General features: G+C 71.4%; 39 protein-coding genes, 1 other RNA gene and 1 riboswitch (1 of these 41 running past the window's edge). Of the genes, 8 read left to right on the forward strand and 32 right to left on the reverse strand.

The window, feature by feature from the left end; translation table 11 throughout:
- Together rsmH and mraZ are read right to left on the reverse strand one after the other, a co-directional pair.
- Positions 1-75, reverse strand: partial view of a 16S rRNA (cytosine(1402)-N(4))-methyltransferase RsmH gene (gene rsmH / locus H0E84_RS18550; RefSeq protein WP_180680143.1) — the 5' end (the start) only. It extends 951 nt beyond the left edge of the window; 75 of the gene's 1,026 nt are visible here — the first part of the coding sequence; it begins with the start codon at positions 73-75; the stop codon falls past the left edge of the window.
- Positions 76-116: 41 nt separating this feature from the next.
- Positions 117-563: a division/cell wall cluster transcriptional repressor MraZ gene (mraZ, locus tag H0E84_RS18555; RefSeq protein ID WP_180680144.1), complete on the reverse strand. Its 447-nt coding sequence runs from the start codon at positions 561-563 to the stop codon at positions 117-119.
- Positions 564-735: 172 nt separating this feature from the next.
- On the opposite strand from mraZ, the gene H0E84_RS18560 reads away from it, so the two are divergent.
- Genes H0E84_RS18560 through H0E84_RS18570 form a run of 3 tightly spaced genes read left to right on the forward strand, consistent with a single transcriptional unit; the run spans position 736 to position 2,203 of the window.
- Positions 736-972 carry a hypothetical protein gene (locus H0E84_RS18560; protein ID WP_180680145.1) on the forward strand — a complete coding sequence of 79 codons (237 nt, stop codon included), beginning with the start codon at positions 736-738 and terminating at the stop codon, positions 970-972.
- Between the two features lie 41 nt (positions 973-1,013).
- Positions 1,014-1,559, forward strand: coding sequence for a hypothetical protein (locus H0E84_RS18565; RefSeq protein ID WP_180680146.1), 546 nt, complete (start codon positions 1,014-1,016; stop codon positions 1,557-1,559).
- Positions 1,556-2,203 (forward strand): OmpA family protein, encoded by a 648-nt coding sequence (locus tag H0E84_RS18570; protein ID WP_180680147.1) that lies wholly within the window; start codon positions 1,556-1,558, stop codon positions 2,201-2,203. The genes H0E84_RS18565 and H0E84_RS18570 overlap by 4 nt, the downstream gene beginning before the upstream one ends.
- Before the next feature lie 146 nt (positions 2,204-2,349).
- Here the strand turns inward: H0E84_RS18570 and rnpB are convergent.
- Together rnpB and rsmI are read right to left on the reverse strand one after the other, a co-directional pair.
- Positions 2,350-2,712: RNase P RNA component class A (rnpB, locus tag H0E84_RS18575), an RNA gene on the reverse strand.
- Between the two features lie 55 nt (positions 2,713-2,767).
- Complete coding sequence (gene rsmI / locus H0E84_RS18580) at positions 2,768-3,610, reverse strand: 16S rRNA (cytidine(1402)-2'-O)-methyltransferase (RefSeq protein WP_180680148.1); 843 nt, start codon at positions 3,608-3,610, stop codon at positions 2,768-2,770.
- 58 nt (positions 3,611-3,668) lie between these two features.
- Between rsmI and H0E84_RS18585 the strand changes: the two genes are divergently transcribed.
- The 3 genes from H0E84_RS18585 (at position 3,669) to H0E84_RS18595 (ending at position 7,308) form a co-directional block, all read left to right on the forward strand.
- On the forward strand, positions 3,669-5,060 hold the full coding sequence (locus H0E84_RS18585; RefSeq protein ID WP_425600509.1) for a penicillin-binding protein activator: 1,392 nt from the start codon (positions 3,669-3,671) through the stop codon (positions 5,058-5,060).
- Positions 5,057-5,449, forward strand: a complete 393-nt coding sequence (locus tag H0E84_RS18590) for a YraN family protein (protein ID WP_180680150.1) — start codon at positions 5,057-5,059, stop codon at positions 5,447-5,449. Before H0E84_RS18585 ends, H0E84_RS18590 begins: the two co-directional genes overlap by 4 nt.
- Positions 5,450-5,928: 479 nt before the next feature.
- Positions 5,929-7,308: an FAD-binding oxidoreductase gene (locus H0E84_RS18595; protein ID WP_180680151.1), complete on the forward strand. Its 1,380-nt coding sequence runs from the start codon at positions 5,929-5,931 to the stop codon at positions 7,306-7,308.
- Positions 7,309-7,323: 15 nt separating this feature from the next.
- Here the strand turns inward: H0E84_RS18595 and thiL are convergent, their stop codons facing one another.
- The 9 genes from thiL to glyA all read right to left on the reverse strand — a co-directional run bounded on the left by thiL (position 7,324) and on the right by glyA (position 15,751).
- A complete protein-coding gene (gene thiL / locus H0E84_RS18600; RefSeq protein ID WP_180680152.1) occupies positions 7,324-8,292 on the reverse strand; it encodes a thiamine-phosphate kinase in 969 nt (322 codons plus the stop codon).
- A 49-nt stretch (positions 8,293-8,341) separates the two neighbouring features.
- On the reverse strand, positions 8,342-8,842 hold the full coding sequence (gene nusB, locus H0E84_RS18605) for a transcription antitermination factor NusB (protein ID WP_425600511.1): 501 nt from the start codon (positions 8,840-8,842) through the stop codon (positions 8,342-8,344).
- A 16-nt stretch (positions 8,843-8,858) separates the two neighbouring features.
- The gene (gene ribH / locus H0E84_RS18610; RefSeq protein ID WP_180680154.1) at positions 8,859-9,326 is read right to left on the reverse strand and encodes a 6,7-dimethyl-8-ribityllumazine synthase; all 468 of its coding nucleotides are present in this window, start codon (positions 9,324-9,326) and stop codon (positions 8,859-8,861) included.
- A 185-nt stretch (positions 9,327-9,511) separates the two neighbouring features.
- Positions 9,512-10,618 carry a 3,4-dihydroxy-2-butanone-4-phosphate synthase gene (gene ribB, locus H0E84_RS18615; protein ID WP_180680155.1) on the reverse strand — a complete coding sequence of 369 codons (1,107 nt, stop codon included), beginning with the start codon at positions 10,616-10,618 and terminating at the stop codon, positions 9,512-9,514.
- A 125-nt stretch (positions 10,619-10,743) separates the two neighbouring features.
- Positions 10,744-11,337 carry a riboflavin synthase gene (locus tag H0E84_RS18620; protein WP_180680156.1) on the reverse strand — a complete coding sequence of 198 codons (594 nt, stop codon included), beginning with the start codon at positions 11,335-11,337 and terminating at the stop codon, positions 10,744-10,746.
- 137 nt (positions 11,338-11,474) lie between these two features.
- Positions 11,475-11,690, reverse strand: a riboswitch (FMN riboswitch).
- Between the two features lie 191 nt (positions 11,691-11,881).
- Positions 11,882-12,640 (reverse strand): class I SAM-dependent methyltransferase, encoded by a 759-nt coding sequence (locus H0E84_RS18625; RefSeq protein WP_180680157.1) that lies wholly within the window; start codon positions 12,638-12,640, stop codon positions 11,882-11,884.
- Positions 12,641-12,758: 118 nt separating this feature from the next.
- A complete protein-coding gene (gene ribD / locus H0E84_RS18630) occupies positions 12,759-13,823 on the reverse strand; it encodes a bifunctional diaminohydroxyphosphoribosylaminopyrimidine deaminase/5-amino-6-(5-phosphoribosylamino)uracil reductase RibD (protein ID WP_180680183.1) in 1,065 nt (354 codons plus the stop codon).
- A 35-nt stretch (positions 13,824-13,858) separates the two neighbouring features.
- The gene (nrdR, locus tag H0E84_RS18635) at positions 13,859-14,395 is read right to left on the reverse strand and encodes a transcriptional regulator NrdR (RefSeq protein WP_180680158.1); all 537 of its coding nucleotides are present in this window, start codon (positions 14,393-14,395) and stop codon (positions 13,859-13,861) included.
- A gap of 102 nt (positions 14,396-14,497) precedes the next feature.
- Entirely contained in the window at positions 14,498-15,751 is a 1,254-nt protein-coding gene (glyA, locus tag H0E84_RS18640) for a serine hydroxymethyltransferase (protein WP_180680159.1), read from the reverse strand.
- A gap of 895 nt (positions 15,752-16,646) precedes the next feature.
- Here glyA and ettA point away from each other — a divergent pair.
- Both ettA and pyrF read left to right on the forward strand, forming a co-directional pair.
- Positions 16,647-18,311: an energy-dependent translational throttle protein EttA gene (ettA, locus tag H0E84_RS18645; protein ID WP_180680160.1), complete on the forward strand. Its 1,665-nt coding sequence runs from the start codon at positions 16,647-16,649 to the stop codon at positions 18,309-18,311.
- A 175-nt stretch (positions 18,312-18,486) separates the two neighbouring features.
- Positions 18,487-19,314, forward strand: a complete 828-nt coding sequence (pyrF, locus tag H0E84_RS18650) for an orotidine-5'-phosphate decarboxylase (protein WP_180680161.1) — start codon at positions 18,487-18,489, stop codon at positions 19,312-19,314.
- 269 nt (positions 19,315-19,583) lie between these two features.
- On the opposite strand, the gene H0E84_RS18655 is transcribed toward pyrF, so the two are convergent.
- The 19 genes from H0E84_RS18655 to H0E84_RS18745 all read right to left on the reverse strand — a co-directional run.
- Entirely contained in the window at positions 19,584-20,279 is a 696-nt protein-coding gene (locus H0E84_RS18655) for a DUF6445 family protein (RefSeq protein WP_180680162.1), read from the reverse strand.
- Positions 20,280-20,307: 28 nt separating this feature from the next.
- The gene (locus tag H0E84_RS18660) at positions 20,308-21,825 is read right to left on the reverse strand and encodes a tryptophan halogenase family protein (protein ID WP_180680163.1); all 1,518 of its coding nucleotides are present in this window, start codon (positions 21,823-21,825) and stop codon (positions 20,308-20,310) included.
- Between the two features lie 154 nt (positions 21,826-21,979).
- The gene (locus H0E84_RS18665) at positions 21,980-23,002 is read right to left on the reverse strand and encodes a cupin-like domain-containing protein (protein ID WP_180680164.1); all 1,023 of its coding nucleotides are present in this window, start codon (positions 23,000-23,002) and stop codon (positions 21,980-21,982) included.
- A gap of 5 nt (positions 23,003-23,007) precedes the next feature.
- Positions 23,008-23,769 (reverse strand): SapC family protein, encoded by a 762-nt coding sequence (locus tag H0E84_RS18670; protein WP_180680165.1) that lies wholly within the window; start codon positions 23,767-23,769, stop codon positions 23,008-23,010.
- Between the two features lie 238 nt (positions 23,770-24,007).
- On the reverse strand, positions 24,008-27,184 hold the full coding sequence (locus H0E84_RS18675; protein WP_180680166.1) for a TonB-dependent receptor: 3,177 nt from the start codon (positions 27,182-27,184) through the stop codon (positions 24,008-24,010).
- 1,154 nt (positions 27,185-28,338) lie between these two features.
- Positions 28,339-29,205: a glycosyltransferase family 2 protein gene (locus tag H0E84_RS18680; protein ID WP_345776349.1), complete on the reverse strand. Its 867-nt coding sequence runs from the start codon at positions 29,203-29,205 to the stop codon at positions 28,339-28,341.
- On the reverse strand, positions 29,202-30,107 hold the full coding sequence (locus H0E84_RS18685) for a glycosyltransferase family 2 protein (protein ID WP_257644300.1): 906 nt from the start codon (positions 30,105-30,107) through the stop codon (positions 29,202-29,204). Before H0E84_RS18685 ends, H0E84_RS18680 begins: the two co-directional genes overlap by 4 nt.
- An 18-nt stretch (positions 30,108-30,125) precedes the next feature.
- A complete protein-coding gene (gspD, locus tag H0E84_RS18690) occupies positions 30,126-32,381 on the reverse strand; it encodes a type II secretion system secretin GspD (protein WP_180680167.1) in 2,256 nt (751 codons plus the stop codon).
- A gap of 10 nt (positions 32,382-32,391) precedes the next feature.
- Positions 32,392-33,174 (reverse strand): general secretion pathway protein GspN, encoded by a 783-nt coding sequence (locus H0E84_RS18695; protein WP_180680168.1) that lies wholly within the window; start codon positions 33,172-33,174, stop codon positions 32,392-32,394.
- Positions 33,164-33,775, reverse strand: coding sequence for a type II secretion system protein GspM (gene gspM / locus H0E84_RS18700; RefSeq protein WP_180680169.1), 612 nt, complete (start codon positions 33,773-33,775; stop codon positions 33,164-33,166). The genes H0E84_RS18695 and gspM overlap by 11 nt, the downstream gene beginning before the upstream one ends.
- Positions 33,756-34,934: a PilN domain-containing protein gene (locus H0E84_RS18705; protein ID WP_180680170.1), complete on the reverse strand. Its 1,179-nt coding sequence runs from the start codon at positions 34,932-34,934 to the stop codon at positions 33,756-33,758. The genes gspM and H0E84_RS18705 overlap by 20 nt, the downstream gene beginning before the upstream one ends.
- On the reverse strand, positions 34,927-35,793 hold the full coding sequence (locus H0E84_RS18710) for a type II secretion system protein GspK (protein ID WP_180680171.1): 867 nt from the start codon (positions 35,791-35,793) through the stop codon (positions 34,927-34,929). The genes H0E84_RS18705 and H0E84_RS18710 overlap by 8 nt, the downstream gene beginning before the upstream one ends.
- The gene (locus H0E84_RS18715) at positions 35,790-36,461 is read right to left on the reverse strand and encodes a prepilin-type N-terminal cleavage/methylation domain-containing protein (RefSeq protein ID WP_345776352.1); all 672 of its coding nucleotides are present in this window, start codon (positions 36,459-36,461) and stop codon (positions 35,790-35,792) included. The genes H0E84_RS18710 and H0E84_RS18715 overlap by 4 nt, the downstream gene beginning before the upstream one ends.
- Before the next feature lie 299 nt (positions 36,462-36,760).
- Complete coding sequence (gene xpsI, locus H0E84_RS18720) at positions 36,761-37,186, reverse strand: type II secretion system protein XpsI (RefSeq protein WP_345776350.1); 426 nt, start codon at positions 37,184-37,186, stop codon at positions 36,761-36,763.
- A gap of 149 nt (positions 37,187-37,335) precedes the next feature.
- A complete protein-coding gene (xpsH, locus tag H0E84_RS18725; protein WP_180680174.1) occupies positions 37,336-37,833 on the reverse strand; it encodes a type II secretion system protein XpsH in 498 nt (165 codons plus the stop codon).
- Between the two features lie 14 nt (positions 37,834-37,847).
- Complete coding sequence (gene gspG / locus H0E84_RS20585) at positions 37,848-38,252, reverse strand: type II secretion system major pseudopilin GspG (protein ID WP_257644302.1); 405 nt, start codon at positions 38,250-38,252, stop codon at positions 37,848-37,850.
- A gap of 286 nt (positions 38,253-38,538) precedes the next feature.
- Positions 38,539-39,756, reverse strand: coding sequence for a type II secretion system protein XpsF (xpsF, locus tag H0E84_RS18735; RefSeq protein ID WP_180680176.1), 1,218 nt, complete (start codon positions 39,754-39,756; stop codon positions 38,539-38,541).
- A 127-nt stretch (positions 39,757-39,883) separates the two neighbouring features.
- A complete protein-coding gene (gene gspE, locus H0E84_RS18740; RefSeq protein WP_180680177.1) occupies positions 39,884-41,626 on the reverse strand; it encodes a type II secretion system ATPase GspE in 1,743 nt (580 codons plus the stop codon).
- 219 nt (positions 41,627-41,845) lie between these two features.
- On the reverse strand, positions 41,846-42,085 hold a 240-nt coding region (locus H0E84_RS18745), incomplete at its 5' end, for a PPC domain-containing protein (protein ID WP_180680178.1).

A 42,085-nucleotide genomic window follows, 5' to 3' on the forward strand; every position in this document is an offset into this window, starting at 1 on the left:
GCCGCGGCCGAACGTGCCGTCCAGATAGGCTCCATCCCCGATCACCCGCAGCCCTTCCATGACCTGCGCGACCATCACAGGAAGGTGGCCGGACCGGGCGTCCGCGCCACCCGCGCTCACAACCTCAACTCGAGCATGTGCTCGCTCAGATCCTCGTCAGAGATGGTCTGGCGGATCTGCGCGTGATGCGCCTGCTCGCTCCACAGTTCGAATTTGTCGCCCATGCCCAGCAGCACCGCCCGGCGCTCGATGCCCACCGCGCTGCGATGGCTGGCGGGAATGCCGATCCGGCTGCTGCCGTCGAGCTCCACCGGCGCCGCCGAGCCGACCAGGTTGCGCTGCATGCGGCGGTGCGCGGACAGCGTCCCGGGCAGGGCGTTGACCGCGTCGCGCACCCGCTCCCACTCCTTCTCCGGATAGAGGAACAGGCAGCCGGACTCGAACGGGTTGTAGGTGATCACCAGGCGATTGCCGCACGCGCGCGCGACGAGATCCCGGTAGGCGGTCGGAATCGCCAGCCGGCCCTTCTCGTCGATGGTGATGGCGGTCTCGCCCTGGAACACAACAATCCTGCCCGGAATGCCCGTCTGCGGCGGGCTTCATTGCCGCGGAACACCACTGGATTCCCGGTAGTCCCACGAATTGCCACCTTATGACCCGGTTCTGGGGTTGTCAACAACTTTGCTGGGGCGATTTCATCAGGCAGGTCAATGACTTGCGCCCGACTTCAGAGACTTGTTCAAGCTTTATCCACAACCCGCTGTTTCGTCTCAAATTTTGAGACAGCGCACGTTCTCCCCAATCCTGAGACACCGTTCAGGATGGCGTAAAGCCAATGTGAAGACCCTGTGCATGCCGGATGAAGACGCGCAATCGGGTGAGCCGCTGAGGCCGGAAGGCGGTCGCCGTGTTCGCCCGCCCGCCCAGCACCGGGATGAAGGCGGCGTCGACGTGGCCGACGAAGGGGATTGATATAACGGCCCCGCGGCGCCCGCCGCGACAAGGAGATCGCCATGTGGACTCGACACCTCGCCCTGGGCGCGTTGGTGGCCCTGGCCGGTACGTTCGCCGGTTGCCAGCGCGAGCCCGCCGCCGAACCCGAGCCTGCCGTCGCGCCCGCCCCCGCGGAGGAGTCGAACCCGGCCGTGCGCCCCGCCGAGCCGCCGGAAGAGGCGGCCGCCACCGGAATCGCCACGCAGCCGGGGCCAAATGGCTCGGAAGTGACACTGAAGGCGGTGCGCGTGACCGGCAATCTGGTGACCGTGGAACTCGCCTACCGGGCCCCATCCGATCGTGCCTTGAGCACGATCGTCAGGCTCGGCGACGTCAGCCTCATCGACGACGCCACGACCCAGCGCTACGAGGTGGTACAGGACGCCTCGGGCCGCTACATGGCCCAGCCGCTCTCGACCAGCGGCAACGCGGTGGTGCTGAGCCTCAGCGCCGGCGATACCGCCCAGGTCTCGTTCCGGTTCCCGGCGCCGCCGGCGTCTTCGCCGACCGTCTCGATCTCGATCCCGGAGGTGGGGCCGTTCGACGGCGTCCCCGTGCAGCGATGATCCGCGCCACTGCGCTGGTCGCCGGAACGCTGCTGCTGGCGGCGTGCTCGCAGCCCCCCTCCAGCCCGCCAGCCGCCGCCGACAGCCCGCAGGCCGCGGAAGCCGCGGACCGGGATCGGACCGGGACGACCGCGCCCGACACCCCCGCCGCAACCTCGGCCGCGCCGTCAGCGCCCGGCGCGGCGGGTTCCGCCCTGACCGGCGGCGTGAGCGGGCTGTCGGGCGACGTCTCGTCGCTGGAAGCGCGCGTGGGCGCCCTCGGCGGCACCATCACCGAGCATGAGATCGTCGTGCCACTGCCTGCCGACACCCTGTTCGACTTCGACCGCGCCGAGATCAGGCCGCAGGCCGAACCCGGCCTGCGGCAGCTGGCGCAGTTGCTGGCGCAGACCGAGGGGATCGCCCAGGTCGGCGGCCATACCGATGCCAAGGGCGACGACGAATACAACCTCGCGCTGTCGCAGCGGCGTGCGGATGCGGTGGTCGCATGGCTGGTCGGCGAGGGCGCGGTGCCAGCGTCCCGGCTGCAGGCGCGCGGGTTCGGCGAGGCGCAGCCGGTGGCACCGAACACGACCGCCGACGGCGCCGACGATCCGGCAGGCCGCGCACGCAACCGCCGCGTGGAGGTGGTGATCGCCCGCTGACCCGGGTTCCCGCCGACGAGGCCGGATCGCCCGAAGGACTGCAAGTCGTCCGCCGCAGGAATCGCCCGGACGCATGGCGCGCGGGCGCACGCGCGTCGCGCACCCCTCGCTGGGCAGTTCGCCGACGGTCGCGGCGGGAGGAAAGGTGGCGGAGCCGGCCGATAAGCCGGGTTCTGTCGTGGACAGTCATTCCTCTAGGCGCAGCGTCACCGCTACGCTCGAGCAGCCTACCCGGACCCGACGCGGGCCACGTCATGAGGTCCCTATTTGGCCTTGCTCCCGGTGGGGTTTGCCGTGCCGGTCCGTTGCCGGACTCGCGGTGCGCTCTTACCGCACCGTTTCACCCTTGCCTGATCCCTTTCGGGCCATCGGCGGTCTGCTCTCTGTTGCACTTTCCGTCGGCTCGCGCCGCCCAGGGGTTACCTGGCACCGTGCCCTGTGGAGCCCGGACTTTCCTCGGCACCCGCCGCCCCGGAGGGCATGGGTGACGCGACTGTCTGGCCGACTCCGCCGCGGCCATTGTATCCGGATCCCGGCCGTTGGCCGCGGCCCGCGGCGCGGCGTTCAGCCCGCGTCGCCCCCGCCGTAGAGCGCCTTGCGTGGCGCCCCGGTCAGCTCCGCGGCCAGCCTGGCCGCCGTGGACGGCGGCAGCTGGGCGCGCAGGGCGGCATAGACGCGGCGGCCCTCGGCCAGGCGGGCGTCGGTGTCTTCGGCGGCCCCCTCCACCACCACCACGAATTCGCCGCGCCGCTGGTCGGGATCGGCGGCCACGGCCGCGGCGATCTCGTCGAGGCTGCCGTCGAGCACGGTTTCGAACAACTTGGTCAGCTCGCGCGCCAGCACCGCCGGCCGCCGGCCGCCGAACGCGCCGCGCATGTCGTCCAGCGCGTCGACGATGCGATGCGAGGATTCGTAGAACAGCAGCGTGCGCGGCTCGGCCGCCAGACCTGCCAGGCGCTCGCGGCGCGCGGCCGCCTTCGCCGGCAGGAAGCCTTCGAACACGAAGCGGTCGCTGGCCAGGCCGGCCACGCTCAGCGCCGCCACCAGGGCGCTGGGGCCGGGCACCGGACTGACCCGCACCCCCGCACCCCGCGCCGCGCGCACCAGCCGGTAGCCGGGATCGCTGACCAGGGGGGTGCCGGCGTCGCTGACCAACGCCAGCGAATCGCCTGCCTGCAGGCGCGCGACCAGCCGCCCGGCCAGCTGCTCCTCGTTGTGCTCGTGCAGCGCCAGCAGCGGGGTGGCGATGCCGAAGCGCGCGAGCAGCTGGCGGCTGTGGCGGGTGTCCTCGGCGCAGACGGCATCGACCTCGCGCAGCACCCGCTGCGCGCGCGGCGACAGGTCGTCGAGGTTGCCGATCGGGGTGGCCACCACGTGCAGGGTGCCGGCGGACTGTGGGGCTTGCATGGTCTCTCCGCACTGGGGCGTTAGAATCCTAGCCGTTCTTCCACACGGACTGTCAGCCATGCGGCCATCGCCTTCCCGGATCCTTCTGCTGCTGGCAGCGCTGCTGCTGGCCGGCTGCGCCTCGGTGCAGGTCAGCGGCCCCGCCGCGAGCGCCATGCCCTCGGACCCCGCGCTCGCCGCGGCGGCGGCGCTGGCGCGCGAGCAGGCGGGGCTGAGCGGCCAGGCGCGGGCCGATGGCGCCCGCGAAATCGAGCGCCTGCTGGCGACCGTCGACGACCAGGCCCTGGCGCAGGGCGCCGCCGCCCTGCCCCAGGGCGACCCCCTGTACGGATTCGCCGGGCGCGCCCTGCTGGCCCGCAACCTGCCGTTGCCGCGCCCGTTCGACCTGACCGCGCTGTGGAACGCGCACGCCGGCAACCGGCCGGCGGCCGACCGCGACGGCTACCGTCCGCCGCTGCGGCTGGCGGTACTGCTGCCCCTGTCGGGCAATCTGGCCACCGCGGCCGCGCCGGTCCGCGACGGCCTGCTGGCGGGGTACTACGGCGAGCGGCGGCAACGCCCCGAGGTGCAGTTCTACGACACCACCGGCACTCCCGCCGGCGCCAACGCCGCCTACCAGCGCGCGATCGGCGAGGGCGCCGACTACGTGCTGGGGCCGCTCGGCCGCGACGAGGTGGCCGCGGTGCTGCAGAATCCGGCACTGCTGCGGGTCCCGGTGCTGGCGCTCAACCGCGCCGGCGACGAGGCGCCGACCGGCAGCTTCAGCTTCGCCATGGCGCCCGAGGACGACGGCATCGCCGCCGCCGATTACCTGCTGGCGCGCAACGTGCGCCGCGTGCTGGTGCTCAACGGCGCCGACGACAACGCCCGGCGCAGCGTCGACGCGTTCCGGCGCCAGTTCGAGGCCGGCGGCGGCACGGTCAGCGACATGCTGGTGGTCACCGGCGAGACCCCGCCGGACATGACCGAGGCGCTGCGCAACGCCATGCTGAAGCAGGACGGCGCCGAGGCGGTGTTCCTCGGCCTGCGCGGTGCGCAGGCGCGTGCGATCGCGCCGCAGCTGGCCGCCGCGGGCTACGCCACCCGCCCGCGCGTCGGCACCTCGCAGCTCTACGGCAGCGGCAGCAGCGAGGACGACGTGGCGCTGGACGGCATCGTGTTCCCGACGGAGCGCTGGATCGCGACCGGAGTGCCCGGCCTGCCGATGGCCTCGAGCGTGGCGGCCGGTCTTCCCACCGCCCGCGGCCCGGCGGCGCGGTTGTTCGCGTTCGGCTACGACGCCTGGATGATCACCGCCTTCATGGAACGCCTGGTGGGCGATGCGAACGCCGAACTGCGCGGCGCCACCGGCACCCTGCGCATCGACGGCTTCGGCAACGTGCTGCGCACGCCGGCCTGGGCCACCTTCAGCGGGGGACACGTGGTGCCGCTGGGCGGAACCGGCGGGTGAGCTCGACCCGCGCGCGCGGCGACGGCGTCGAGCGCGCGGCGCGCGACCACCTGCTGCGGGCCGGGCTGCGCGAAATCGCCGCCAATGCGAACTTCCGCTGCGGCGAGCTCGACCTGGTCATGCTCGAACCGGATGCGGGCGGCGCCGACCCCGGCACCGTCGTGTTCGTCGAGGTGCGCTACCGGCGGTCGTCCGGCTTCGGCGGAGGCGCGGTGTCGGTGACGGTCGCCAAGCGCCGACGGCTCGCGCGCGCCGCGCAGGCGTTCCTGCTCGGCCAACGCGCGCTCGCCGACGCGCCCTGCCGCTTCGACGTGGTCGAGGCCGACGGCGACCCGGCCGCGCCGCGGCTGCACTGGATCCGCGACGCGTTCCGCCTCGACGACCTGTAGCCCATCCGCTCGCTCGAAAACGCGCGTCACCTTGATTTGGAGTGTGGGTTCCCGGCTCGCTCGGATATCCACGGCCGAGCCACCGCCGAAGGCCAATGACGCTATGCGGTCCGGTTCGGCGTGCGGGACCTCGCTGCCGCAGGGAACCGACGCCTTCTTCGAAAATCCCGCGCAGTGTCCAGGGCCGGCGCGACGTCCCGGTGCGGGACCGTCGACGCCATGGATGGATTCACGGCGTGTCCCGTACCGGGGCGCCGTGCCGGCCCGCCCGCGAAGCCACTTGGCAGCGTGGCGGTATATCAATTGCGCTCGTCGCGATTTCCGTCGCTCCCACAAGGGACGACCAGCGGCCAAACCCCTTTTCCCTCGGTGTGGAGAAGAATCGAAACAAGCAAGTGCCTGGCAGAAGCGGGAGCGCTGTGAGCACCTTCGCGCGTGTGCGGGATAGGGCACAGGCCAGGCCCCCGTACAATCCCGCGATGCCCTCCCTCCCCGCCGCGCTCGAAACGGAACTGGCCGAACTGCTCGGCGAGGGCTGGCGCAGCGACGCAGCGATCCTGGCGGCGCACGGCGGCGACGGCTCGCGACACCGCGCTGCGCCGCTCGGCGTGGCCACACCGGCCGATCGCGCCCAGGTCGGCGCGCTGGTGCGCGCCTGCCGCCGCCACCGCGTACCGCTGGTCGCCCGCGGGGGCGGTACCAGCAGCACCGGCGCCGCGCTGGCCGGCGGCGCGGTAGCGGTGTCGTTCGCGCGCATGGACCGCATTCTCGACATCCGCACCGACGACCGGATCGCAATCGTCGAACCCGGCGTACGCAACGGCGCCCTGCAGCACGCACTCGCAGCGCACGGCCTGTTCTGGCCGCCCGATCCGGCCAGCGCCGACGACTGCACCGTCGGCGGCAACCTCGCCTGCAACGCCGGCGGTCCGCGCACGGTGAAATACGGCGCCAGCCGCGACAACGTGCTCGGCCTGGCGGCGGTCACCGGCACCGGCGACATCGTCACTGTCGGCGGCGCCACCACCAAGGACGCCACCGGCTACGACCTCACCCACCTGATCGTCGGCAGCGAAGGCACCCTGGCGCTGATCGTCGAGGCGACCCTGAAGCTGGCGCCGCTGCCCGAAGCGCGCGCCAGCCTGCGCGCCCTCTACGACGACGCGGCGGCCGCGGCCGCGGCGGTGGCGCGGATCATGGCGCAGCCGGCGGCGCCGTCGATGCTGGAGTTCATGGACGCCGCCTGCATCCGCCTGGCGCGCGAGGTCGGCGGCGCGGAGATCGCCGAGGCCGGCGCCCTGCTGCTGATCGAGGCGGACGGCGATGCCGCCACCCTGCCCCATGCGCTCGATGCGCTGGAGCGCGCGGCGCGCGGCGCGGGCCTGCGCGCGATCGAACGCGCGGCAGACGATGCCGCGGGCGCGCGCCTGTGGGCGGCGCGCAAGGCGCTCTCGCATGCGCAGCGCGCGATCGCGCCGGCCAAGCTCAACGAGGACGTGGTGGTGCCGGTGTCGCGGATCCCGGCCCTGGTCGACGGCATCCAGGCGCTGGCGCGCGAGTTCGACCTTCCCATCATCGCCTTCGGCCACGCCGGCAACGGCAACCTGCATGCCAACATCCTCTACGACCCGGCCGATGCCGGACAGGATGCGCGCGCCCACGCCGCACTGCCGCGGCTGTTCGCGCTCGCCCTGTCGCTGGGCGGCACGCTGTCGGGCGAGCACGGCATCGGCACGGCCAAGCGCGGGTTCATGCGCGACGCCTTCGATGCGCCGACCCTGGCGGCGATGCGCGCGGTGAAGGCGGCGCTGGATCCCGACGGCATCCTCAACCCCGGCAAGGTGCTGCCGGAGGCGTGAGCGCGGGCTGCCGGATCAGCCGGCGAAGTGATCGTGGCCGGAGCGCTCCGGGGTCCACTCGGCGCCCTGCGCGTCCAGCGCCCGCACCCGTTCGCCGGCGACCACCGCGCCGATGCGGGTGACGGCGACGCCGCAACCGGCGGCGATACGCGCGACCTCGTCCCGCCGCTGCACCGGCGCGGTGAAACACAGCTCGTAGTCGTCGCCGCCGCAGGCCTGCACGGCGCGGCGCGCCCGCGCCGGGAGCAGCGCCGCGAGCGCCGGGGAGGCCGGCAGCGCCTCCAGCACGACCTCCGCGCCGACGCCGCTGGCGCTGCAAACGTGGCCGAGGTCGGCGAGCAGGCCGTCGGAGACGTCGATGCAGGCGCTGGCGATGCCGGCCAGCGCGCGCGCCACCGCGACCCGCGGCTCGGGCCGGTCCAGCCGGTCGCGCAACCGCCGCGCCTGCCCCGGATCGGCCGCGGCCATGGATCCGTCGCCGCCCGCGAGTTTTAGCGCCGCCGCCGCGTCGCCGAGGGTGCCCGTCACCCAGACCTCGTCGCCCACCGCGGCGCGGCCGCGGCGCAGCTCGCGCTCCGGCGCGACCAGGCCGAGCGCGGTCACGCAGATCGACAGCGGTCCGCGGGTGGTGTCGCCGCCGACCAGGACCACGCCATGGCGCGCGGCCAGTTCCAGGAAGCCGTCGAGGAAGCCATCGAGCCAGGCCGCATCCGCCCGCGGCAGGGACAGCGACAGCGTGCACCAGGCCGGATCCGCGGCCATTGCCGCCAGGTCCGAGAGGTTCACCGCCAGCGCCTTCCAGCCGATGTCGGCCGGCGCGGTGCCTTCCGGGAAATGCACGCCGACGTTGAGCGTGTCGGTGGCCACCACCAGGCGCATGCCGTCCGGGACGCGCACGATCGCCGCGTCGTCGCCGATGCCGAGTTCGACGTCGGCTCGCAGCGCGGCGCGCGCACGGACCCTGGCGATCAACTCGAACTCCATGCGGCGGCGCGACGGCGAGGCTGGGGCGACGGGGCTCTCGCCCCGGTCGTCACGCCTCCCCGGTCCCCCGCTTCTCGACCGCGCGCCATTCCCCGCAGGCGCGGTCGAGCACGCCGTTGACGTAGGTATGGCCGTGCTCGGAGCCGAAGCGCTTGACCGTCTTCAACGCCTCGTCGATGACCACGCGGTAGGGCACGTCCAGCCGGTGCTGCAGTTCGTAGGCGGCGATGCGCAGCATGGCGCGCTCGATCTGGTCGACCTCCTCGATGCTGCGGTCGAGGAACGGCTGCAGCGCAGTATCGAGATCGGCGCGGCGTGCCAGGACGCCACGCACCAGGTCCTCGAAATACTCCAGGTCGGCGACCTCGTGCGCCTGCTCGTGGGCGAACTGGGCGACGATGTCGCCGGCGGCACCGCCCGACAGTTGCCAGGCATAGACCGCCTGCAGCGCACGCCGGCGCGCGCGCGTGCGCTGCACCGGGTCGATGCCGCCGCGCTGCGGCCGGCTCATGCCGGGAACCCGCAGCGCGCCGCCGCCCGGTGCCCGCATCCGGCTGGCGGGCACGTCACTTCAGCTTCCCCATCAGCTCGGCCATCTCGATCGCCACCAGCGCGGCCTCCTCGCCCTTGTTGCCGTGGCTGCCGCCGGCACGGCGTTCTGCATCCTCGGCCCGATCGACCGCGAGTACCCCGTTGGCCACGGGGACGCCCGAGTCCAGCGCCACCCGCATCAGACCGTCCGAGCAGCCATCGGCGACCTGCTCGTAGTGCCGGGTATCGCCGCGCACCACGCAGCCCAGGGCGACGATCGCGCCATGGCGGCCGGCGGCAGCCAGCCGCGCCGCCGCGACCGGGATCTCCCAGGCGCCGGGTACGCGGATCACGTCCACGGCGTCCTCGCCCACGCCGTTGTCGGCGAAGGCCTTGCGCGCGCCGGCGACCAGGGTGTCGCTGATGCGCGGGTTCCAGCGGCTGGCGATGATGGCGAAGCGCGTGTCTTCCGCGGCGCGCAGATCGCCTTCGTAGTGGGTCATTGCGGGCGGGACCTCGAAACGGTGGGACAGTTTAGTGCATGGGTCCTAGTGCATGGGTCGCGGCGGACGTGATCCGGAGCGGCGCGCCACCCGGGCCCGCAGCGCGCCCGGGCCGCGCCGGCGCGCGTCGCTGCATGGCCGCCGTCGCGGCGGTGTGCCGCAGCCGGGCGGCTCCCGGCTTCCGGCTAGAGTTCCACGTACTCCACCACCTCCAGCCCGAACCCGGCCAGCCCGACCTGCTTGCGCGGGGTGCCGAGCACGCGCAGGCGGCCGCAGCCGAGATCGGCCAGGATCTGGCTGCCCGCGCCGTTGCGGCGCCACTCGGCCAGGGCGCCGGCGCGCGTGGGCGCGGCGCTGCCTTCGTCCGGGGCCTGGCGGACCCGCGCCAGCAGCGCGTCGGGGCCGGAAGCGTCCTCGAGCAGCACCAGCGCCCCGGCAGGCGCGCGTGCGATCCGCGCCAGCACCTCGCCCGTCGCAGGCCCGAAGTCGTCGCGGCGCCAATGCAGCGCGTCGGCCAGCGGATTCATCGGCTGCACCCGCACCAGGGCGGGCTGCGCGGCGTCGGGCGCGCCCTGCACCAGGGCGAAATGCAGCCCGTGACTGAGCCGGTCGCGGTAGGTCAGCAGGCGGAAGCGTCCGTGCGCGGTATCGATGCCGCGCTCGTCGATGCGCTCGATGGTGTGCTCGGTTTCCAGGCGATGGCGGATCAGGTCCTCGATCGAGCCGATCTTCAGTCCGTGCTCGCGCGCGAACACCTCCAGCTGCGGGCGCCGCGCCATGCTGCCGTCGGCGTTGAGGATCTCGACGAGCACGCCGGCCGGCTCCAGGCCCGCCAGCAGCGCCAGATCGCTGGCCGCCTCGGTGTGCCCGGCGCGGCTGAGCACGCCCCCGGGATGCGCCTGCAGCGGGAAGATGTGCCCCGGCTGCGACAGATCGCGCGGCCGCGCGTCCGGACGCACCGCGGTGCGGATGGTATGGGCGCGGTCGTAAGCCGAGATGCCGGTGGACACGCCCTCGGCGGCCTCGATGCTGACGGTGAAGTTGGTGCCGTGCGCGGAGGTGTTGTCGCGCACCATTGGCGGCAACCCCAGCTGCGCGCAGCGCTCGCGGGTCAGCGACAGGCACACCAGCCCGCGCGCATGGGTGACCATGAAATTGATGTCGGAGGGGCGCACCAGCTCGGCGGCCATGATCAGGTCGCCCTCGTTCTCGCGATCCTCGTCGTCGACGATGACCACCATGCGGCCGGCGCGGATTTCATCGAGCAGTTCGGGAATCGGGGAGAACGGCATGGGCTGGCTCTGGGCTGGTGATTGGTGATTGGTGATTGGTGTTGGGTCCGACGCCGTCGCCCGGCGCAAGCCGGGATCCGGCGTGTCGCCGCGGCGCGGGCCGTGCGGGCCGTGGTGCGGGTTGCTCAGGTCGCGGGCAGCAGCCTTTCGACGTAGCGGGCCACCAGGTCGACTTCCAGGTTCACCCGGTCGCCGACGGCCGTGGCCGAGAACGCCGTGTTGGCGACCGTGTGCGGGATCAGCGCGACCTCGAAACCGCCCCCATCCACGGCATTGACGGTCAGGCTCACCCCGTCGACGCAGATCGAGCCCTTCTTCGCCACGTAGCGCAGCACCTCCGCCGGCGCGGCGAATCGCCAGCGCTGCGCGCGCGCGTCGGGCACGATCGCCTCGACCCGGCCCACGCCGTCCACATGCCCGCTGACCAGATGGCCGCCGAGCCGATCGTCGGGGCGCATGGCGCGCTCGAGGTTGAGTGCCGCGCCGTCGGGCAGCGCGCCGAGCGTGGTCAGCGACAGGGTCTCGTTGGAAGCGTCGGCCTGGAAGGTCTCCGCATCGAACGCCACCACGGTCAGGCACACGCCGTTGACCGCGATGCTCTCGCCGGCGCGCACGTCGGCGAACGGCAGGCTGCCGACCGCCACGGTCAGGCGCACGTCGCCCCCGCGCGGATCGCGCGCCGCCAGCCGGCCGACGCCTTCGATGATGCCGGTGAACATCAGCGCGCCCCCCGCGCGGCGCGGCCGCGATGGACGGTGATCGGAACGGAGCGGAACGGTTGGGACATGTGCGTTTCCCGCAGTGGAAGCGAAAAACGTCCCGGGCGCGGGGACATGCGCGCAGCCGCAGCCGCGCATGCCGTCTTCTTTCATCCGGACTGTGGGGAACGGATGCCCGGCATGGCGCGCCGCGCATCGATTCCCGGACCGTCGGCTCCGGCATCGGACCGGATCTGCTGGCCTTGCGACGCCCCCGAGGAACCGCCGCAAGCGCTCGCGGGCTCGCGCGGCGGCTTCGCAGAAGCGCCACGCCTACCGCCGGTGGGGAGTTCCACCCCGCCCTGAAGACGTCTGATTGTGAGCTGGATCGCCGGCGAGCCGGCGCGGGGATTCTACAACGCCGCGGCTGCTGCCGGGCAGGGACACCGCGTTCCATTCGAGTGCCGGGTTCAGCGCTAGCGCCTGCTGCTCCTGCGAACGGCCGGATGGGCGGTGATTCCCGACGGCGGCCGACCGCGTCGGTTTTCGCGCGCATGGCGCGCTCCTACCAAGGCTTGCGGCGGGCGTGGACGAACAGGGGCCAGCGCAGCCGCCTGCTGCCCTCCGGATCGCCCCAGGCGGCGGCGATCGCCGGCGCGTGGTGGGCCACCGGGTCCATGCCGTGTTGGTCGCGAAAACGCTTGGTCGCCGAAAAACTGCCGAAATAGCCCAGCAGCCGCGCCAGCGGCCAGTCCGCTGTCATGGCGAACGCCGGGAGCCGGAGCGCTGCGAACGGCCAGTCGAAATCGGCGTAGGCGCTGTCGACCAGCGCGCGCTCGGGCGGCCAGCAGGCGGCGATGTCCTCGCGAAAGGCCTCGACCGCGGCGCGGATCACAGGGTCGGTCTCGATGTCCTGGTAGCCCCAGGCGATCAGGACCCCGCCCGGCCGCAGCACCCGTGCGCATTCGGCGAAGAACGCGCTGCGGTCGAACCAGTGCAGCGCCTGCGCCACGCAAACCGCGTCCACGCCGGCGTCCGCCAGGCTACAGCGCTCCCCCGGCTCGACCGCGAAGCGGACGTTCCCGGGGCCGTGCGCCCTGGCGATCTGCGCGGCGCTGGGATCGGTGGCGTGCACGGCGTCGAAGCGCGCCGCCAGCGCGCGGCTGGCCTGGCCGCTGCCACAGCCGGCCTCCCACGCGCAGCCGTGCGACGGCGCCGCGGCGGCGATCCAGTCGAACAGCGCCTCCGGATACTCCGGCCGCGCCTGTGCATAGGCCTCGGCCACCGCGGAGAAGTGATCGTGAAACCCGGTCCGGCTGTTCATGCGTCCTCCCGGCGCCGCCCACGCGGCATTCTGTCCGGAACGTCCGCTGGCGACGACGGTCGTCCGTCACGGCAGGCGCGGCAGGCGCGGCAGGCGCGGCAGGCGCGCGATGCTACCGCTACCGCTGCTGGGGCCGCAGGCGCAGGCGCAGGTCGCCGCCCACCGCACGGGTCTCGAAGACCTGCAGCTGCAGGCGCTGGGCCATGGCGTCGATGCCGAGGCCGGCGAACAGCGGCCGCGCGCGGTCGCCCAGCAGCACCGGTGCGACGTACAACAGAAGTTCGTCCACCAGACCGGCGGACAGGAACGCTCCGGCCAGGGTGGCGCCGGTCTCCACGTGCACTTCGTTGATTTCGCGCTCGGCCAGCAGCCGCAGCACCGCGCCCAGGTCGAGATTGCCGCCGCTCGCCGGCACCGCGGCGCGCTGCGCATCGATCCCGCGCGGCGGCTTCACGTCCGGCGCGTGCAGGTACAGGGTCGGCGCCTCGCCTTCGCGGACCCGGCCGCGGGCCACGGTGGCGAGCCCCGGATCCAGCACCACGCGCAGCGGCGGCAGCACCTCGACGTCCTCCGGCAAACGCACGGTGAGCTGCGGATCGTCGGCGAGGATGGTGCCGGCGCCGGCGACGATCGCCCCGGCGCGCGCGCGCCAGCGGTGCCCGTCCAGGCGCGCGGGCTCGCCGGTGATCCATTTCGAATCGCCGTTGGCCAGCGCAGTGCGACCGTCCAGGCTCATGGCCAGCTTCACCCGCACCCAGGGCCGGTCGCGCTCGATGCGCGAGAGCCAGCCGGCATTGAGTTCGCGCGCCTGCGGCTCCAGCAGCCCGGACGCGGTCTCGACCCCGGCGGCGCGCAGCCTTTCGAATCCCTTGCCGTCCACCTGCGGGAACGGGTCGCGCATCGCCGCGACCACCCGCCCCACCCCGGCCGCCGCCAGGGCATCCGCGCACGGCCCGGTCGCGCCGGTGTGCGCGCACGGCTCCAGGGTCACGTAGGCGATCGCGCCGCGCGCTCGAGCGCCGGCCGCCTCCAGCGCCACCACCTCTGCGTGAGGACCGCCCTTGCGCACGTGCCAGCCCTCGCCCACCACTTCGTCGCCCTGAACCAGCACGCATCCGACCATCGGGTTGGGCCGGGTGGTATAGGTGCCGCGCGCCGCCAGGCGCAGGGCCCGCGCCATCATCGCGTGGTCGGCGGCGCTGTACTCCGGCGTCGCCGTCACCGCCGCTTCCTGCCCTTGCCCGGGCTCTTCTCGAACGGCACCACCTCGCCGGTCAGCAGCGGCAGCTGGCCCTCCCCGGGCAGCTCGCGCTCGAGCCGGTCGAGCTCCTCGCGAAAGTCCGCCACGTCCTCGAACGAGCGGTAGACCGAGGCGAAACGCACGAAGCCGACGTGGTCGAGCTTGCGCAGCTCGGCGATCACGAACTCCCCGACCCGGCGCGAGGAGATTTCGCGCTCGGTGGTCATGCGCAACTGGTGCACGACCGCGCGCACCGCCGCCTCGATCTGCTCCTCCGACACCGGGCGCTTGTGCAGCGCGCGGTCGAAGCCCAGGCGCAGCTTGCGCGCGTCGAACGACTCGCGGCGCCCGTCGCCCTTGATGATCACCGGCAGCTTCAGCTCGATCGTCTCCAGCGTGCTGAAGCGCTCGCCGCAGGCCTCGCACTCGCGGCGGCGGCGGATCGTGGCGCCGTCCTCGGAAACGCGCGAGTCGATCACGCGGGTGTCTACGTGCTGGCAGAAGGGGCAGTGCATCAGCGGGCCGGGAGTCGGGAATCGGGAATCGGGAATCGCAAGAGCCGGAGCGAGGAACCACCGCTGCCGGCGATTCTCCATTCCCGATTCCCGATTCTCGTATCAACCATAGACCGGGAACCTCCGGCACTGAGCCGTGACCTTGTCGCGGACGGCGGCGACGACGGCCTCGTCGGCGGGGGCGTCGAGCACGTCGCACATCCAGCCGGCCAGGTCGATGCAGTCCTGTTCGCCGTAGCCGCGGGTGGTCACCGCCGGGGTGCCGATGCGCAGTCCGGAGGTGACGAAGGGCTTCTGCGGGTCGTTGGGCACCGCGTTCTTGTTGACCGTGATGTGGGCCTTGCCCAGGGCGGCCTCGGCGTCCTTGCCGGTGATGCCCTTGCCGATCATGTCGACCAGCATGAGATGGTTGTCGGTGCCGCCCGAAACGATGCGGTAGCCGCGCTCGACGATGGTCTTCGCCATGGCCCGCGCATTCGTGACCACCTGTTCCTGATAGGTCTTGAACTCCGGCTCCAGCGCCTCCTTGAAGGCCACCGCCTTGGCGGCGATGACGTGCATCAGCGGGCCGCCCTGAATGCCCGGAAACACGATCGACTGCAGCTTTTTCTCGACGTCGGCGTCCGCGCCCTTCGCCAGGATGATGCCGCCGCGCGGGCCGCGCAGGGTCTTGTGGGTGGTGGAGGTGACCACATGGGCGTGCGGCAGCGGGCTCGGATACGCCCCCGCCGCCACCAGGCCGGCGACATGCGCCATGTCGACGAACAGGATCGCGCCGATCTTGTCGGCGATGGCGCGGAACCGCGCCCAGTCGACCACCCGCGAATAGGCGGAAAACCCGGCGACCACCATCTTCGGCCGGTGCTCCGTGGCCAGGCGCTCGACGGCGTCGTAGTCGATCAGGCCCTCGTCGTCGACTCCGTACTGGACGGCGTTGAACAGCTTGCCGGAGGCATTCACCTTGGCGCCGTGGGTCAGATGACCGCCATGGGCCAGGCTCATGCCGAGGATCGTATCGCCGGGCTGCAACAGGGCGAAGTAGACGGCCTGGTTGGCCTGGGACCCGGAATGCGGCTGGACGTTGGCGTAGTCGGCCCCGAACAGCTCCTTCACCCGCTCCAGCGCCAGCCGCTCGGCGACGTCAACGTATTCGCAGCCGCCGTAGTAGCGCTTGCCGGGGTAGCCCTCGGCGTACTTGTTGGTCAGCACGCTGCCCTGGGCCTCGAGCACGCGGGGGCTGGCATAGTTCTCTGAGGCGATCAGCTCGACGTGATCCTCCTGGCGCCGCCGCTCGTCGGCGATCGCCGCGGCCAGTTCGGGGTCGTAACCTTCGATGCGGGCATCACGGGGGAACATCGGCGCTCCAGTCGTCCTTCAGGCCCCGTATTGTAGCGCCCCACCGCTCTCCGGCCCGATCGCCGCATCGTCCCCAGCGCATTCCCGGCAGTCCCGACCGACCACCGCCCACAGCTGCCCGAACGAGCGGCCCGAGGCACCTCGGGGCCATCGGGCGGGGGTGGCGCCGCAAGTCGCTCCCCGATACTCGCTTGGTTGCGACGCCACCCCCACCCGATGGAGCGACATTCGCCGGCGCTTCCGGAAAAGCAGGAGCCGACGCGGCGAGCCTTGCCCACGACCCACGCTTTTCGGCCCGATCGCCGCACCGTCCCCAGCGGGCCGGGGGATGCGTGACAACCAAGCGAGTATCGGGGAGCGACTTGGCACGGATCCCCCGGCCCGCCCCCCAGCGCATTCCCGGCATTCCCGGCAGTCCCGACCGACCACCGCCCACAGCTGCCCGAACGAGCGGCCCGAGGCACCTCGGGGCCATCGGGCGGGGGTGGCGCCGCAAGTCGCTCCCCGATACTCGCTTGGTTGCGACGCCACCCCCACCCGATGGAGCGGCATTCGCCGGCGCTTCCAGAAAAGCAGGAGCCGACACGGCGAGCCTTGCCCACGACCCACGCTCTCCGGCCCGATCGCCGCATCGTCCCCAGCGGGCCGGGGGATGCGTGACAACCAAGCGAGTATCGGGGAGCGACTTGGCACGGATCCCCCGGCCCGCCCCCGCGGCGCTTTTCGTCGTTTGTCGCCCGCCACCCGGTTTCAACCTCGCCCTCGATGGCAGAAACCGCACCCACACCCGCCCAGCGCCAGGAAACCGCGCGCCCGCTATAATTGCCCGATCCCCGAACACCCTCCGTCCGCGCGCGCCCCCGCCGCGCGGCGGCAAAGTCGCACCGGAGCCCCCATGTCGCAGTACATCTACACCATGAACGGCGTCTCCAAGACCGTTCCGCCCAAGCGCCAGATCATCAAGGACATCTCGCTGTCCTTCTTCCCCGGCGCCAAGATCGGCCTGCTCGGCCTGAACGGCGCCGGCAAGTCCACCGTCCTGCGGATCATGGCCGGCGTCGACACCGACTTCTCCGGCGAGGCCCGCCCCCAGCCCGGCATCAAGGTCGGCTACCTGGCCCAGGAGCCCGAACTCGACCCCGACAAGACCGTCCGCGAAGCCGTCGAGGAAGGCGTCGGCGAGATCCTCCAGGCCCAGGCCGAGCTGGACAAGGTGTATGCCGCCTACGCCGAAGAAGGCGCCGACTTCGACAAGCTCGCCGCCCAGCAGCAGCGCCTCGAAGCGATCCTCGCCTCCGGCGACGCCCACCTGCTCGAACAGCAGCTCGAAGTCGCCGCCGACGCCCTGCGCATCCCGCCGTGGGACGCCAAGATCGGCCCGCTCTCCGGCGGCGAAAAGCGCCGCGTCGCGCTGTGCCGCCTGCTGCTGTCCAAGCCCGACATGCTGCTGCTCGACGAACCCACCAACCATCTCGACGCCGAGTCGGTGGAATGGCTGGAGGAATTCCTGGCCCGCTATTCCGGCACCGTCGTGGCCGTCACCCATGACCGCTACTTCCTCGACAACGCCGCCGAGTGGATCCTCGAGCTCGACCGCGGCCGCGGCATCCCGTGGAAGGGCAACTACAGCGACTGGCTGGTGCAGAAGGAAGACCGCCTCAAGCGCGAGGAATCGCAGGAGAAGGCGCGGCAGAAGGCGATCGCCCGCGAGCTGGAATGGGCGCGCAGCAACGCCAAGGGCGGCCGCTCCAAGGGCAAGGCGCGCCTGGCGCGGATCGAGGAGCTGCAGTCGGTCGACTACCAGCGCCGCAACGAGACCAACGAGATCTTCATCCCGCCGGGCGAGCGCCTGGGCAACTCGGTGATGGAGTTCAAGGGCGTGACCAAGTCGTTCGGCGACCGCCTGCTGATCGACGACCTCAGCTTCATCGTTCCGCCCGGCGCCATCGTCGGCATCATCGGCCCCAACGGCGCCGGCAAGTCCACCCTGTTCCGGATGATCATCGGCCAGGAGCAGCCGGACCAAGGCGAGATCGCCACCGGGCCGACCGTCAAGCTGGCCTACGTCGACCAGAGCCGCGAAGCGCTGACCGGCAACCACAACGTGTTCCAGGAAGTCAGCGGCGGCGCCGACATCCTCAACATCAACGGCATCGAGATCCAGTCGCGCGCCTACATCGGTCGCTTCAACTTCAAGGGCCAGGACCAGCAGAAGCTGGTCGGCAACCTCTCGGGCGGCGAACGCGGCCGCCTGCATCTGGCCAAGACCCTGCTGCAGGGCGGCAACGTGCTGCTGCTCGACGAACCGTCCAACGACCTCGACATCGAGACCCTGCGGGCGCTGGAGGACGCGCTGCTGGAGTTCCCGGGCAACGTCTTCGTGATCAGCCACGACCGCTGGTTCCTGGACCGCATCGCCACCCACATCCTCGCCTTCGAGGGCGACAGCCACGTCGAGTTCTTCCAGGGCAACTACCGCGAATACGAGGAAGACAAGAAGCGGCGCCTGGGCGAGGAAGGCGCCAAGCCGCACCGCCTGCGCTTCAAGGCGTTGAAGTGACGGACCGGCCCGCGCGCCCAGCGCGCGGCTTTGCCGGCCCGTCATCCCGGCGGCTTTCTACAGCCGAACGGCTGGTCGGTCCGGGACCGAGCACCGGCAAGACGAGCCGGCGCGCCGAACACCCGATCCCGGCTTGCGCCGGGATGACGGACCCAGCGAGCTGTCGGAGCGAACGATGAACTTCATGCAGGCCCTGCAGCAGCGCTGGCACGACGCCGATTCCCTAGTCTGCGTCGGTCTCGATCCCGAACCGGCCCGGTTCCCGGGGAAGTTTCGCGACGACCCGGACGCCGTGTTCGCCTTCTGCCGGGACATCGCCGACGCCACAGCCGAATACGCCTGCGCCTTCAAGCCCCAGATCGCCCACTTCGCCGCCCTCGGCGCCGAAGATGCCCTCGCCCGCCTGATCGCACACATCCACACCTGCCACCCCGGTGTCCCGGTGATTCTCGACGCCAAGCGCGGCGACATCGGCAGCACCGCCCGGCACTACGCCGCCGAGGCCTTCGACCGCTACCGCGCCGATGCGGTGACCGCCAATCCCTACCTGGGCCGAGACTCGCTGCAGCCGTTCCTGGACCGCGCGGACAAGGGTGTGGTGATCCTGTGCCGGACCTCCAACCCGGGCGCCGGCGATCTGCAGGACCTCGTCGTCTCCGGCGGCGACCACGCCGCTCGCCCGCTCTACCAGCACGTCGCCGAAACCATCGCGCGCGAGTGGAACGGCAATCGCAACTGCGCGCTGGTGGTCGGCGCGACCTGGCCCGAGCAGCTGAAGCAGGTGCGCGAGATCGTCGGCGACATGCCGTTGCTGGTGCCCGGCGTCGGTGCGCAGGGCGGCGATGTCGCGGCGGTGGTGCGCAACGCCAGGAGCGCCGACGGCACCGGCCTGATCGTGAGCAGTTCGCGCGCCGTGTCGTACGCCTCCGACGGCGACGACTACGCCGATGCGGCCGCGGCCGCGGCCGGGGCGTTGCGCGAGGAAATCAACCGCCACAGGTGACTCGCCCGCTGCTTCCGCGCAGGGGAGCGCGGCGCAGCCTCGTCGACCACCGAGCGCCGCGGCTGGCTCCGGAAGGGTCGGTGGCAATCCGGACAGGTGCTCAGGCGGGTCGGCGGCGTTCCCTGCTGCCTGCAGGAGCGGCCCAGGGCCGAAGACCGCGGGAACGTCCGTCCGGGTGGGCGGCGATCTCAGGCATCCTTGACGGCGCCGGCCTTCGCGCGCATGGCGCGCTCCTACAGGATTGTCCTCGCGCGCCGTCCCGGCCCGCGTCATGCCGACACGTCGATGAACGTGTTGATCGACAGCCGCCCGGCCGTCGGGTCGGCCGGCGGCACCCGGTCGTTGTCGATATCGCCCGAATGCAGCGAGTTGCGGCGGTACACCACCAGCCGGTTGTACACGCCTTCTACGCGGCCGATCCGCTCGAACAGGGCGGTATCGCCGCTGATATACCCGTCGGACGGCGCCTCGCCGCCGCGGCTTTCCTCGTCCAGGCAGCGGAAGTACGCCTCGCGTCGTTCCTCGCCGACCGATTCGAAACCGGTGCGGCGATGGCGGTAGAAGGCGGTTCCGCCCCAGTCGCCGCGGAACAGGTAGTGCACCGTCGCCAGCCCGCTGCCGGAGACCGAATCGATGTGCGGGATCCGCTGCAGGAACGCCAGCTCCTGCGGCGGCCGGGTGACCAGCGAGTAGTGCGCCATCGGGAAGGCGAAGCTGCCCGACGCCAGCCCGAACGCCGGCAGCAGCGGCGTCAGCACCTCCTGCAGAAAGGCTTGGTACGACAGCGGCGCCGGGGCGCGGATGCCGGGGAACATCGACTGCTGGGCGACGTAGTGGCGGGCGATGGCCTTGCGCACCAGGCGCCCGGGATCGGCGACCAGATCGTCGATCACCAACAACGGCGCCCGCTCCTCGCCGATGGAGAAGCGGCGAACGCGGAGTTCGGGATGGGGCTTGAGGATCATGCGCGTTCCCGCCGGCCGATCGCGCCGGCTACGTCGAGGCAGGGCCCCGGTTCAGCCACGTTGCGGGGTCCGCCTTGCAGTAGCGGTCGATGAAGCCCTGCTGCGCCGGCATCCGCGCGACCGCCTCGCCGATCTGCCCGCGCAACGTGTCCAGCAGCCTGCGCAAGTCGGCATTGGACAGCGCGCGCGCCAGCGGGTGGTGCTGGCCGGGCACCAGTCCCTGCCCCAGCATCACGTGGGTCCAGGAATCGACCCGGAACAGCTCGTCGCCGCCCTGCCAGGCATGCGCGCGCTCGCGCCACGCTCCCAGCCGGATCGCCAGCGATTCCGGCAGCTCCATCTCCCGGCATGCCTTCCACATCGGCTCGTCGCGCTGGTTGGCGTGGTAGTGCAGGATGATGAAGTCGCGCACGTGCTCCATTTCCCGGCGGCTGGTGTCGTTGTGGATCTCCACCAGCGACTGCGGGATGCCGTCGAACGGAAACTGCTCGATCAGCCGCACCACGGCGCTGATCGCCAGGTGGATGCTGGTCGATTCCAGCGGCTCGATGAAGCCGCTGGCCAGGCCCAGCGCGACGACGTTGCCGTTCCAGGTCTTCAGCCGCCGGCCGCTGCGGAACGGCACCAGCCAGGGGTCGCGGACCGGCGGCGCGCCGGCGTCATCGAGCAGCTTGGCGCGGGCCTCGTCGTCGGACATGTGGCGGCTGGAGAACACCAGGCCACAGCCAACGCGGTGCTGCAGCGGAATGTGCCAGCGCCAGCCGGCCTGGTGGGCGATCGCGCGCGTATAGGGCACCGGCGGCCCGACCGCTTCGGTCTGGACCGCCACGGCGCGATCGCAGGGCAGCCACTGGTGCCAGTCCTCGTAGCCGGTGCCCAGGGTCTGCTCGATCAGCAGGCCGCGGAAGCCGGTGCAGTCGATGAACAGGTCGCCCTCGACCACCTGTCCGCCTTCCAGCGCCAGCGCCTGCACGTGACCGCTTTCCGGATGCCGGCGGACCTCGCGGATCTTGCCTTCGATGCGCTTGAGCCCCTGGGTTTCTGCCCTGCGGCGCAGGAAGCGCGCGTACAGCGCCGCATCGAGGTGATAAGCGTAGTTGACCCGCGGCTTGTCCAGTTTCGCGAACAGGTCGTCGCGCGAGGCCACGGTCTCCAGGCAATAGTCGCCGAGCTCGGAATGCGTGCCGCGGCGCAGACTCTCGAGCCAGAAATGGTGGAATGCACAGACCAGGGTACTGGTGCCGGTGATACCGAAGGGATGGATGTAGCGCTCCCCGTGCCGGCGCCAGTTCTCGAACGAGATCGACAGCTTGAAGGTACCGGCGACCGCGCGCAGGAACTCCTGTTCGTCGATCTGCAGCAGGCGGTGGAAGGCGACCATCGGCGGCACCGTCGATTCGCCGACGCCGACCGTGCCGATCTGCTCCGATTCGACCAGGGTGATGTCGAGCAGATCGCGGAACTGGTGCGACAGCGCGCAGCCGGCGATCCAGCCCGCGGTGCCGCCGCCGGCGATCACGACCTTGCGTATCCTCTGCTCGCTCAATGGCGTTCCCCTTCGTGATTCGTGATTCGTGATTCGTGATTCGTGATTCGTGATTCGTGATTCGTGATTCGTGATTCGTGATTCGTGATTCGTGATTCGTGAAAGGCTACGGCCTTTTCGCCTTTTCCGGTCGCGAATCACCAATCACGGCTATTCATCGATTCAACTTGTCGATCAGCATCGCCCGCAGCTGCCTGGCCATCGCCTCGTCGACCGGACCGAGCACCCCGCGCGCACGTTCCGGCAGGTGGGCGCCGGCGCGGTCGGCGGGGCCGAAGACGTAGTGCTCGAACACCTCGCGCCAGGCCTGCTTCTCGCGCTCCGGGCGGTCGCGGATCGTCCAGATCGCGTGGTACAGCGCGTGCATCGGCGTCGGGACGTATGCCGGCATGCTGCTCCACCAGTAGTTCACCAGCACGTTGAATCCGTCCAGACCCTCGACCTGGTGCCACCACATGCTGGGAATGAAGATCGCATCGCCCGGCTCCAACAGCGCGGACCGTCCCGCCGCCAGCGCTTCGCGGAAGCGCGGATGGCGCGCGAAATCTGGCTGGGCGAAATCGACCAGACTGATCGCCTGCCCGCCCGGGGTCGGATCGAGCGGACCGGGGTAAAGGTTGCCGATCTGGTCCGACGGGAACAGCGTGAATCTCCGCCGACCGATGCAGCAGCAGGCGATGTTGTTCGGCGCGTCGTAATGGCAGGACGCGGTGGTGCGATTGCCGATCCAGATGCTCGGCGGCGCCTGCACGCCGTGAGCGGCGAAATCGAGATCGTTGTGCCCGCGCAACCCCGGCAGGCAGGCGTCGACCGGCAGCGAGGCCATGTAGTACGTGGGCGGATGGATGTCGTCGAGATGCGCGAGGATCTCGGCCAGCAGGGCGTCCAGTCCGCCGCGGCGCACCTCGCAGTCCAGGGCCGTGAAATCGTCGTTGTAGAACGGTCGCCCGGCCACCTCGGGTCCGCCGTACGAATACTGCACCGGGCGGCCGTTGTAGAACCCCGTCAGATACCGGACGGACGCCTCGGCCGAGCCCCTCCCCTGCTTCACCAGCTCCCAGTCGCGCACCAGTCCGCGCAACACCACCGGGCGGCCGCCTTCGAGCAGCTCGTCGAGCGGCAGTGCATCGGGCCGGCAGCCCGCGCGCTCGTCGATGTCGGCCGTCACGTTGGACATGAGGCTCAGGCCGTCCCCGGGGTCGTTCCGGCCTGCGCCTGCAGGCGCAGGCGGCGCTGCTTCTCGGCGATCAACCGCGGGATGTTGTGCGTCGACGCCAGCACCAGGAAGGCGCCCTCGAGAAAGCCGGCCCGGTGCAGCGCCTCCAGCTCTGCGGCGCCCAGCGCCGCAAGCCGCTGGCGGTCGATGCCGTACAGCCCGGTGAGGTCGATGCTCTGCTCGCCGTCGAGCTTGATCTCCAGCTTCAGCGGCTGGATCAGCCCCATCGCCTCGAACGCCGCGAACATCGCCTTGCCGCCTTCGACCCCATCGTGGATGCCGCGCAGCACCGTGGCGATGCGCTGCAGGTAGGGGCTGTGGCCGCCCTGCGGCTCGAACACCGGTTCGCCCTCCTTGAAACCGACCCGCGGGTGGTCGAGGTCGACGTGGATCACCGGCTCCTGGCGCAGCTCGCTATCCTCCCAGCGCTCCTGGAACCCGATCAGGAACGGGCCTTTCGCGATGTAGCCCGGCAGGTAGGACGCGTTCCAGCGTCCGTCGCCGAGGTACAGGTTTTCCTGTCTGCCGAATCCGAGCACGGCGACCGACTGGTATCCGCCGTCTTCGCGGTCCTTGCGGAAGAAGATCGGATACTCGCGCTGCAGCTCGGCGTACTCGGTGGGGAACGCCGGCACCATGCCGATCTCGTCGCCGAACTCCCGGCCGAAGCGCGTGATCACGCGCAGGTCCTTGTGCGCCACGTTGTTGAGCAGCTCGTATCGCGCCATCTGGATTCCGTCGGAGCGGACTTGCGGGCATGCTGCCACGCAGATCACGTCCTTGAAAGCGGCGGCGCCGCGGGCGGGCCACGCAGGCGATCGCGGCTGTGCGCTGCCCGCCCCGGCACCGCCGGGCCGAAATGTCCTCCGCCGGGATCCCGGGGAGGGCGACATCCCGGGGAGGACGGCCGGGGCCGCCTGCGTGGCGGCCCCGGCACTTGCCGGCGCTCCGGCCCGTGGGCCGGGTTCAGAAGCGGTATCGCAGTGCCGCCATGTAGCGCGGGCTCTGGTCGAGGACCCGGATGACCTGTTTCTCGGAGCGGCCGTGCCAGCGCACATCCTCGCCCGTCAGATTGATCGCCTCGAAGCCGACCGACAGGTGGTCGTTGAAGGCGTAGCTCACGCTCAGGTCGATCTGGTCGTAGGCCTCGACGTAATGCGGATTGCGGTTGGACCCGTTCTGGTTGGCGAGAATCAGGTATTCGTCGCGCCAGTTCCAGGCCAGGCGGGCAGTCCAGCCGAAGTTCTCGTACATCAGCATGAGGTTGGCGGTGTCGCTCAGACCGAGCAGCGCGAACTGTTCGTTCAGGGAGCCGTTGTCGAAACCGACGTCGCCGCTGACGATGGTGTAGTTGGCGTACACCCCGAAGCCGCTGTCGCCGAAGAAGTACTGGCCGCCGATTTCCCAGCCGCGCAGCTTGGCCTTGTTCTGGTTGATCGGACGGTTGACGTCGAACATGTACAGCGGATCGTCGGCTTCGCCGATCAGGTCGTAGCCCGCCTCCATCTCCAGCACCTGGCCCGAACTGCCGTCGTAGGCCGCCAGGCCGCCGGTCTCGCCCGCGTTCCGGAGCATGGCCACCGCCGTGAACAGAGCAGTGTCGTTGGCCGAGCAAGCCGCGTCGACATCGTTGCCCGCGGCTCCCACCTGGGCCGTGCACGCATCGCTCTGCAGGAACGCCAACGCCGCCTGCGCGTCCGGGCCGGCACCCGGGTCGGTGAGGCCGTACAGGTTCTCGCGCACCACGGTATTGCCGATGAAGTTGTCGACGCGCTTGTTCCAGTACGTCACCGAGAAGTAGCTCGACTCGGCGAAGTACCATTCCAGCGCCAGGTCGAGGTTGTCCGACTCCAGCGGCTCCAGAGTGGGCGTCTTGGCGTCGCCGGAGGCGCGGGTCGACGGATTGACCAGGGTGGAACCGGTTGGTGCGTTTACGCCGGGTCCGGCGTAGAGGTCACCGTACGGCGCACGGGCGATGGTCTGGCTGAACGAAGCGCGAGCCTTAAAGTCATCGGTGAGGTCGATGCTGAAATCAACGTTGGGCAGCAGGTAGCTGTAGCTGTTCTCCTCGCTGAACGGAATCACTTCGTCCGATCGGTCGATGCGGTGGTCGTTGTTCGAGGTCCAGACGATCGATTCGGGCACCGTCACCGCCGAAGTCGAGGTCAGATCGGTATCCTCGTAGCGCACGCCGATGCGGGTGTTGGTGGTCATGCCCCCCAACTCGCCGTCCAGCTCCACCTGCAGGTACACCGAGTTGGTCTTCTCCTCGATGTGGTTGTCGGCGGCCAGGCGTGGATCGACGCTGAAATCGGCGGCGTACCCGCTCGATGCCGCCCACTGGCCCAGCGCGGTGGCGTCGCCGTACCACGCCCCCGGCGCTGCGCCCGGGGCGCTGAAGTCGTCGAACATGCCGACGATGCTGATCGGGCTCAGCAGTTCGACCATGCCGGGCTCGTTGCCGGCATTGCCCACGCCCCAGTCGCCCAGAGTGTTGTAGCGCTCGATGTGGTTCTGCCGGGTCATGCTGACCTTGGACGTGTCCACCCCGAAGCGGAAGCGGCCGTTGTCGAAGTCGAACGTGCCGTCCACCCGCGCCTGATCGATCTCGGTGACCTGGCTGAGGGCGTTGACGCGCAGCACCTGCGAGCCCAGCTGCGAGGCCGGGAAGTCCGGGTTGACGACCCCGTTGGTGTCTGCCAGCGCGTCGTCGATGGACGGATACCAGGTCCGCCCGGCGATGGGCAAGCCCTCGTTGAAGCGCATTTCCTGCGCCCAGTTGCCGCCACAGTAGGGGCCGTCGGAGCAGTTGTTGGTGCCGGCCAGGCTGAACCAGGTAGCGCCGCCCCCGGTGACCGGGTCGTTCGGCACACTCTCCGATTCGGTGCGGTGCGCGTCGAACGCGAGCCGGAAGCGGTCGGTGACCTGCCATTCGGCATTGAAGCCCAGCGAGTCGAGCGTGTACTTCTGGTGGTTGGTCTGCTGCTCGTAGCCGAAGTCCTTCAGACCGACCACGTCGCGCAGGTAGACCGGCGTGGCGACTTCCTCGCCGGTGTCGAACTCCAGGTGGCTGAAGCTGTTGCTGCGCTGCAGCCAGATGGTCTGCTCGCCGCGGGTCTCCTTGATCTCGTTGTTCGAGCGGGTGTAGTCGAGAGTGAAGACCAGCGCGTCGGTGGGCGCGAACTGCAGCACGGCCTGGCCGTTGATGCGCTCGCGCTCGTAGTCGGCGAAGGCGTAGCGGATGTCGTTGGGCAGGCCGTAGAGCTGGCCGATCTCCGGCGCGTTGACCAACGTGGCGCCCGGGCGCAGGGACGCGTCGGTGCCGGTCCACTCCTGGATGTTCCAGGTGTTCTCGGTGGCCTGCACCGCACCGCCGTGGCGCTTCTGGTAGCTGGCCGCCAGGCCGATGCCCCAGGTCTTGTCGGGATTGGCGTAGCTGAAGATGCCCGAGACTTCGGGAGTGAAGTCGGTACCGAACGGCTGCGACTCGTCGTAGACGGCCTTGGCGCCGGCACTGGCCACCACCTCGCCGCCGGGGTAGTTGAGCGGGCGCGCGGTCAGGATATTGATGGTGGCGCCGATGCCGCCGCTGGGCACGGTCGCCTGGCCGGTCTTGTAGACCTCGATGCCGCTGATCGCCTCCGAAGCGAGCTGGGCGAAGTTGAACGCCCGGGTTCCCGAGTCGATGCCGCCGATCGGCACCTGGCCGGCCGCGCCGAAGGCGTCGGCGCCCGGGATCTGGCGGCCGTTGAGGGTCACCATGTTGTACTGCGGGCCGAAGCCGCGCGCCGTGACCTGCGCGCCCTCGCCGTCGCGGCGCTCGATCGAAATGCCGGTGATGCGCTGCAGGGATTCGGCCAGGTTGGTGTCGGGAAACTTGCCGATGTCCTCGGCGGAGATCGCGTCCACGATGCCGGACGAATCGCGCCTGACATTCATGGACTGCTCGAGGCTGTTGCGGATGCCGATGACGGTCACCGCATCGAGCGTGGTCGCGTCCGGCGCAGTCTGCGTCTGCGCGCCCTGGGGGTTCTGGGCGGGGTCCTGGGCGTCCTGCGCATAGACGGGGTTGATGACGATCACGCCACCGACGATGGTGAACAGGGCCTTCGACTTGAATCGCTTGAATTTGTCGTGATTCATGGGCGTGCCTGGTTCCTGGATGATTGGGTGGATGTACGCGCGCATCTGGCGCGCGTCATGGCGACACCGGTTTGCGCATCCGCGATCCGGATCGATCGCATGGTGGAATGCCGGTGCTGCCGCGTGCCCGCGCGATCCGGGGCGCGCCGGCGCAACGCCGCGCCGGCGGGCGGACGCGACTACCGGTCAGTAGCGGGTCCGGTGGTGCCGATGCGGATCGACGACCGGATCCGGCACGGCATCGCGCCGTCCGGGGTCCGGTCCGGGTGCCGGCCCGGCCCCACGGTCGTTGGCCCGGGTTTTCGTCTCGGCTGCGGCAACTGCTTCATGATCTCCCTCCCTCGGTTCGGACCGGGTCGCGTGGCCCGGCCGTGTTGTCGTTATCGCTACCTTGCTTGCGGAGCGCATCTGGATCGTGTCGCTCGACGTGCCGGTTCGGCGGCCGCCGCATACGGGCGCCTTCCTCGGCGCGTGCCGCACGGCAGGGCGCGCCGCTCGTGCGCGGTCCCTCGTCGCCCTGCATCCCGCTCGTGTCCCTGCCCCGATTCGGCGCCCGCTGCCCAGCCTGCGCTCGCCAAACGATCGATTCCGCTGTGCGCTCTCCATACGTCCCTCCCTCCCGACGGTGCAATGGCCTGCGTGTCGCGCCCCCGATGACAACGCTGCCATGTGTTACCGCTAACATCACTTTCCTGGTTTGTCCAGCGCGCCGTGCCATGACCCTCTCCAGCGGTTCCGCGCGCGCCGGGCGGGCTGCACGATGCGGGACCGAACGCTCGACCTCGGGCGGCGGACGTCATCCGTCCGGGCTCGATCTCTCCCCGCTGCAAAAGCCGACAACGACGCGATTGATACCGGTGGCATTCGGTTCCGACCGGGACTCGCCGCCGCGCCGCCGCGACCTTGGCCCCGCCGGAACGGGACCGGCCTCGCCGGCCTGCCGGCCGCAAGCGGGAAGTGGAGTGTTGTGCATCGCAGCAGCGATTTCCGCGCGTTTCGGCCACCGACACGCGTCCTGAAAGGGGGCCTCGTGGCCGTTCGCGGCTGCGCGCGACCCGCCGGCAGGAAACTGTCCGGCGGCAGCGTTCCGTCGCCCGAAGCCCGCCCCTGCCCGCTCCGCGGTTCCCTACCGGCGCCGCGCAACGTCCACGCCCCTACGGTCGCAGCGCCCGCCACGCCGCGCGCAGCACCGCCACGGGAAAGCGCGCCCAGATCATCGCGTACACGGCGAGCCGCCGCAGCGCGCCGCGCCGCGGCGCTTCGAACCTGCGAAAATAACGCGTCAGCCCGCGATGCTTGTGCCATTCGACGAACAGCGGCCGGGAACGGCTCGACACGCCTCGCACGTGCACCACACGTACGTCGTTGGCCACCGCGACCATGGCCCCGGCCTGGCGCGCACGCCGGCACAGGTCGAGATCCTCGGCGTGCAGGCGATAGCCGGGATCGAACCCGTCGATGCGTTCGAACAGCGCGCGCGAAAGCAGCATCAGCGCGCCGGAGACCGCCGCCACCGGCTGCAGCGGCAGCGCGGCGTCGAGCGGCACGTCCAGCGAGCGGGCGGAGGATGCGTGCAGCATCGCGGCGAAATCCGGATCCCGGCGCCGGGCGGCACCGTCGCGCACGCCCGCCTCGTCGACCAGGTCGGCGCCGAGCAGCGTCTCGCCGGCGGCCGCCGCCGCGTGCGCGCGCAGCCGCGCCAGCGCATCGGCCTCGGGCAGGCAGTCGGGATTGACGAAGGCCAGCCACGGCGCGTCGCAGTCGCGCGCGCCCTGGTTGCAGGCCACGCCGAAACCGGGATTGTCGGGGTTGGCGATGAAGCGAAGCCTGGGGTCGGCCGCCGCATGGCGCTGCACGATGGCGAGCGTGCCGTCGCGCGAGGCGTTGTCGACCACCCGGATCTGGCCGACGCCCCGCGCGGCGCGCAGCCGCTGCAGGCAGTCGTCGATGGTCGACGCGCTCTGGTAGGTGACGACGACCGCGGCGATGTCCGCGCCGGGTTCCGCGCCAAGCCCGCTCACGCTGGCGCTCCCCCGTCGCCGGACGGCTGCCGCGTGGCGGAGGCGCCGGTGTCCTCGGCGGGGGATTCCGGGAACAGGTCGCGCTGCGGTGACCCGCCTTCCAGGCCCGCCAGGGCGTCCGCCAGGCGCCGCCGCGCATCGTCCAGCGGATCGCGCATCAGGAACCCGGCCAGGCGCGCGTGCCAGTCCGGCCAGCGCGCCGCCAGCGCTTCCATGTCGCCCTCCGCCGGCCCGCCCTCGCCGCCGCCGCGGGCGACGAACGCGGTCTCGCACAGCGCATTGCGCCAGCCCAGGCCAGCCAGGCGCAGCGACAGGTCGATCAGCGCCGCATACCAGGACGCGTAGCTGCTGGCGTCCAGGCCCCCGGCCCTGCGCCGCGCGCTGCCGCGCAGCAGCACCGCATGCCCGACCGCCGCCGGCAGTTCGGCGTGCAGCGGCGGCAGGGTCTCGCAGGCTCGGGCGAGGCCGGCCAGGTCGTCGGGCACCGGGTTGATCTCGCCGATCCGCGGCCAGGCGGCGCTCTCGCCGGCGTTGCACCAGGGCGTGGCGGTGGCGATGGAGGCGTCGCGGGCGAAGCAGGCGACCAGCGCCGCGGCCCAGCCCGGCGCCGGGATCGCGTCCGGCGCCAGCACCAGCACGTCGGCATCGCCGCAGGCGGCCAGCGCCTCGTCCAGGTGCGCAACCTCGCCGATGCCGCGCTGGCGCCGGCTGTAGTCGGCGCGCAGACGGGTCCCGGCCAGCCAGCGCTCGACGATCGCCAAGCCGCGGGGGCCGGCGCGCGCGTCGTCGGCCAACCACACTCGGGTGCCCGCCGGAGTACCGGCATCGAGCGCCGCCAGGCAGGCGTCGAGGGCGTCGTCGTCGGCGCCGAGCGGCAGCAGGACGACCGGCAGATCAGCCATGCGCCGGCGCGCCCGCGGTCATTCTGATCCGGCGGCGGCCCCGGCGGGCCGGGCCGCCTCCTCCGCCCGCTGCTTCTCCAGCGGCTCCATCGCGCGGAAGCGGCGACCGTACTCGTCGGTAAGGCGGCGGGCGTCCAACGGGTTACGCACGATCGTAGGCGTGATCAGAATGATGACTTCGCTGCGGTCGGTCGTGAGCCGCTTCTGGCCGAACAGCGCACCGATGATCGGGATCCGGCTCAGGCCGGGCACCCCTGTCGATGAGTTGGTGACGCCATCGCTGATCAGGCCTGCCAGCATCACGCTCTCGCCGTTCTGCACCGCCGCCTCGGTCTTGAGATAGCGCGTGTCGATGCGCACGTTGCCGTTTTCGTCCGCATCGCCGAGCGGAGAACTCACTTCCTGGGCGATGTCCAGGAACACCATCCCGTCCTGGGTCACCCGTGGGCGCACCTTGAGGATGATGCCGGTGTCCAGGTACTGGACCTGGCTGATCGCGTTGTTGCTGCCGCCGATCGGATTGATCGAGACCGACGACACCGGGATCCGGCTGCCGACGTTGAACTCTGCTTCGGCGTTGTTGCGCACGAAGACCGAAGGCGTCTGCAGCAGCCGCACATCGGTGACGTCGTCGAGGGCGGTGATGATCGCGGCGGCATCGTTCTTGAACAGCGTCCACGACAGGCCGTTGCCATCGCGTCCCCCGATGCTGCCCGCCAGCGTGCTCCAGCTCCGCGGCAGCAGCGGATTGACGTTCAGGTCCAGACTGGGCAAACCGTTGTCCGTCGCCGCCCGCTCGATGAACCAGTTCACGCCGTAACGCAGTTCGTCGGTCAGTGCGACCTCTACCACCTGCGCCTCGATGTGCACCTGCATCGGCATCACGTCGAGCCGCTCGACCACCTCGCGGATCGATTTCCAGGCCTGCGCCGTGGAACGCACCAGCAGGGTATTGGTCTCCTCCACCGCCGAGACGCCGACCTGGGCGCCGTCGACCTCGAGGGTGACGCTGCCCGAGCCGGGGCCGCTGTCGCCGAGCTGCAGCTGGCCGCCGCTGCCGGACCCGCCGGTGCGGCCGCCGGTGGTGCCGCTGCGGCCGGAGTCGCGGCCCTCGCCGCCGATCGCGGCGCTGCTGTCGCGGCCGCCGACCCCGCTGCCGCGGACCTGCGTGGACTGCAGCCCCGGCATCAACGATGCGCTGCCGCCGCCATCGCTGCGCCGCCCGCTGCCGGCGCCGAACACCTCGGCCAGGCGGTCGGCCAGGTCGATGGCCTTGACGTACTTCAGCTCGTAGGAATACAGCCGCGCCTCACCACCGGCGCTGTCGATGCGCTCCAGCCAGCGCTGGATCTCGTCGAGGTAGGAAGGCTGCGAGGTGATCACCATCACCGCATTGGCGCCCTCCAGCGGCATGAAGCGGAACATCCCCGAGACCGGCGAACCGCTGTCCTCGCCGAACACCTGCTCCAGGTCGCCCACCACCTGCGCAGCGCTGCCCGAGTCGATCGGGAACACGCCCACCGACATGCCCGACAGCCAGTCGACGTCGAAGATCTCGATGGTGCGCAGGTAGTTCTGGAGTTCGGCGCGGCTGCCCGAGACCGTGATCACGTTGCGGGCGTTGTCGACGCCGACGATGGCGTCCGGACGCGCGTACGGCTCGAGCACCTTCTCCATCTCGGTGGCGGAGATGTAGCGCAGCGGCACCGCCCGCACCTCGAACCCGCGGGCGCCGGTGGCGGTGCCGGTGCGCGGCGCCACCGTGCCGGTGGCGACCGCGCCGTCCGCCGGCACGATGTTGTAGCGGCCATCGCTGTAGATCATCCGCGCGTTGTTCCAGGCCAGCACCATCTCCAGCAGGCTCAGCGCCTGCGCCGGGCTGACCGGCCGCGGCGTACCCACGGTCACCGTGCCCTGGACCTCGGGGGCGATGACGTAGTTCTGGCCGAGCATGTCGCCGAGGATCGCCTTGGCCACGGCGTGTACCGATTCGCCCTCGAAATTGAACTGCGCCGAGCCGGTGGTGCCGCCGATGCCCGGCGGCGCAGAGGCCGCGGCGCTCTGGTTGATCACCTGGCCCGTGCCGCGGCGGATCTGCGCCCGCGGCAATCCGTCCTCCTCCTCCAGCGGCGCGCCCTGCGCGCCGCCGGGCGGCGCTCCCGCCGACGCGCCCCCGTCGCGGCGCACGTCCGGCGCCGGCACCGTAGCGCAGGCGACGAGGAGGGTGGCGAGGAGGGCGGCGATCGACGCCTTGATCGGAGAAAGAAGCTTCATTGCATGCACTCTACGGGTTCTGCTGCTGGCCTGCCGCCTGCTGCTGCGCCTCCTGGCGCAGCCGCGCGCGGCGGGCCTCGATGCGTTTGCGGATCGCCTCGGCCTGCGCAGCCGGGGTGATTTCCTCGGTGGTCGCGGGGCCGTCCGCCTCGGCCGCGGCGTCGAGCTGCTGCGGTTGCGCCGCAGGCTGCGCGGGCACGGCTGCGGCCGGCGGCGCGGGAAGGCGCCTGGAGCCGCCGCCATTGCCGGCGCTCGCTTCGCGAACCACCGGCGTCGGCGGCTCGCCGCCGACGCCGTCGAACACCCGCAACTCCAACGCACGCTCGCCCTCGGGACCGGCGAACACGGCGCTGCGCGGCCCGACCGAGGTCAGCGACCAGGCCGGCGCGGTGCGCGGCGACTCGCCCACCTTGATCCGCAACGCCTCGCCGCCCCCGCGCGGCTGCACGATGGCCATCTCCAGGCCGGGAGTGATCATCACGCTGGTGAGCACCACGTCGAACTCGCCCGGCCCCTCCTCGCCCTCGCCCTGGGGGTCGAGGAAGAATGGCCGGTGCCGGCGGTCGGCGGCGAACAGCGGGCGCTCGCCGATCTCGGCGTACTGCGGCAGCGGACCGAGCCGCTCTTCGGCGCCGGCGCTCCCCTGCGGCAGCGGCTGTAGCAGCGCCGGGTCCTCCGGCAACGTCGCGACGCGGCCGCCCAGGCCGAACAGCGCCAGCAGCCAGACGCATACGGCCCACAGCGCCACAGCGGCGAGCAGGCGGGTGCGGGCGCCGGCGCCGTCAGCGCGCATCGGCACGGCCCGGCGGCGGCTGCAGGTAGCCGTACAGGTCGAAGCTCACGTCCAGGCCCACGCCCTGGCCGGCCTGCTCCGCGGCCATGTAGTGCGCCTGCGAGAGGATGTTGAGATTGTCGACGAACAGCCGCGGGCTGCCGCTCTCCAGCGCGTGCAGCACCGCCGCCAGCTCCGGGCTGCCGCAGCGCACGCGCGCCTGCACCACCACCCGCGGGAAGCGCTGCGCGCGCACGTCGTTGAGCGGCGAGCGGTTGATGATCGCGCAACTGCGGTTGCCCGGGCTGGCCTCGGCGACCGCGGTCTCGAGCCGCTGCACCAGCGCCGCGGTGGCGAGTTCCGGGCTGCGCTCGGGCAGGAAGCCCGGCAGCCGCGCCACCTGTTCGCGGAAGGCCTCGGTGCGCTCGCGCAGCTCCGGCGCCTGCGACAGTGCCATCCGCGCCCGCAGGTCGCGCTGCTGGAGGGTGTCGATGCGCGCGCCCAGCTCGCGCATCGGCACCGTCCACCACGGATGCACCAGCAGCAGGTAGCCCAGCGCCAGCACCGCCAGCAGGATCGCCAGCGCCAGCCAGCGTTCGCGCTCAGGGATCGCGCGGCGCATCGGCACCTCCGGTCCCGCCGGCCGCGGCGGGCTGGTCGACCGCGATCTCGGCGGTCAGGGTGAAGCGATCGCGGCGGGTGCGCGGATCGGGCTGCACCGCGCCGGTCAGCGCCGGCGAGCGCCACAGCGCGGACTCTTCCAGCTGGCCGATCAGCGCGGAGGCCTCGCTGCTCAGGCCGATCAGCAGCATGCGCTCGTTCTCGATCGCCAGCTTTTCCAGGTAGGTACTGTCGGGCAGGCGCCGGCTGAGCTCGTCGAGCAGCTCGACCATGGTCGGCCGCGCCGCGCGCGCCTGCTCGAGATGGCGCATGCCCTCGATCAGGTCGTCGAGCTGCTGGCGCTGCGCCGAGGCCGCGCGCGCCTGTTCGATTCGCGGCAGCGAGGCCTGCTCGAAGGCGTCGGCGGCGGCGCGGCGGTTTTCCAGCACCTGCCACAGCGCCGCGGCGGTGGCGAGCAGCGCGACCGCCGCCAGGGCCAGGTTCCAGCGCTGCCACGGGTCGGCGCGCCGGTACCGGCGCGTCTCGGGCAGCAGGTTGACGCCGAGGGGCTCGCCCTCGCCGTCGTCGAGATCCACCCCCGCCAGCCCGTCCGCCGGCGGCCCCAGAGCGGCGAGCGCCGCATCCACCGCGCTGCGCGGCGCCACCACCAGCTCGACCTCGAGCTGGCCGTCGGCACGACGTTCCAGCAGCCGTGCATCGAAGCAGACGTCGGCTGCCGCGAACGGCGTCTGGCGGTCGATCTCGAAGCCCAGCACCTCGCGCAGGCGCTCCGCCGCCGCGCCCGGCACCAGCATGCGCCGGCGCAGGCCGGCGACGGCCGTCAGTACCAGCCAGCGCGGCAGTTCGGCCACCTGCGGCCGCAGCACCCGGGCCAGCGGCTCCTCCGCCGGAGCCGCCGCCGCGGCCCAGGGCAGTTCGGCAAGAAGGCGCGCCTGGCCGCCGCGTTCCAGCAGCAGCGCCAGCGATCCGCCGCGCAGGCGCAGCAGCAGCCGCTGCTCGACCAGGCCGAGCAGCTCGCGCAGGCGCAGCGGCAACCAGGCCAGCAGCGCCTGGGTCCACCACGACCAGAATCCGTGGACGCCGGGACGCAGCCGCCCGCCGACGCGCCCGAAGCGCTGGCGGAGCGAGATGCGCGCAGCGATGTGGTCGGCGTCAGCCATCAGGTGCCGAGGTCCCCTCCTTCCAGCGCAACGGCGTATAGGCCGCCCCGGGGAGACCGTTGCCGCCCGCGCGCACCACCACCTGCAGGACCGCGTCGCGGCCGTCCGGCAGCCGCGCGCGACTGTCGATACTATACGTGCCGCTGCCCGCACCGCCGAGTTCGGCGGCGAGCCCCGTTTCAGGCGCCATTCCGCGCTGTTCCAGCAGCGGACCGGCCTCGAGCCCCATCGCCTCCAGCACCTCGGCACCGGCATAGCGCTGGTCGGGCATGGCCTGGCCGCTGTGCACGGTGACGTGATCGCGCAGAGCGGCGACCCGTTCCGGGGGCATCCCCAGCACCAGTTCCAACTCGGCGATGCTCTCGAACGGCGCGTCCTTGGCTCCGTACGGCAGCCCTGCCGCCGCGTACTGCGGGTCCTCGGCTGCGCCCAGCGGCTGGCCGAGATCGTCGGGATCGCGCCAGTCCAGGATCGCGCCGGCCAGCGCCTCGGCCTGGGCGGAATCGGCGCCGACCACCCGCAGCAGCGCCGCCAGCAGCGGCTGCTCGGCGGCGTTCAAGTCGACCTTGCCGGTCTCGTCGACGATCCGCACGCGCAGTTGCGCATCGGCGAACGTCCAGGCGTACTCGCGGCCGTCGGGAAGCCAGCGCGTCGCGGGATCCCGATCGGCCAGCCGCGCCACCGCGTATTCGAGGCCGGCGCGCGCCGCCTCGCCACCGGCCGCGCCGCGGTGGAGCACCCGGCCCTGCATGTGCTCGACCCTGGCCGAGAGCGCAAACGCGCCGACGAGCGCGGTCAGCAGGGCCACCAGCCACAGCACCAGCAGCAGCGCCGCGCCCCGGCAACGGGCCGCGCTCACGGCACCGCCCCCTGCAGCGCGTCCTCGCCGATGCGGCCGTCGCCCTGCGGCAGCGCCACCACCAGTACCGGCCAGGCGCCGTCGCGCTCGCCCTCCACCTCCACCCGTACCTGCAGCGGCAGCTGCATGCCGGCGTCCCAGCGCTCGAGCCATCCGCTCGGGCGGCCGTCGGGGCCGAGCCCGCGGTAGCTGAAGCGCACCGAGGCCAGTCCGGCGGCCAGCGGCTCCGGCGGGCGGGCGTCGCGTTCCTCGATGGCCTCGCCGGCCAGCACCGTGGCGAAGCCCACCTCCAGGCGCTGCAGCCCGTCGCCGTCGCGCGCCACGCCGATATCGTGCAGCGCCGGCCCGCCGCGGCCGAGATAGTTCGGCAGGTCGGCGACGAAGCGCATCCGTTGCGGCTCGCCGAGGAAGCGCACCGGCGCGCCTGTGCGCTCGTCGACGGCGAAGGCCATCGGCTGCGCGGACACCAGGCGCCGACGCAGGAAACCTTCGGCGGCACGGATCCGCTCGCTGCGCTGCGCCAGGTCCTCGCCGCGCTCCACCGTGGCGGTGGCGGCGCGCAGGGTGGCGAACGCGAGCGCGAGGCCGGCCGCCAGCAGCACGGTGGCCAGCAGCACCTCGATCAGGGTGAAGCCCCGCTCCCGCGAACTTCCCGCCCCTCTACTAATGAGGCCGTCGGCACGGCTTACACAAGTGAATCCCCCACGCAAACCGCTCTTGGGCTCCCGCGAACTTACCGCCCCTCCACGAATGAGGCCGTCGCCGCGCTCCCGCGAACTCGCCGCTCCTGCACGAACGAGGCCGTCGCCGCGCTCCCGCGAATCCATCGTCTCCGCATCAATGAGGCCGTCGCCACGGCATACGCCCTCCAATCGCCCACAAAATAGAAAGACGTTTCCCGGCGCCCGCCCATCCAGCCCGATCGCCCCCGGCCAACGACCACGCCCACACCCGGCGCCCCACGACCTCACAGATCCACCCCGCTCTCGACATCCGGCTGCACCAGCCGCAGCGAGTGCAGCTCCAGGCGCTCTCCCGCAGCCTCGCCCCAGGCGACGGTGAGCCGCAGCGCCAGCATCCGCGGCGCGAACGGATCGACCAGCGCCGGGGGCGGAAGCTCCGGATCGACGTACGGCTCGACCTCGAGGACCCACCGGTAGCGGCCGTCCTCCAGCGCACCGTCGCTGCGCCCCGGCTGCAGCACCTCGCCGACCCCGACCTGCGCCAGCAGCGACTGCGCATGCAGCGCGGCGCGTCCGGCATCGGCCGACCAGCGCACCTGGCGGGTGGCGCCGGACAGCGTCCCCAGCAGCAGCGTGAGCGCCAGCGCAAGGACGGCGAACGCCACCAGCACCTCGATGAGCGTATAGCCCCGCTCCCGCGACCCGCGCACCCGCGAACCCACCGCCCCCACACCAACGAGGCCGTCGCCACGGCTGACGACAGCGAATGGCCCGCGAGCGCCGCTGTTGGGCTCCCGCGCGTCCACCAACGCGGCACCAACGTGACAGCCACCGCATGCGACCGCGGCCAAGCCGCGCTTCATGGCCGCCCCTCCGCCCGATGCATCCGCACCTCGCCGGTCAGCCAGGCCACGTCGACGTTCCAGCCGGCGCTGCCGGACTGGAGCCGCACCCGGCCGCCGGTGGACGCGCCGTCGTCGAAGAACACGATCGCGCCCTCGCCCTCGCGCGGCTGTACCTCGCGTGCACCGGTGAAGACGATCTCCAGCTTCTTCGGAATGCTGCCGCTGCGCCCACCGGGCGCGCGCCAGCTGTGCGCGACCGGATCGATCGCGAATTCCTGCGGGGCGCCGGTGGCGAGGGCGTGGGCGCGGGTGTAGCGCAGGTTGGCGGCGATCTCCTTCGCGCTCGAGCGCAGCTGGATGCGCTCGATGCCACCGCCGAGCGCACCCACGGCCAGCAGGCTGGCCACGGCGATCAGCGCCACCACCACCAGCACTTCCAGCAGCGAGAAACCGCGCGCCGCCGGGTTACCGGCGAAGCCGGTCGCGCATCGCCGCGCCGCCATGGCCTTCATGCATCCGCCACCGGCTATTCGTAGCGGATGTCGGCGTTGACGCTGTCGCCGCCGGGGCTGCGGTCGGCGCCGTAGCTGACGATGTCGAAAGGACCGCCCTGGCCCGGCACGCGATACTCGAACGGCGTGCCCCAGGGATCGTTGAGCTCGGCCTGCTTCGCGTACGGTCCGAGCCAGCCGCCGGCATTGCCGGGCTGGGTCACCAGGTCGTCGAGACTCGAGGGAAGGCTGCCGGTGTCCATCTGGTAGCTCTGCACCTTCTCGGCGAGGGTCTGCACCTGCGCCTTGGCGAGGTTGACCCGGGCCCGGTCGCCGCCGCCGAGGATACGGGTGGCGGCGAAGGCGACGATGCCGCCGATCAGCACCACCACCAGAATGATCTCGATCAGGCTGAAGCCCCGCTCCCGCGAACGCACCAACCTTGCATCAACGATGCCGTCGGCACGGGCTGTGCCAGTGAATTGCCGAGCTGTACCGCCTGTCGGTTGCAGCACCTTTCCCGACGAGGCGGGAACTGGGCCGTCGCCACGGCTTGCAGCAATGAATCGCCGGGCCGTAGTGCCTTCCGCCTGCCGCACCGTTCGGGTGCGGACGGGCCCGGCGCCGGGACTCGCCTGAAGGAATCGCCCACGACCATCGCCGCACGCCACGGAAGGAGAAACACCCCAGCCGGAACCCCGGCAACCACGATAAGAATTCATGCAATCAGCCTATGACGTTGGTGAGGTCGTAGATCGGGATCAGCACGGCGAGGATCACCACCATGACGATGCCCGCCAGCAACAGGGTCACCACCGGCACAAGCGCCGCCAGCATGCGGTCCAGCGCCTGCGCGGTTTCCTGTTCGAAGGTGTCGGCGGTCTTGAGGAGCATCGCGTCGAGCGCGCCGGATTCCTCGCCGACCTGGATCATCTGCAGCGCCAGCCGCGGAAAGCGCTTGCCGCGCCCCAGCGCGGCGGCCAGCCCGGCGCCGCCCTTCACCTCTTCGGCCGCGGCCTCGACGTCGGCGGCGAGGGCGCGGTTGCCCAGCACGTTGCGGCCGATGCCCAGCGCCGCCAGCAGCGGCACGCCGTTGCGCAGCAGGGTGCCGAGGGTACGCGCCAGCCGCGCGGTCTCCAGCCGCGCCACCAGCGGCCCGGCGAAGCGCACGCCGAGCAGCCAGGCATCGAAGCGCGCACGCACCGCCGGGTCGCGCAGGCGGCGGTCGAACCACCACAGCGCCAGCGCCGGGACCACCAGCAGCAGGATCCACCAGTCGCGCACGAACAGGCCGATCCCGAGCACCACCTGCGAGAACAGCGGCAGCTCGGCGTCGAGACTGTCGTACATCGCCCCGAACTGCGGCACCACGTAGCCGAGCAGGAACAGCAGCGACAGGCCGACCATCGCCAGCAGGATGATCGGGTAGATCAGCGCGTTGATCACCCGCCCGCGCAATGCCCGGCTGCGCTCGAGATAGTCGGCCAGGCGCTGCAGGGTCTCGTGCAGGCTGCCGCCGGCCTCGCCGGCGCGCACCATGTTGATGTACAGGCGGGAGAACGTGCCGTGCTGGCGCTCCAGCGCCGCCGACAGCGGGCTGCCGCCGCGCACCGCGTCGCGGATCTCGGTGATGGTGCGCCTGGCGGTCGCATCCTCCGGCAGATCCAGCAGGATGCCCAGGGCGCGGTCCAGCGGCTGTCCGGCGGCGAGCAGCGTGGCCAGCTGCTGGGTGAACTGCACCAGACGCTGCCCGGAGAACGGCTTCGGCCGGAACAGCGTCCGCCAGGCCGGCTCGCCGCCGCCCTCGCTCGCCAGCCGCGCTTCCACCGGCAGGTGGCCCTGCTCCTGCAGGCGCTGCACCACCTCGCCGTCGCTGGCGGCCTCCATCTGGCCGTCCAGCGTCTCGCCGCGGGCGTTGAGCGCCTTGTAGCGGTAGAGGGGCATCAGAGCCGGGAATGGAGAATCGGGAATGGAGAATGGAAAAGGACGGAACGCCGCGGGCCAGGAACGAGCGGCCCGATTCCGCAGGGCGCTTCTCCGACTCCCGATTCACGATTCACGATTCCCGGCCTCATGCGTCCTCCGTTACCCGCAGTACTTCCTCGATCGTGGTCACGCCGGCGAGCGCCTTGATGATGCCGTCCTCGTACATGGTGCGCATGCCGGCGTCGCGGGCGATGCGCTCCAGCTCGCCCATGCCGGCATGGCGCATCACCGCGCGGCGCAGTTCGTCGTTCATCACCAGGAACTCGACGATCGTGGTGCGCCCGAGATAGCCCGTGGCGGCCAGTTCCGAGGGCCGGGGCCGGTACAGGAAGATCTCGCCCTGCGGCTGGAACCGACGCAGATCGAACTTCTCGATCTCCTCCGGCGAGGCCGGATAGCGCTCGGCGTGCTCCGGCTCCAGCCGCCGCACCAGGCGCTGGGCGAGGATGCCGTTGACGGTGGAGGTGAGCAGGTAGTCCTCCACGCCCATGTCGAGCATGCGGGTGATCCCGCCGGCGGCGTTGTTGGTGTGCAGGGTCGACAGCACCAGGTGGCCGGTGAGCGCCGACTGGATGGCGATGCGCGCGGTTTCCAGGTCGCGCATCTCGCCGATCATGATGATGTCCGGGTCCTGGCGCACGATGCTGCGCAGGGCGCTGGCGAAGTCCAGGCCGATCTGCGGCTTGGCCTGGATCTGGTTGATGCCCTCGATCTGGTACTCGACCGGGTCCTCGACGGTGATGATCTTGACGCTGGCGGTGTTGAGCCTGGAAAGCGCCGTGTACAGCGTGGTGGTCTTGCCCGAGCCGGTCGGCCCGGTGACCAGCAGGATGCCGTGCGGCTGCTCGAGCACGCGCTGGAACTGCGGCAGGAACTCGTCGGTGAAGCCGAGCCGGTGGAAGTCGAACACCACGGTCTCGCGGTCGAGCAGGCGCATCACCACCGACTCGCCGTGCGCGGTGGGCACGGTGGACACGCGCAGGTCCAGTTCCTTGCCCTGCACCCGCAGCATGATGCGGCCGTCCTGCGGCAGCCGACGTTCGGCGATGTTGAGCTTGGCCATGATCTTGACGCGGCTGATCACCGCTGCGGTGAGGTTGGAGGGCGGGCTCTCGCCTTCCTCCAGCACGCCGTCGATGCGGTAGCGCACCTTGAGCCGGTTCTCGAACGGCTCGATGTGGATGTCCGAGGCGCGCAGCTCCACCGCGCGCTGGATCACCAGGTTGACCAGGCGGATCACCGGCGCCTCCGACGCCAGGTCGCGCAGGTGCTCGACATCGTCGGCGTCGCCGCCGCCCTCGCCATCGGCGGTCTCGACGATCGCGCCCATGGCGCTGCGACCCTGGCCGTACCAGCGTTCCACCAGGTCGTCGATCTCCGAACGCAGACCGACCACCGGCTGGATCCGGCAGCCGGCCGCCAGGCGCACGGCGTCGATCGCGTAGCCGTCGTGCGGATCCGCCATCCACACCGCCAGCCGGTCGCCGCGCATGTCCAGCGGGCAAAGATGGAACTGGCGCAGGAAGCGCGCCGACAGCTGCGGGGCGTCCTCGACCAGTTCGGGGGGCGCCTCGGGCACGTCCTTCGCGGCCAGCAGCGGCAGCGTCAGCACTTCCGCGCAGGATTCGGCGTGGTCGCGCTCGGACACCAGCCCCAGGCGTCCCAGCAGCGCGAGCAGGCTGCCGCCGGACTCCGCGTGCAGGCGCCGCGCGCGGCCGAGATCGGCATCCTTCAGCCGGCCTCGCCCGACCAGCGCGGCGATCACCCGCTCTTCGGCCGGGAGCTCGTCGGGGGCAGGCTCGCTGCGGGCTTCGAGCGTCGCGTTCACGCTTCGGCGATCCTTGGCTGCTTGGTCGAATCCGGAGGCCGACTGTAGCAGTTCGAATCCCGCGTCGCAGGCGCGCGGATGAACGGAGAAGACCTCAGGCGCGGCGCCCCTCGCGCAGCCGCGGCCGCGGGGCCGGCGGCCCGGCGTCGACGCTGGCGCAAGCAAAAAACCCCGGCCGAAGCCGGGGTTCCTGCGACAGCCGGGGACGGAGGTCTCCGGTCAGTTGTGCCGCGCCTGCAGGGTCACGTTGCTGTACGCGCGCTCGCCGTACAGCTTGATGTAGTACACGCCTGCCGCAGGGCCGTTGATGCGGATCGTCTCGCTGTTGCCCGGACGGGTCGAGTTCCAGTCGCCGGCACCGGCGTCCGGTTCCTCGTCCAGGCTGACGTGCAGCGACACGTCGCCGCTGCCGCCGCTGGTGGTGATGCTCAACGGGCCGTTCACGCCCGCCGGCACCTC

Source organism: Luteimonas salinisoli (assembly GCF_013425525.1).
Lineage (GTDB): Bacteria > Pseudomonadota > Gammaproteobacteria > Xanthomonadales > Xanthomonadaceae > Luteimonas > Luteimonas salinisoli.

Bases quoted from the DNA above. Each gene is read 5' to 3' on its own strand.
- H0E84_RS18565 (WP_180680146.1), top strand. From the start codon at position 1,014: ATGTGGACTCGACACCTCGCCCTGGGCGCGTTGGTGGCCCTGGCCGGT.
- H0E84_RS18570 (WP_180680147.1), top strand. From the start codon at position 1,556: ATGATCCGCGCCACTGCGCTGGTCGCCGGAACGCTGCTGCTGGCGGCG.
- rsmI (WP_180680148.1), bottom strand. From the start codon at position 3,610: ATGCAAGCCCCACAGTCCGCCGGCACCCTGCACGTGGTGGCCACCCCG.
- H0E84_RS18585 (WP_425600509.1), top strand. From the start codon at position 3,669: ATGCGGCCATCGCCTTCCCGGATCCTTCTGCTGCTGGCAGCGCTGCTG.
- H0E84_RS18595 (WP_180680151.1), top strand. From the start codon at position 5,929: ATGCCCTCCCTCCCCGCCGCGCTCGAAACGGAACTGGCCGAACTGCTC.
- thiL (WP_180680152.1), bottom strand. From the start codon at position 8,292: ATGGAGTTCGAGTTGATCGCCAGGGTCCGTGCGCGCGCCGCGCTGCGA.
- nusB (WP_425600511.1), bottom strand. From the start codon at position 8,842: ATGCGGGCACCGGGCGGCGGCGCGCTGCGGGTTCCCGGCATGAGCCGG.
- ribH (WP_180680154.1), bottom strand. From the start codon at position 9,326: ATGACCCACTACGAAGGCGATCTGCGCGCCGCGGAAGACACGCGCTTC.
- ribB (WP_180680155.1), bottom strand. From the start codon at position 10,618: ATGCCGTTCTCCCCGATTCCCGAACTGCTCGATGAAATCCGCGCCGGC.
- H0E84_RS18620 (WP_180680156.1), bottom strand. From the start codon at position 11,337: ATGTTCACCGGCATCATCGAAGGCGTCGGCCGGCTGGCGGCGCGCGAT.
- H0E84_RS18625 (WP_180680157.1), bottom strand. From the start codon at position 12,640: ATGAACAGCCGGACCGGGTTTCACGATCACTTCTCCGCGGTGGCCGAG.
- ribD (WP_180680183.1), bottom strand. From the start codon at position 13,823: ATGATGGCGCGGGCCCTGCGCCTGGCGGCGCGCGGCACCTATACCACC.
- nrdR (WP_180680158.1), bottom strand. From the start codon at position 14,395: ATGCACTGCCCCTTCTGCCAGCACGTAGACACCCGCGTGATCGACTCG.
- glyA (WP_180680159.1), bottom strand. From the start codon at position 15,751: ATGTTCCCCCGTGATGCCCGCATCGAAGGTTACGACCCCGAACTGGCC.
- ettA (WP_180680160.1), top strand. From the start codon at position 16,647: ATGTCGCAGTACATCTACACCATGAACGGCGTCTCCAAGACCGTTCCG.
- pyrF (WP_180680161.1), top strand. From the start codon at position 18,487: ATGAACTTCATGCAGGCCCTGCAGCAGCGCTGGCACGACGCCGATTCC.
- H0E84_RS18655 (WP_180680162.1), bottom strand. From the start codon at position 20,279: ATGATCCTCAAGCCCCATCCCGAACTCCGCGTTCGCCGCTTCTCCATC.
- H0E84_RS18665 (WP_180680164.1), bottom strand. From the start codon at position 23,002: ATGTCCAACGTGACGGCCGACATCGACGAGCGCGCGGGCTGCCGGCCC.
- H0E84_RS18670 (WP_180680165.1), bottom strand. From the start codon at position 23,769: ATGGCGCGATACGAGCTGCTCAACAACGTGGCGCACAAGGACCTGCGC.
- H0E84_RS18675 (WP_180680166.1), bottom strand. From the start codon at position 27,184: ATGAATCACGACAAATTCAAGCGATTCAAGTCGAAGGCCCTGTTCACC.
- H0E84_RS18685 (WP_257644300.1), bottom strand. From the start codon at position 30,107: ATGGCTGATCTGCCGGTCGTCCTGCTGCCGCTCGGCGCCGACGACGAC.
- gspD (WP_180680167.1), bottom strand. From the start codon at position 32,381: ATGAAGCTTCTTTCTCCGATCAAGGCGTCGATCGCCGCCCTCCTCGCC.
- H0E84_RS18695 (WP_180680168.1), bottom strand. From the start codon at position 33,174: ATGCGCGCTGACGGCGCCGGCGCCCGCACCCGCCTGCTCGCCGCTGTG.
- gspM (WP_180680169.1), bottom strand. From the start codon at position 33,775: ATGCGCCGCGCGATCCCTGAGCGCGAACGCTGGCTGGCGCTGGCGATC.
- H0E84_RS18705 (WP_180680170.1), bottom strand. From the start codon at position 34,934: ATGGCTGACGCCGACCACATCGCTGCGCGCATCTCGCTCCGCCAGCGC.
- xpsH (WP_180680174.1), bottom strand. From the start codon at position 37,833: ATGAAGGCCATGGCGGCGCGGCGATGCGCGACCGGCTTCGCCGGTAAC.
- xpsF (WP_180680176.1), bottom strand. From the start codon at position 39,756: ATGCCCCTCTACCGCTACAAGGCGCTCAACGCCCGCGGCGAGACGCTG.